Consider the following 57671-nt stretch of genomic DNA (forward strand, 5'->3'; position numbering starts at 1 on the left):
TCGTCGTAGTCCTTGGGCAGATCGTCGAGCGCGGTCAGCCAGCCCTGACGAGCCCAGATCGGCACTTCATAGGTGCCGATGGTCATGACGTCGAACTGGCCACCGTTGGTGGCGATGTCGGTGGTCAAGCGCTGACGCAGCACGTTCTCTTCCAGCACCACCCAGTCGAGCTTGATGTCGGGGTGGGCCTTTTCGAACTCGTCGGTCAGCCCCTGCATGATGATCATGTCATTGTTGTTGACCGTCGCCACCGTAATGGTCTCGGCGTGGGCGGCCAGCGAGGTCAGTAGCGCGACACCGGCAGCGGGTATCAGGGAGATCGGGCGCATGGAGGGCTCCTTCAGCGAGGGCGGGCGTTGTTTTGATCAATCTACTCACAGCGTAGTCAAATGATCATTTCGCCTGCCGCGAAAAGCAAACCTCTGGCCCTTAGACTTTGGGCAAAGATCTCATGGCGAATTCGCAGACCATTGATTTAATTGAAACTAGATCGAACATGCGCGCAGAATCAGGGCTATCGACCATGGTCTATAGCCTCGTCAATCACGCCTGGAGGTAACGCTAGCGGCCAGTGGCGGTACTTAGATCCAGTACTTATATCCCGCACTTGGAGGCAGCGCTTTGGGGCGGTACTTAGCGCTCATCTCCCAGCCGCCGATGATGGGCGCCGGGGGTAGGGCAAAGCGAGGGTCCTTTGCCAGGGATGGCAAAGGTAGCGCCCAGGGAGGGGTTTACAGCGCCCTCGCGACGCCCTTCCGCCGGATAAGCCCGCTTCGTCCACCGCGTTGTTAGAGCCAGGCGTTGGAGACAGTACTGGGAGACAGTACTGGGAGACAGTACTGGGAGACAGTACTGGGAGACAGTACTGGGAGACAGTACTGGGAGACAGACCTCGGCGTCAGGCCTCGAGCAGATAGCGCGCCGCCGCCTCATCGGTCACCAGCCCCTTGAGCCAGCCGCCACGCAGCGCGCTCAGGATCGCCGGCCCCTTGTCACGTCCCCCGGCCAGTCCGATCAACGGCTGCGCGCCGAGCTCGGCCAACGGCAGGCTGGTGATGCGCCGGGTCAGCGGGCAGTCGATCAGCTCGCCGGCCAGGTTCATCGGCCAGCCCAGCAGCTCGCCCACGGCCCCCGCCTCGAGCAGCTCGTCGAGTTCTCCGCGGCTGATGAAGTGGTCCTGGAACAGGGTCGCCTGCGGGTCGACACGGCCGATTCCGATCACCCCGGCCTGTGCCTGGCGCGCCACTGCGAACACCGCCTGCACCAGCGGCTGCGCCAGCAGTACCGACTTCTCCTCGACCGAGGCGGCGACCACCGGGGCCGGCAGCAGAAAGCGGCTGGCACCGACCTTGTCGGCCAGCATCATCACCCCGTCGTAGCGGTTGGCGGAACCGTCGCGGGCGACGTTGCCCACCAGCGAGACGATCCGGTGCTGCGGCCGCGCCATCACCCCCAGCGCCTCCACCGCGGCACGCACCGAACGCCCGGTACCGAGGCACAGCGTCAGCGGCGCCTGGCTTTCGAGCAGCCCGGCCAGGCGCTCGGCCCCGGAGGGCGCGAGGAAGGCGGCGTTGCCGCCGATCGCATCGGGGCCACTGGGCACCACGTCGCAGAAGGCCAGATCGAAGCGCGCGCGAATGGCATCGCCCATCGCCATGCAGCCAGCAATCGGATGGTCGATACGGATCTTGACCAACCCCTCGTCCCGCGCCAGCGCCAGCAGGCGCTGGACGCCCGGGCGCGAGACCCCCAACTGGGCGGCGATCTCGTCCTGGGTGCGCCCGCCGACGTAGGAGAGCCACGCCGCACGGGCCGCCTGTTCACGCTTGAGTTCGTGTTTGTCCATTGCCTGTCTTACCTGTGCCCGAGCCGGGTGCGTCGCTGGGAATCATCTCAACCCCGTCTCATCGGTGGCAAATGCAATGCCCTCAGAGGGTGTTCAACCGGACTTCTCCAGCTGCGCCGAGACCGGCGATGCCGGCAGCCAGACATCCGCGGCGAGCCCGCCCAGAGAGGCGCGGTCCAGGGTCAGCTCACCGCCGTAGAGCGCCATCAGATCCTCGACGATCGCCAGCCCCAGGCCCGAGCCGGCCGCGCTGGTGTCGAGCCGCACACCGCGCGCCAGCGCCGATTCGCTCTGCGCCCGGGTCATCCCGGGGCCGTCGTCCTCGACCCGCAGGCGCACGCCGTGCTCGGCCCGGCGCACCACGAAGATCACCCGCGTTTCGGCCCAGCGCAGCGCGTTCTCGAGCAGGTTACCGACCAGCTCCTGCAGGTCCTGCGGGTCGATGCGCGCCGTCGCGGTAGGGTCGATCTGGGCCTCGAAGCTGACCCCGCGGCGCTCGGCGAGACGCGACAGGCCCTGGACCACCGGCGCGATCGCCTCGGCGATGGTGACCCGCCCGGCGAAGGCCAACCCGCCGGCGGCGGAGGCGCGCGCCAGATGGTGGCGCACGGCGTCGTCGATCCGCGCGAGCTCGGTGTTGATCGGCTGGCGCTGCTCGGGGGGGAAGCGCTCGGCCAGGGTCTTGAGCACGCTCACCGGGGTCTTCAGCGCATGCGCCAGATTGCCCGCGGCGGCTCGCCCGCGCTCGATCAGGCGGCGGTCGCGCTCGAGCACGCTGTTCATCGCCAGCGCCAGCTCCTCGAGCTCGGCTGGCAGTTGGGTATCCAACCGCTCGGCTTCACCCTCCTCCACCGCGCGCAGGTTGGCCGACATGCGCCGCAGCGGCGCCAGCCCCCAGCGCATCTGCAGCGCCAGCCCGGCCAGCAGCAGCACCGCAAAGGTGGCCAGCGAGATGATCAGCAAACGCTCGAAGCGCCCCACTTCGCGGTCGAGTTCAAGGGTGGACCCGGCCAGGGCGACACGAATCACCTCGGGGTGGCCGGGCACGCGGATATCGCGCTCGATCATGCGCAGGGGCTCGTCGCGGGGGCCGGTGATGGCGAATACGCTGACCCCGTTCTGCGGTGCCGGCGTGGGCAGGCGCTGGTCCCACAGCGAGCGCGAGGTCAGGGTCAGATCGCCCTCGTCGGTCACCTGCCAGTACCAGCCGGAGTAGACCCGCTCGAAGCGCGCATCCCCCAGCGACCGGTTGAGCCGCAGGTGCTGGCCCATGCCATCGATCTGAATGCCCGCCAGCAGCGCATTGAGCTGGGACTCCAGGCGGCTGTCGAAGGAAGCCGTGGCCGACTCGCGGAAGTTGTAGGTGAGGCCAAAGCCGGCCAGCGGCAGCAGCACCACCACCAGCACCAGCGATGCCAGCAGCAGTCGAGTACCTAGGGGCGCACAGCGCAGCCGGTGTCTTACCCGAGTCAGACGCGAGAATCGACTGGCGCTCAAGCCTCGGCCTCGAGGTCGATCAGCCGGTAGCCCTGGCCGCGCAGCGTCTCGATCCGCGCGCGGCCGAACTTGCGCCGCAGGCGGCTGATCTGCACGTCGATGACGTTGGAGTCGGGCTCGTGGTCACGGTTGTAGACGTGTTCGGAGAGCTCGGCGCGGCTGACGATACGCGGCGAAGCGTGCATCAGATAGGAGAGCAGGCGCGACTCCTGGGCGGTCAGGGTGATCGGCCGCCCGGCCAGGGTGACGCTGCCGGTATGGGTGTCCAGGGTCAGCTCGCCGACCCGCAGCACCGGGTGCGAGTGGCCGTGGCTGCGGCGCACCAGGGCGCGCAGGCGGAACAGGATCTCTGCAGTCTCGAACGGCTTGACCACGTAGTCGTCGGCGCCGGCGGAAAAGCCCGCCGCCTTGTCCGACCAGCGCTCGCGCGCGGTCAGCACCAGCACCGGCAGATCGATCTCGTCCTCGCGCCACTGCGACAGCCAGCGAGTGCCATCACCGTCCGGCAGGCCGAGATCGAGAATCAGCGCATCGTAGCGCTCGGTGCGCACCAGATAGTCGGCTTCGCTGCCGGTGGTGGTCGACTCCATCAGCAGGCCGGCCTCCTCCAGCGCCGCCACCAGCGCGTCGGCGAGCGCCGCGTCGTCCTCGACCAACAGTACTTTCATACCTCGACTCCCATCCCTCGACTAGGCACTGTCTGAAAAGTACTGTGCTCGCCCATGCGGCGTTAAAAATCGGCTCAAAATGCTCATTTACAACACGTAAACTCCGCGTTTTCGCCGATTTTTGCCTTGCCTGGCCTTCGCTCGTCGACTTTTCAAACAGCACCTAAAGTCCATCGACGCTACCGTCTCGACCCAGCCGCCTCGATATTCGAGGTCGGGCCGGCTCAAGGCGTCTTCTTCTTCATGGCCTCGATATTAACGCCTTCGATGCTGAGTAGCTCGCCGGTCGTGGCATCGAACTCGAACTCCACCACCTGACCCTGGGGGCCGATCATCTCCACCTCGTACTCGATGCTGCCGTGGCCATGGTCCTGCTCCAGCTCGACCTCGAGGATCTGCCCTTCGAAACGCGCCTCGAGCCAATCCATGATCGCGGTCATCGGCACCAGATGGCCGGCCTTGACCTCCTGGTGGAGGTCGTGCCAGTCCTGGTTCGCCGAGTCGGCCTCGTCATCCGCCGCCGACACGGGCACCAGGGCACCGCTGGCCAGGCACGGCAGAGCGATCAGTAGAGCGATAACGTTGCGCATTTTCATGCGCTCAGTCTGACCCATCGGCGATGAACCGGGAATGAACGCCCACCGCGCTGGCGTGGGCCGGAGGCGATGAACCGCAGATGAACGGCACTGTCAGTCCCGGGCAAGGTCGGCCCGCGTATAACGAAGGAACAGGGCGTTCGCCACGCGGCGCCCGCTGCCGGATAGACAGGGAGAACTGCCATGAAATATCGTCTCTGGATGTTACCCGCTGTCGCCATGGGTTGCGGCCTGAGTACCGGCGCCATGGCCAACGATGGCACCCTTTCCTACGCTGAGCTCGATGGCCTGCTCGGCAAGGCCGAACAGTACGGCTTCAGCCGTTACGAAAAACTCGACGTCGACCGCGACGACAATGTGCTGGAAGTCGAGGGCTGGCGCAACGATGGCTGGGAGCTGGATGTCTCGATGCAGCTCGACGACGCCAGCCTGACCCGCGAGAGCCAGCGCCGCTCCAGCGTACCCGACTGGAGCCTCACCGGCGACCAGCTGCGTCAGGCGCTGAGTTTGGCCCAGGCACGCGGGATGCAACGCTTCGACGAACTCGAGGTCGATAGTAATGGGCACGTCGAGATCGAAGGCTACGATGCCAACCAGCGCGACCTCGATCTCGACCTGCGCCGCGACGCCCTCACCGCCACCGGAGAGACCCGATGACAGATCATCGCCAACAGCAGCAAAACGCCGCCTGGCGCGCCGCTCAGCAGTGGCGCGAGCGGGTCGACCGGACCCGTCCCAGCCAGGGTGCGAGCGGGCTGAGAATGCTCTTCACCTGGCTGATCTTCGGGATCGTGCTGTTCGTCGGCACCCTGCTGGGGCTTTTTTTCCTGCTCGTCGGCTGGGCCATGCTGCCCTTCCTGCGCCACCGCATGAAGAAACGCGCCGAGCAGGTACGCGCTTCCCGCGCCCAGTACGCCGGTGGCAGCGCCGACCATGCCGACCCCGGCGGCGAGCCCCGCAGCCAGCGCGTGCTGGAGGGCGAATACGAGGTGCGCTCCGAGCGCTGAGGCCGCCCTTCCGCCCCCTCTTCCCCTCAACGCGACCGCGCCAACGCCACCACAGTGACGTCGGCGCGGTCGTCTTGCTGCCATCGCTCCCACCCCAGTCTTGAAGCGAGACAGTCAGACGAACGACCCGCGTGCACGGCGTGCCGAGACGCGATAGAGTTTTCTTAGACCTTGGTCGCAGGCCGTACCCGGCGCACCGGTACCCACAACAATAACGCCCAGGCTACCCCATGACCGCTACCCGACGGCTGCTGCAGGCGGCCAGAACGCTCCAGCGCGAGCAGCTTGCGGCGCTCTCCGCAACCGTTGCCGTGGTGACCGACATCAGCCGCTGCGTGCACGCCCTGCAGCGCGAGCGCGGCAGCTCGATCATCTATCTCGGTTCCGGCGGCAGCCGCTTCGGCGCACAGCGCGATCAGCGTGTGGCCGACAGCGAACGTGCCCAGGCCACCCTGGAGCAGCGCCTGGCCCCCTGGACCGCACCGGACGCCGGCGGCGCTCTACCGCGCGGCCTGGCCAACGTACGCCTGCTGCTGAGCGTCGCCGCGGTCTGGCAGGACCTGGATGGACTACCCGATCTGCGCCATAGAATCGCCACCCAGCAGCTCAGCGCCGACGACACCCTGCGCGCCTTCAACCAACTGATCGGCCATCTGCTGCAGGTGATCTTCGAGGCCGCCGACACCGCCAGCGACCCCGACATCATGCGTCGGCTGGTGAGCCTGTTCCACTTCATCCAGGGCAAGGAGCTGGCCGGCCAGGAGCGGGCCTGCGGCGCCCTCGGCTTCACCCTGGCACACTTCGACGCGCCCCACCGCGACACTCTGGAAGCGCTGATCGGCAGCCAGCGACGCTGCTTCGATACCTTCGCCGAATTCACCAGCCCCGACAGCCTGACCCGCTGGCAGCAGCTCCAGTCCGGCCCGCTCAATGACACCCTCGAAGCCCTGCGCGAGCTCGCCTGCAGCGGCAAGCCGCTAGCCCGAACGCTCGAGAACCCCGGGGAGCAGTGGTACGCCATCGCGACCCAGCGCATCGACGCCATGCATGAGGAAGAGACGCGGCTACTCGACGCGCTGCGCGAGTGCTGTCGCCAGCGCCTGCAGCAGGCCGAGCGCCCCGATGCAGAGGAAGGCCCGGATGCCCTGCCCCAGGAGCTGCTCTGGGCCAGCCCGGTGGCGCTGTTCACCCAGCAGCAGACGCCCACCGGCGCGCTGAGTCTCGACACCATCGAGTCGCGCTTCAACCGTTCGCTGGTCGAGCTGGTACAGGCCCAGAACGCGCGCCTGCAGCGTATCGGCGACGAGCTCGAGAGCACCCGCCAGGCACTGCGCGAGCGGCGCGAGATCGAACGCGCCAAGGGCCTGCTGATGACCCATCAGCAGCTCACGGAGGCGCAGGCCTACCGATTGCTGCGCAAGACCGCCATGGACCAGAGCAAGCCTCTGATCGAGGTGGCACGCAGTGTCATTCAAGTGGTCGAGATGTTCGAGCCGGACGCGTGACCCGACGGCGGGCGGTCCCGCCCCCTGTCTTCCAGCAACTCACGCGCTGGTGCATGCCCGCCCATCGCTGCACCAACATCTGGCGGCACAGCCGCCACGCCCCCCAGGCAAATCCGAGCCGTCGGCGCCAGCCGATTGATTTTGCTCGACTACCGCCATGTTGGCACCCCGCCTGCTTCGGTTCTCGTGGCGGGCCAACGGCGGCTCGCGCTCAGGTATCCCCTGGCACACCGGCCACGCAAGGGCCGGTAACAGATCGGGCAACGGCGCCCATCGTCGGTTCATGCACGGCATGAATCGACGATGGGCGCCGTTTTGCGTTCTCCCCCGCGACATTCGCGCGACGACTGCGGAGCACCTCACCCCAATGGACATTCGACACAAAGCCAATCGGATTCGACTCTTCAGCTTCTCGACCCCACCCATGCGAGCCTTCCATCTCTCCTGGTTCGCCTTTCACGTCTGCTTCTTCGGCTGGTTCGGCATCGCCCCGCTGATGGCAGTAGTGCGTGACGACCTGGGGCTGACCAAGACCCAGATCGGCAACACCATCATCGCCTCGGTGGCGATCACCGTGATCGTGCGGCTCGCCATCGGTCTGCTGTGCGACCGTATCGGACCACGCAAGGCTTACACCTGGCTGCTCTGCCTGGGCTCGCTGCCGGTGATGTCGATCGGCCTGGCCGACAGCTTCGAGAGTTTCCTGCTCGCGCGCCTGGCGATCGGCGCGATCGGCGCCTCGTTCGTCATCACCCAGTACCACACCAGCGTGATGTTCGCGCCCAACGTGGTCGGCACCGCCAACGCCACCACCGCCGGCTGGGGCAATCTCGGCGGCGGCACCACCCAGATCCTGATGCCGCTGGTGTTCTCCGGGCTTCTGATGCTGGGGGTCAGCGAAACGCTCGGCTGGCGCCTGGCCATGGTGGTGCCGGGTATCGTGATGCTGCTGACCGGCCTGGCCTACTACCGCTTCACCCAGGACGCCCCCGACGGCAACTTCAGCGAGCTGCGCGCGCGCGGCGAGCTGCCTGCCGCGGATCGGGCCCACGGCGCCCGTCAGAGCTTCATGGCAGCGATCAAGGATGTGCGCGTCTGGGCGCTGTTCGTGGTCTATGCGGCCTGCTTCGGGGTGGAGCTGACGATCAACAACATCGCCGCCATCTACTTCTTCGATCAGTTCGACCTCGATCTCGCCACCGCCGGGCTGATCGCCGGGCTGTTCGGACTGATGAACCTGTTCGCGCGCACGCTGGGCGGCGTGTTCTCGGATCTGTTCGCCCGCGGCAGCGGCCTCAAGGGGCGGGTACGCTGGCTGTTCGTCGCCATGCTGTGCGAGGGTATCGCGCTGATGGGCTTCGCCCAGATGGAGACGCTCGCCGTGGCCATCGCCATCATGCTGGTCTTCAGCCTGTTCGTGCAGATGGCCGAGGGCGCCACCTTCGGCGTGGTGCCCTTCGTCAACCCGCGCGCCCTGGGCGCGGTGGCCGGCATCGTCGGGGCCGGCGGCAACGCCGGCGCGGTGGCCGCGGGCTTCCTGTTCCGCAGCGAGGCGCTCACCTATCAGCAGGGGCTTTTCTATCTGGGTGTCACGGTGAGCCTGGTGTCACTGGCGACCTGGGCGATCCGTTTCAGCCCCGCGGCGGAAGACGAAGCGCGCGAGGCCTACCACGAGGCCGACAGCCGTCGCGGCCATACACCCAACGACACACCGAACACCCTGGCCACCCACTGAGCGCCTGCGCCAGACCGAACACCACGGGTCCGCTCGGCCCGTGGTGTTGATCCTGCCGCCAGCGCGCTCAGCGCGCTCCCTCCTCGACCAGCCCTTCGCTCTGGACAGCCGCCATGGGCTTCATCAGCAGCTTGCTGGCCGCATAGTAGACGATGGCGCCCAGCGCCGATCCGGTGAACCAGCCGTAATCGTAGAACCAGGTCCAGCCCCCCGCGACCAACGAGAACACGGTCAGCGCCACCGGCACCAGAAAGGCGATGAATCCGGCCGGATTGTAGGCCGGGTACGCGCCGCCGTCCTGGTAGAGGCTGGCGACGTCGAGCCACTGACGCTTGATCAGGAAATAGTCCACCGCCATGATCCCGGCGATCGGCCCCAGCAGGCTCGAATAGCCCAGCAGCCAGTTGGAGTAGAGACTTTCCAGGGTCACGCCGGCATCGATCAGCCCGGCCTTCTGCAGCAGGTCATAGCCCATCAGCAGCACGCCGACCAGGCCGGTCAACAAGGTGCCGCGGGTCTGATCGATCAGCTTGGGGGCGATGTTCTGGAAGTCGTTGGTCGGCGAGACGATGTTCGCCGCGGTATTGGTCGACAGCGTGGCGACGATGATCAGCACCATGGCGATGACCACCCACACGGGGCTGTCGATGTGGCCGATCAGACTGACCGGATCGGAGACCGTCTCGCCGACCAGCGAGGCCGAGGCCGCGGTCATCACCACCCCCAGGGCGGCGAAGAAGAACATGGTCAGCGGCAGGCCGATGATCTGGCCCACGATCTGGTCCTTCTGGCTCTTGGCGAAGCGGCTGAAGTCGGGAATGTTGAGCGACAGCGTGGCCCAGAAGCCGACCATCGCGGTCAGCCCGGCGAAGAAGTAGCCGAACACCGACGCGCCCTCCGGGCGTGACGGCGGCTGGCTCATCAGCTCGTCGATCGAGACGTGGGGCATCGCCCACACCATCAGCCCGATGCCCACCGCCAGCAGCAAGGGCGCGGCCAGCGTCTCCAGCCACTTGATCGACTCCGCGCCGCGAATCACCACGTAGAGGTTCATCGCCCCGAACAGGAAGAAGCCGATCACCTCGCCGACGCCATCCAGCGCCCGCCAGGGCGGAAAGATCGCCGACAGCAGCAGATGGATGGCCAGACCGCCGAACATGGTCTGGATGCCGAACCAGCCACAGCCCACCAGGGCCCGGATCAGACACGGCACGTTGGAGCCGCGAATGCCGAACGACGATCGCAGCACCACCGGGAACGGAATCCCGAACTTGGTCCCCGGAAAGGCGTTGAGGGTCAGCGGCACCAGCACCACGATGTTGGCCAGCAGGATGGTGAGCAGCGCCTCGCCGACACTGAGGCCGAAATAGGCAGTGAGCACGCCGCCCAGAGTGTAGGTGGGCACACAGATCGCCATGCCGACCCACAGCGCGGCGATATTCCAGCGTGACCAGGTTCGCGCCTCGAGGCGGGTCGGTGCGATGTCCTCGTTGAAGCGCGAACTCCCTCGGACGTCTTCGCCGACCTCGAGTTCGACGAGTGCGCCGCGCCGAACGGCACGTGATGTCGATTCGGTCATTGTTGTTGTCTCCTCGTATGGCTATCCGGTCTCCCCGACGGGGCCAGCACTCGACTCGCAAGAAACGTGCCCGAACGCGGCGCCATATCGCTGAGCAACATCGCCTCTTGACCACCGACGCGCCCAACGCGACCCAACTCATTGTTTTTCGAGACACTAAAAAATTGACTACTGGGTCAGTTTTTAATGCAAGCATCCATCTGAGCCAGGCAGATAGAAAACACGCAGGAACGGGGACAGAAAGGCACGCCAAAACTTGCCAAATCAGTGCATTCACATAGCCAACAAACGCCTGAAAAATCCTCCAAACAAACCACTAACTCTTTTATTTTCAATGCAATAAAACAACCCACCAGAATGGTGCATGATGTCGCCATCTTGGTGAAAAACCGCCTGAAAATCGCTAATTTATTGTTTTAAAAGCCTTTTGAAACCCATCCAAAAAACACTTGCCACATCCTGACAAGCGGGTCTAGCTTCGACATTATCCTGTCTCCATAGTCAGGTTATTGAAGTCCTAACAACAAGACACTCAAGCGAGGCACCGTGCATGGAAAAGGTAAAGATCGGCCTGATCCAGATGGCCCTGAAGACCACGACTGACCTGGCGCCGGAAGCCATCCGTGACGCCATGAACGAGGCGCACCTGCCCTATATCGAGAAGGCCGCCGCCGCCGGCGTTCAGATACTCTGTTTCCAGGAGGTGTTCAACCAGCCCTACTTCTGCCCCAGCCAGGACAAGAAATGGTATGCCGCCGCCGAAAAGGTGCCCGACGGCCCGACCTGCCGCATGATGCAGGAGCTCGCGGCCAAGCACCGCATGGTGATCGTGGTGCCGATCTACGAAGAAGCAGCGACCGGGATCTACTACAACACCGCCGCGGTCTTCGATGCCGACGGCAGCTATCTCGGCAAGTACCACAAGACGCACATCCCCCAGGTCGCCGGCTTCTGGGAGAAATATTTCTTCAAGCCCGGCAAGTCCGACTGGCCGGTATTCGATACCGCCTACGGCAAGATCGGCGTCTACATCTGCTACGACCGCCACTTCCCCGAAGGCTGGCGCGCGCTGGCACTCAACGGCGCCGAGATCGTCTTCAACCCCTCGGCCACGGTGGCCGGTCTCTCGCAATATCTGTGGGAACTCGAACAGCCCGCCTCGGCGGCGGCCAACGGCTACTTCGTCGCCGCCATCAACCGGGTCGGCAACGAGGCCCCCTGGGACATCGGCGAGTTCTACGGCAGTTCCTACATCGCCAATCCGCGCGGCCAGATCGAGGCCAAGGCCAGTGACACCCAGGACGAGCTGCTGATCCACGAGGTGGATCTGGCGATGGTGCGCGAGGTGCGCAATACCTGGCAGTTCTTCCGCGACCGCCGGCCGGAGACCTACGCGCGCCTCACCGACGGCGAATGACGAGGCCCGCCGGAAACGGGCAGAGCTCACCCCCTTTCCGGCGCCGCCTCGCTCACACTCGGGCCGGGGATATCTCGGCAGCGTGCCGACTCGACAACAATTCCAAGAGGTTACATCGTATGGCGACCCTTCTGATCCGTGGCGGCACCGTCGTCACCCACGACGCCACCTACCGCGCCGACGTACTCTGCGTCGACGGCAAGATCGCCGCCGTCGGCCCCGACCTGGAAGCCCCGGGCGATGCCGAGGTAATCGACGCCGGCGGCCAGTACGTGATGCCCGGCGGCATCGACCCGCACACCCACATGCAGCTGCCGTTCATGGGCACGGTGGCCAGCGAGGACTTCTACACCGGCACCGCCGCGGGGCTGGCCGGTGGCACCACCTCGATCATCGACTTCGTGATTCCCAACCCCGGCCAGCCGCTGCTGGAGGCCTTCCAGAGCTGGCGCGGCTGGGCCGAAAAGGCGGCCAGCGACTACGCCTTCCATGTCGCCATCACCTGGTGGGACGACAGCGTCCACGCGGACATGGGCACTCTGGTGCGCGAGCACGGCGTCAACAGTTTCAAGCACTTCATGGCCTACAAGAATGCCATCATGGCCACCGACGACATCCTGGTGGCCAGCTTCACCCGCTGCCTGGAACTCGGCGCCGTGCCCACGGTACACGCCGAGAACGGCGAGCTGGTCCATCACATGCAGCAGAAGCTGCTCGCCCAGGGGCTAACCGGCCCCGAGGCCCACCCACTGTCGCGCCCGCCGCAGGTCGAGGGCGAGGCCGCCAGCCGCGCGATCCGCATCGCCGGCACTCTAGGCGCGCCGATCTACGTGGTGCACGTCTCTTGCAAGGATGCCCTCGACGAGATCACCTACGCGCGCCGCCAGGGCCAGCCGGTCTACGGCGAGGCGCTCGCCGGGCACCTGCTGATCGACGACAGCGTCTATCGCAGCAAGGACTGGCTGCAATCCGCCGGCCACGTGATGAGCCCGCCCTTCCGCAGCCCCGAGCACCAGGCGGCACTCTGGACCGGACTGCAGTCCGGCAACCTGCAGACCACCGCCACCGACCACTGCTGCTTCTGCGCCGATCAGAAGATGATGGGCAAGGACGACTTCACCAAGATCCCCAACGGCACCGCCGGCATCGAGGATCGCATGGCGGTGCTCTGGGACGCCGGCGTGGGCGGCGGGCGCATCTCGATGCAGGAGTTCGTCGCCGTCACCTCCACCAACACCGCCAAGATCTTCAACCTCTACCCGCGCAAGGGGGCGATCCAGGCAGGCTCCGACGCCGACCTGGTGGTCTGGGACCCCAACGGCACTCGCACCATCTCGGCCAAGACCCACCACCAGAACGTCGACTTCAACATCTTCGAAGGCAGGACGGTCACCGGCATCCCCCGCCATACCGTCAGCCAGGGCAAGTGGGTGTGGCGCGACGGCGACCTGCGCGCCGAGCGCGGCGCCGGCCGTTACCTCGAGCGCCCGGCCTATCCGGGTGTCTTCGACGTGCTCAAGCGGCGCGCCGAGCGCAACGCGCCCACGGCCGTGGAACGCTGAGTCGCCCGCTACGCCCCTTACGACCCATCACGAAAATGACAACAACCGGCCCGCCGCATCGCCCAGAGCGAACGGCGGCGCCGAAGGAGACCGACCGTGACCGATTCCCTCGATCACCTGCCCCGAGCCGGCGACGGCGGCCGTGACGCTGCGGCGCTGGAAGCCAACTTCCGCGACCTGCACCCGCCGCTGACCCAGCGCCAGGCGATCATCGAGAGCCAGCGCTGCCTCTACTGCTATGACGCGCCCTGCATCGAAGCCTGCCCCTCGAACATCGACATCCCGCGCTTCATCCGTGAGATCAGCGAGGACAACATCAACGGCGCGGCCCAGACCATCCTCGAGGAGAACATCCTAGGCGGCAGTTGCGCCCGGGTCTGCCCCACCGAGATCCTCTGCGAGCAGAGCTGCGTGCGCAACCACGACGCCGAGTGCCAGCCGGTGCTGATCGGCCTGCTGCAGCGTCACGCCATCGACCACATGCACTTCACCGAACACCCCTTCCCGCGCGCCGCCGACACCGGGCGTCACATCGCCGTGGTCGGCGCCGGCCCGGCGGGGCTTGCCTGCGCCCACCGCCTGGCGACCCACGGCCATCGGGTGACGATCTTCGAAGCCGATCCCAAGCCCGGCGGGCTCAACGAATACGGCATCGCCCGCTACAAGCTGGTCGACGACTACGCGCAAAAGGAGATCGACTTCCTGCTCGCAGTCGGCGGCATCGAGATCCGCCATGGCCAGCGGCTCGGTGACAACCTCGATCTCGCCACCCTCAAGCGCGATCACGACGCCGTCTTCCTCGGCCTGGGGCTGGGCGCCAGCCGCCGCCTGGGGCTGACCGGCGAAGACGCGCCGGGCGTCGCCACGCCGGGTTTGATGCCGGCCACCGACTACATCCGGACACTGCGCGAGACCGACGACCTGAGCACGCTGCCGCTGGCGCGACGCTGCGTGGTGATCGGCGCCGGCAACACCGCCATCGACATGGCGGTGCAGATGGCACGTCTCGGCGCCGACGAGGTCACTCTGGTCTACCGGCGCGGCATCGACGCCATGCCCGCCACCGGCCACGAACAGGAGATCGCCCGCGCCAACGGCGTCAAGATCGTCACCTGGGCGCGGCCCGAAGAGATCCTGCTCGATGCCGAAGGCCGCGTGGCCGGCATGCGCTTCGCGCGCACCGAATCCCGCGACGGCACCCTCGTGGATACCGGCGAGACACTGGAGATCGCCGCCGACGGCGTCTTCACGGCGATCGGCCAGACCCTCGACGAGGCCCATCTGGCGGCTATCCCGGGGCTGGAACGCGAAGGCGGCAAGGTCCACGTCGACGGCCACTTCCGCACCGACCTGCCCGGCGTCTACGCCGGCGGCGACTGTATCGCCCTGGGGCAGGATCTCACCGTCCAGGCCGTGCAGCACGGCAAGTTGGCCGCCCAGGCCATTCATCAGGATCTCATGGCTCAGCAGGAGGTGGCGTAATGAAAGCGATCGCCAAACGACCCGACGTCGACCTGAGTATCGAGTTCGCCGGCATCAAGTCCCCCAACCCGTTCTGGCTGGCCTCGGCGCCGCCCACCGACAAGGCCTACAACGTCGAGCGCGCCTTCAAAGCGGGCTGGGGCGGCGTGGTGTGGAAGACCCTCGGCGAGGACCCGGCGCCGGTCAACGTGTCGTCGCGCTACTCGGCGCATTTCGGCAAGAACCGCGAGGTGCTGGGCTTCAACAATATCGAGCTGATCACCGACCGCAGCCTGGAGACCAACCTGCGCGAGATCACCGAGGTCAAGCAGCGCTGGCCCGATCGCGCGCTGATCGTGTCGATCATGGTGCCCTGCGTCGAGGAGAGCTGGAAGGCGATCCTGCCCCGGGTCGAGGCCACCGGCGCCGACGGCATCGAGCTCAACCTGGGCTGCCCCCACGGCATGCCGGAGCGCGGCATGGGCGCTGCGGTGGGCCAAAACCCCGACCTGATCGAGCAGGTCACACGCTGGTGCAAGACCTACTCGCGGCTGCCAGTGATCGTCAAGCTGACCCCCAACATCACCGACATCCGCGCGCCGGCCCGCGCCGCATTGCGCGGTGGCGCCGACGCCGTGTCGCTGATCAACACCATCAACTCGATCACCTCGATCGACCTCGACCACATGGTCGCCCGTCCCACCGTGGGCCACCAGAGCACCCACGGCGGTTACTGCGGCGCGGCGGTCAAGCCGATCGCCATGAACATGGTCGCCGAGATCGCCCGCGACCCGGCCACCCAAGGCTTGCCGATCTGCGGCATCGGTGGGATTTCCAACTGGCACGACGCCGCCGAGTTCGTCGCTCTCGGCGCCGGCGCGGTGCAGGTCTGCACCGCCGCCATGCTTCACGGCTTCCGCATCGTCGAAGAGATGCAGGATGGCCTGGCACGCTGGATGGCCGAAAAGGGCTATCGACGCCTGAGCGACTTCTCCGGCAAGGCGGTGCCGCATACCACCGACTGGAAGTATCTCGACATGAACTTCCAGACCATCGCCCACATCGACCAGGACCAGTGCATCCAGTGCGGACGCTGCTACATCGCCTGCGAGGACACCTCGCACCAGTCGATCGCCAAGCTCGTCGACGAGGCCGGTGCGCGACGCTACGAAGTGATCGAGGAAGAGTGCGTGGGCTGCAACCTGTGCCAGATCACCTGCCCGGTGGAAGGCTGCATCACCATGGTTCCACAGGAGAGCGGCAAGCCCTACCTGAGCTGGAACGAGGACCCACGCAACCCCTTCCGCGAATCGGCGTGATACCCGCCTCGAGATAGATACGACGCCCCGGCCATGAGCCGGGGTTCTTCTTTACGACGAACAGGAGGCGCACTCAGGGCGACAACCCGATCCCCCGCAGCAGGGTGCTGGTCACGGTCTGTACCGCACGCTCGAACTGCCTATCGTCGAGCGGGGCATCGTCGTTGAGCAGGTAGATCTGGTGGTCGAAATCGGCGTAGTGCTGGGTCGAGGCCCAGATCATGTACAGCAGATAGGAGGGTTCTACGGGCAGGATGCGTTCGGCCTCGATCCACTCGCGGATCTTGGCCTCCTTGAGCTTGGCCCACTCGTAGAGGTTGTCGCGCAAACAGTCGCCGAGCACCGGGGCGCCCTGCATCACCTCCGCCGCCCAGACCTTGGAGCCGGCGGCGCGATTGCGCGAATGCAGCATCTTGGCGCGGATATAGGTCGACAGTACGATGCGCGGGTCGTCGTAGAGCTCGAAGCACAGCGCATCCTGCTTCCAGACCTCGAGCAGGCCCAGCAATACCTCGCGGTACAGCTCCCCCTTGGTCGAGAAGTAGTAGTGCACGTTGGATTTGGGGATCTCGGCCAGCTGGGCGATCTCGCCCATCGAGGCGCCAGCATACCCCTTTTCGGCGAACACCCGTTCCGCCGCCAGCAGAATGTTCTCGACATTGCGCTGGCGAATTTCTCCCTTCTGCTTGGCCATGCCACCTCTCTGACCCCGTCGATTCTCCGCTGCGCGACCAGTCTATCATCGCGTCTGCGGTGAGACGTCAGCCGGTGTTCGTCCTCGCCCCCGAGGCAGACACCAAAAGCGGCCCATGGCGAGTCTCGGGCAACACGCGCCTCAATCAGCGTGGGCTGTAGCGACCGCGGGCGTCGGCGCGGCGGGCGAGGTGTGCGTCATTGCCACCACGCTACCCACCACGATCAGACAGGGCGACGGCAGCGGCGACTCGGCCAGCCGTGCGGGCATGTCCGCCAAGGTGCCCACCAGCGCCTGCTGCTCGGGCAGCGAGGCGTGGCTGATCAGCATCATCGGCCAGTCATCGGGCAGGCCGGCAGCGCGCAGACCGTGGCAGATCGCCGCCACCTTGGACAATCCCATGTAGAACACCAGCGTCTCGTCGCGCCGCGCCAGCGCGGCCCAGTCCGGCGTGCCCTGCTCCCGGCAGAGCTGGGCGGTGACGAAGCGCAGCTGCTGGGCGTGGGCGCGGTCGGTCAGCGGGATACCCATGGCCGCCACGGCCGCCGAGGCGGCGGTGAGCCCGGGGACGATCTCGACCTCGGCTCGGGTCGTGGCGAGTGCCGCCAGCTCCTCGCCCATGCGCCCGAAGACCCCCGGGTCGCCGCCCTTCAAACGCACCACCCGCTTGCCCGCAGCGGCCAGTCTCGCCAGCAGCGCGCCGATCTCCGCCTGGGGCACGCTGTGGTGGCCACGCGCCTTGCCCACGTAGTAGCGCTCGCAGCCCGCCGGCAACAGTGCCAGCACGTCGTCGCCGACCAGGCGGTCGTAGACCACCGCCTCGGCCTCGGCGATCCGCCGGGCGGCGCGCAGGATTAACAGGTCCGCAGCACCCGGGCCGGCACCGACCAGGCTGACACGCCCGTGGGGGCAGGCGGCAGAGGTGCCGATACCACCGATACCGGCAAGGTCGACGCCGCGCGCGGTCTCCGGCATCAGCCACTGGCGGCCGCGCTGCCACAGCCGCGCCCAGCGGGCGCCGAAACGGGAATCGTGGATACTGAGTTCAGGCATCGACATGGGCGCTCTCCTCTTCGATCAGCGCTTTCAATTCGGGTTGGCAGGAGCCGCACTGGGTGCCGCAGGCGAGCCGCGCTCCCAATGCCTCCACGCTGGTATCGCCGGCACGGATCGCGGCGACGATGCGCCGCTGGCCGACCTGATGGCAGCTACAGACGATGGCGCCGTCATCCTCGGCGCCACTGTCGCAGCCGGCCAGGACACGTCGCCGGTCATCGCCCTCGAGCCCGCGGGCGAAGCGCTGCTCGAGCCAGTGCAGCGCGGGCAGCGACGCCGGCGGCCCGACCAGCAGCCACCAGCGCAGCCGGCCGGCCTCGATACCGCTGGCGCGCAGCCGCCCCTGGGCGGCGTCACAGCTCCACTGGGAGACCGCTACCGGCAGCTCGGCCGCCAGCCACGCCAGCCAGTCGCGCCCGGCGCTCTCCGGGGCACCGCCGAGCTGCCAGCGCAGCGCGTTGGCGAGCGGAATGCGCGCCCAGTAGTCACAGCCGGGGCGCGGATCGATGCTCATCGCCAGATCGTCGGCGACGAGCAGCGTCGCCTCCCAGGCCAGCGGCAGCGCCCGCAGCGCCACCGCGCCGTGCTTCGATTCGGGCTGCCCGGAGAGCGGATCGACGTGGGCCTGGATCAGCGCATTGACCTTGGCACGACCGCTGAAGGCCGCGTTCCAGTGCATTGGTGCGAACAGCTCACCGCGGCGCTGCGCCTTGGCCAGGCGCGCACGGGCCCGATAGCACCCACCGGGTGCCGCCAGCTCGACCAGCTGCTGATCCTGGATGCCGGCGTCGGCGGCATCCCGCGGGTGGATCTCGACGAACGGCTCGGCGCGATGGTTCATCAAGCGTGGCGCGCGGGCCGTACGCGTCATGGTGTGCCACTGATCGCGGATGCGCCCGGTATTGAGACGCAAGGGATAGCGCGCCGCGAGCGCCTGTGCGGGGGCACGGGGGCGCACCGGCAGTAGCCGCGCGCGACCGTCGGGCGTGGCGAAACGGCCATCCACGAACAGCCGCGGCGTGCCCGCCGGGGCACTTGCGTTGACCGGCCACTGGATCGGCGCCAGGGCGTCGTAGCCTTCACGGTCGAGATCGGCCAGGCCCGAGATATCGAAGACCCGCCAGGGGCTATCGGCCTCTTCCGCGCCGGCGGGGCTATCACCGTTCTCGAACCCCGAGAGCCGGGCATGCTCGGCGAAGATCTGCGCCGGATGGCGGTAGGCGAACGCGTCGGCGTAACCCAGACGGGCGGCGACCTGGCTCAGCGCCCACCAGTCGTGGCGTGCCTCCCCCGGTGGCGGCAGCAGCCCGCGCTGGCGCGAGATACAGCGCTCCGAGTTGGTCACGGTGCCATCCTTCTCCGACCAGCCGGTGGCCGGCAGCACGATATCCGCCACCTCCAGGATCTCGGCGTTGGCCAGGCAGTCGGAGACGATCACCAGCGGGCAGGCGGCCAGAACGCGCTTGATGTGGTCGGCTCGCGGCAGGCTGACCACCGGGTTGGTGGCCATGATCCACAGCGCCTGGATCTCGCCGCGCTCGATCGCCTCGAACAGCGCCACCGCCTTCAACCCCGGACCCTCGGGCAGGCGCGGCGTCAGCTCCGGCGTGCGCCAGAAGCGCGTCACCCGCTCGATCGCCCCCGGCGAGTCGTAATCCATGTGTGCTGCCAGCTGGTTGGCCAGACCGCCGACCTCGCGCCCACCCATGGCATTGGGCTGGCCGGTGATCGAGAAGGGCCCGGCGCCGGGCAGGCCCAGTTTGCCGCCGGCCAGATGGCAGTTGATGATCGCCTGGCACTTGTCGCTGCCGCTGCTCGACTGGTTGATGCCCTGGGAGTAGAGCGTGACCACGTGCAGCTGGCTGGCGAACCAGTAGTAGAAGGTCTCCAGACGCTCCGGGTCGATATCGCAGTCGGCGGCGATGGCCGCGAGCGAGACATCGTCTTCCCGCGCCGCGGACAGGGTCTGTTCGAACCCCTGGGTGTGGCGCTCGAGATAGGGGCGGTCGAGCCGCCCGCTGGCCGCCATCCACGCCAGCAGGCCAGTGAACAGACGCGCATCGCTGCCGGGGGCGATCCCCAGATAGAGATCGGCAATCTCGCAGCTGTCGGTGACCCGCGGGTCGATCACCACCACCCGCAGCAGCGGATTGCGCTGCTTGGCCGCCTTCAGCCGCTGGTAGAGCACCGGATGATTCCAGGCCGGGTTGGCGCCCACCAGTACCACCAGCTCGGCACACTCCAGATCGGCGTAGCAGCAGGGCACGGCGTCGGCCCCGAAAGCACGTTTGTAGGCACTCACCGCCGAGGCCATGCACAGCCGCGAATTGGTATCCACGTGGGGGGTGCCCAAAAAGCCCTTGAACAGCTTGTTGGCGACGTAGTAATCCTCGGTCAACAGCTGGCCGGAGAGATAGGCAGCGACCGACTGCCGGCCATGCTCGCGCTGGGTCGCCGCTAGCCGCTCGGCGAGGGTATCGAGCGCGCTGTCCCAGTCGACCCGCTGGCCATCCACCTGCGGATACAGCAGCCGCCCGTCATGGCCGAGCGTCTCGTGCAGCGCACTCCCCTTGACGCACAGCCGCCCGCCATTGGCCGGATGGCTGCGCGTCCCCGCCACCGCCGACGGCTTGCCGTCGCTGAAGGTGATATCGACACCACAGCCGACGCCGCAATAAGGGCAAGTTGTGGTGCCCTTGGAAGGCGGGCAGGTGGTGGTGCCCTGGGAAGGCGGGCAGGTGGTGGTGCCCTTGGAAGGCGGGCAGGTGTCGGTGCCATCACCGATCACGTCGCCGGCGCCAGCGGCTCGGGGCGTCGCTTGCGAGGTGGGTTGAGATGCAGTTCGAGATAGCGGCATGAACTCCTCCCTCGATGCGCCAACAGCAGTGGTCGGCGGCGCCTGACGCTGCTCGGGGCGTTCGCGTCAGGGCTGGTGGTCACAACATGGGGCACAAAAAAAGGCCCGACCCCAAGCCGTAGCCTGGTGTCGGGCCTCGTTGCCCGTACCGCGTGCCCTGCCTCGAGCCCACGGATACTGTGTCATGGTCGTGCGGCTCGCGTTGGCCGCGTGTCGGCAGCGTCGATACCCGCCGCAGCGGGCGATAGCGCCACTGCTCGTTTACGCCGCAATAACCGCGCCTTTTCGACGTTTTTGCCTGTTTATCAATACCCTACCCCGCTCGACGAGGCGCAACCGGCGTACTCGGCGCGATCTGGCCGCACGCCGATGTCAACTCATGGTGCAGTCGACGCAGTTGCTGCACCGTCAAGGCCCAACCTCGCTTGCCGAGACCCGCTGCCGCCCTCCCCTCCCTGATATCAACCCACTGAATCGGCGGTGATATCGGCACGCTGGCATGCGCTTCGCTTGGATCAACGCAGCAGCGGCCAACGGCGGTCGCGCTGCGTGTTAACCGATCCAGATTCAGGCCCATTCAGATTCAGGCCCATTCAGATTCAGGCCCATTCAGATTCAGGCAAAGGCGCCTGATGCCGCGGAGCTTCTCCTTCGCGTCATCAGGCGCCTTTTTGCGTTGTATGGGGCTTACCCGCCGCCAAGGGAGGATGAGATGAGAGAGACCGCACAGCCTGCCGAGCCCCTGAACACAGGCCCCCGGCGCTGGATCATCGTCGGCAATGGCATGTCCGGACATCGCCTGCTCAATACGCTGCGCACGCGCTGCCGCCTCGATGTCCAGATCACCCTGATCGGTGAAGAGCGTGCCGCCGCCTACAACCGGGTGCTGCTGTCGCCCTGGCTGGCCGGAGAGATCGCGCGGCCGGCGCTGGATCTGGAGATCGCCGAGACGCGCGGCAACGTCAGCGTCAGCGAGCGCCTGGGCCAGCGCGTTACGGCCATCGACCGCGCCGCCCGCGAGGTCACGCTGGAAACGGGCGAGCGTCTTGCCTATGACCGCCTGATTCTGGCCACCGGCTCGCACCCGGCCATGCCCCGGATTCCGGGCATCGAACTGGGCAACGTCGGCGCCTTCCGCACGCTCGACGACGCCGACTGGCTCGCGGCCCAGCCCCCGGGGCGCAAGGCCATCGTGGTCGGCGGCGGCCTGCTCGGCCTGGAAGCCGCCGAGGGTCTGCGCCGGCGCGGCCTCGAGGTGACCCTGCTGCAGCGCAGCGAACGGCTGATGAACCGGCAGCTGGACCGCACCGCCGCGGACTGGCTGGCGCAGGCCCTGGCCCAGCGCGGGTTGACGCTCTTGACCGGCGTCACCCTGGCGCGCTGTGAAGGCGACGCCGTGGGTAACGTCTGCGCGGTGACCCTCGCCGACGGCCGCCGGCTGGCCGCCGACTGCGTGGTCATCGCCGCCGGCATCGAGGCCCACAGCGAGCTGGGCAGACGCGCCGGGCTCGACGTCGCTCGCGGCATTCGCGTCGATGCCCACCTCACCACCAGCGACCCTCGCATCCATGCGCTGGGGGAGTGCTGTGAATTCGAGGGCGCCACCGTGGGGCTGGTGGAACCCATCTGGCAGCAGGTCGAGGTGCTCGCCGCGCATCTGTGCGCCGACGCCCCGGGCCAGGCCACCACGCCCGGCTATGAGCGGCACGACTGCGCCACCCGGCTCAAGGTCGCCGGCATCTCGCTCTACGCCTTCGGCCCGGCCGAGGCGGAGGACGCCGCCACCGAGGTACTCACCTATGCCGACGCCGAACATGGCGACTATCGCCGGCTGCTGCTGCGCGACTCGCGTCTGATCGGCGCCCTGCTCTACGGCGACACCGCCGCCGGCCCGGCGCTCTTCGCCCTGGCCCAGGCGGGCACGCCCTTGTCTCTCTGTCGCGAGGCACTGCTGTTCGGCCCGCGCGATATCGAACGCCACCTGGCCACAGAGGCCCAACCGACCCAGGAGGAAGCGGCATGATACGCGACGCTACCACACCGGCAGCCGATGCCCCGGCACGCCTGATCGTGATCGGCAACGGCATGGTCGGCCACTACTGCCTCGAGCAGCTGGTCGCCCGTGACCTTCACCAGCACTATGCGATCACCGTGTTCGGCGAGGAGCGCCACCGCGCCTACGATCGGGTGCATCTCTCCGACTACTTCGGCGGCAGCGATGCCGAATCACTGGCGCTCGGCGATGCCGACTTCTGCGCCCGCCACGGCATCGAGCTGCGCCTGGGCGAGTGCATCAGCGCGATCGATCGCGAGAGCCGCGAGGTGGTCAGCGCCGTCGGCCGCTACCCCTTCGACCGCCTGATCCTGGCCACCGGCTCCTACCCCTTCGTACCGCCGATTCCGACCCCGGCGGAAGACGCCAGCGGCCACGCCCGGCTGGTCTACCGCACCCTCGATGACCTCGACCAGATTCGTGCCGCGGCGGCGTCGCTGGCACAGCGCGAGGCACCCCGCGGGGTGGTGGTCGGCGGCGGCCTGCTGGGGCTGGAAGCGGCCAACGCGCTCAAGTCGCTGGGGCTGGAGGCTCATGTGGTCGAGTTCGCGCCGCGCCTGATGCCGGTGCAGCTCGATGCCGAGGGCGGCCAGGCGCTGCGGGCACGAATCGAGGCGCTCGGCGTCGGCGTGCACGTGGATCGCGCCACCCGCGAGATCGTGGCCGGCGAGGACCACCGCTATCGCATGGACTTCACCGACGGCACCTGGCTGGAGACCGATCTGATCGTGTTCTCCGCCGGTATCCGCCCGCAGGACAGGCTGGCGCGGGAGTGCGGCCTGGCGGTCGGCGAACGCGGCGGGGTCGTCATCGACGACACCTGCGTCACCTCCGATCCGGCGATCTTCGCCATCGGCGAGTGCGCGCTGTGGAACGGCCGGATCTTTGGCCTGGTCGCCCCCGGCTACACCATGGCGCGCACCGTCGCCGGCTGTCTGGACGATGTCTGCGAACCCTTCAGCGGCGCCGACATGTCGACCAAGCTCAAGCTGCTCGGCGTCGACGTGGGTTCGATCGGCGACGCCCACGCCACCACCGAGGGGTCGGTGAGCTATCGCTTCATTGATGAGGCCGGCCACGGCTACCGCCGCCTGGTGGTCTCCGCCGACGGCAAGCGCGCCCTCGGCGCGGTACTGGTGGGCGACAACGGCTACTACGACACCCTGCTGCAGTACGTGCAGAATGCCATTCCCCTCCCCGCCGACCCCGCCAGTCTGATCCTGCCCCAGGGCGAGGGCGCGCCGCTGCTGGGGGCCGATGCGCTGCCGGAGAGCGCCGCTATCTGCTCCTGTCACAACGTGACCAAGGGCGCGGTGTGCCAGGCGGTGGCCCAGGGCTGCACCGATCTCGCGTCGCTCAAGGCCGAGACCCAGGCGAGCACCGGCTGCGGCGGCTGCACCGCCCTGCTCAAGCAGGTCTTCGACCATGAACTCGAAAGCCGCGGCATCGCCGTCGACAAGAGCCTGTGCGAACACTTCGCCCATACCCGTCAGGAGCTCTACGACCTAGTGCGCGTCGAGGGCATCGAGAGCTTCGAGGCACTGCACGCGCGCCACGGCAAGGGGCATCTGGGCTGCGACATCTGCAAACCGGCGGTGGCCTCGATCCTGGCCTCGTGCTGGAACGCGCCGATCGCCGAGCCGTCGTTGATTCCGCTGCAGGACACCAATGACACCTTCATGGCCAACATGCAGAAAAACGGCACCTACTCGGTGGTGCCGCGTATCCCCGGCGGCGAAATCACCCCGGACAAGCTGATCGCCATCGGCGCGGTGGCCAAGAAGTATGCGCTCTATACCAAGATCACCGGCGGCCAGCGCATCGATCTGTTCGGCGCCCAGCTCCACGAGCTGCCCGAGATCTGGCGCGAGCTGATCGAGGCCGGCTTCGAGACCGGTCACGCCTACGGCAAGTCGACGCGCACGGTGAAATCCTGCGTCGGCAGCACCTGGTGCCGCTACGGCGTACAGGACAGTGTCGCCATGGCGCTGACCATCGAGAATCGCTACAAGGGCCTGCGCTCGCCGCACAAGCTCAAGTTCGCCGTTTCCGGCTGCACCCGCGAATGCGCCGAGGCGCAGAGCAAGGATGTCGGGGTGATCGCCACCGAGCACGGCTGGAACCTCTACGTCTGCGGCAACGGCGGCATGCGCCCGCGCCACGCCGAGCTGTTCGCCACCGATCTCGACGATGCCACGCTGCTGCGCACCATCGACCGTTTCCTGATGTTCTACATCCGCACCGCGGACAAGCTGCAGCGCACCTCGGTGTGGCGCGAGAACCTCGATGGCGGCCTCGACTATCTCAAGCAGGTCATCCTGGAAGACAGCCTCGGCCTGGGCGCCGAGCTGGAGGCGCAGATGCAGCAGGTGGTCGACCGCTACGAGTGCGAGTGGGCCGGCGCGCTCAAGGACCCGGAGAAGCTCAAGCGCTTCCGCACCTTCGTCAACGACCAACGCCCCGACCCCGATATCGTCAGCGTGGAGGAGCGTGATCAGCCACGTCCGGCGCGTGACGAGGAGATCGCCTCGCTGACGGTGGAGGTGAGCTCATGAGCCTCTCGACCCTGGCGGCATCGCCCACGGCGCAACGCTCGTTGCCACACTGCGTGCGGCTCTGCACGCGGGCCGATCTGGTGGCGCACTCGGGCGTGGTGGCCTGGTACGCGGGCCATCAGATCGCGATTTTCTATTTACCGGGTCGGCCCGACGCTGCCGATCGTTCCAGACAGCCCGAGGACGCTGCCGGCCTTTCCAGTCGGCCCGACGCTGCCGACGATCGTTCCAGGCAGCCCGAGGACGCTGCCGGCGATTGCCTCTATGCGGTCGACAACCGCGACCCCTTCTCGGGGGCCAATGTGATCGGGCGCGGCATCATCGGCGAGCTCCAGGGTGAGCGAGTGGTCGCTTCGCCGCTCTACAAGCAGCACTTCCGGCTGCGTGACGGGGTCTGTCTGGAGCACCCCGAACAGCGCCTGCAGACCTGGCCCGTCGCCCTGCGTGGCGATGACGTCGTGCTGCTCGAGGCGGATACCCGATCCTGAGCGCCGCGGTCGTCACGACCGACTGCCGCACGCGCCCGGTGCAACTGGCTGTACCCAGCAGTAAACGCTTTTCCTGTAACGACGATTCACAACAACGACAAATCACAACAAGCGAGGAAAGCCCCATGTCCTATCTCACGCCCGCCGAATTCGTCACCAAGATGGTCGACACCGGCGAATCCAAGATCTTCATGTCGACCCGCGACACGGTGATCCGCGCCTACATGGCCGGTGCCATCCTGGCCCTGGCCGCGGCCTTCGCGATCACCATCACGGTGCAGACCGGCCAGCCGCTGCTGGGCGCGATCCTGTTCCCGGTGGGGTTCGTGATGCTCTATCTCATGGGCTTCGATCTGCTCACCGGGGTGTTCATGCTGACCCCGCTGGCGCTGCTGGATCGGCGCCAGGGCGTCACCGTCGAGCGGGTGCTGCGCAACTGGGGCTGGGTCTTCCTGGGCAATCTCGGCGGCGCGCTGACGGTGGCGCTGATGATGGCCTTCATCCTCACCTACGGTTTCTCCATCGGCCCCGGCGCGGTGGGCGAAAAGATCGCCGGTATCGGTGAGGCACGCACCTTGGGCTACGCCCAGTACGGCCTGGCCGGCTGGTTCACCATTTTCGTGCGCGGCATGCTGTGCAACTGGATGGTCTCGATGGGCGTGGTCGGCGCAATGATATCCACCTCGGTGAGCGGCAAGGTGATCGCCATGTGGATGCCGATCATGCTGTTCTTCTACATGGGCTTCGAGCACTCCATCGTCAACATGTTCCTGTTCCCCTCGGCGATGATCATGGGTGGCGGCTTCTCGGTCATGGACTACATGATCTGGAACGAGATCCCCACGGTGCTGGGCAATCTGGCCGGCGGTATCGCTTTCACCGGTCTGACCCTCTACGCCACCCATGTGCGTACCGGCCCCAAGCGCGACCTGATCTGACCCACCCGCCGCCGGCGACGGCGGCGCACGTATCGACCCCAGGAGACACCCCATGGACAAGCTGGAAATGCACCACACGCTGATGGCCGCCAAGGCGCGCCAGGGCCTGAGCTGGGACGACCTGGCCGCGGCCAGCGGCCACTCACCGGTGTGGGTCGCCTCGGCCTGCTACGGCATGAACAGCGCCCCAGCGGAAAGCGCGCGCCGGATCACCCAGGCCCTGGGTCTGAGTGATGCGCTCGGTGAAGAGGTGACAGCAGCGCTCGAAGCCTTCCCTACCAAGACCTGGGACCAGGCCATCCCCCAGGATCCGCTGATCTACCGGCTCTACGAGATCGTCGGCGTCTACGGGCCGACGCTGAAGGACGTCATTCAGGAGAAGTTCGGCGACGGGATCATGAGCGCCATCGACTTCGAGATGGCAGTGGAGCGAGAGGAAAATCCCAAGGGAGATCGCGTGGTGGTGACCTTGAACGGCAAGTTCCTGCCCTACAAGAGCTGGTGAGACAAAGCCCGCCGGCCTCCGCGCATGCCGGCGGAGAGGCCGGCACCCACCAATCCTGCACCGAGGAAGGTAGGAGATTTCTCATACCATCTGTTACGAGACCTTTGCCTTATTTACAAAAAATCACACTAAAAGCCAAATCGAACCTGTGCCGTCAGGTATCTGGCCGTCCAGCGAGCCGGACCGAGTCACCATGACAACGTAATCACACTCGATCGCGACACAGGTGTTTTCGATGAAAAAAATCTGTATCCAAACTTTGGCGTGCTGCAGCGCGCTGAGTGCCGCGCTACTCGCCTCCCCCGCCTTCGCCAAGGATGTCAGCGCCTGTCTGATCACCAAGACCGATACCAACCCCTACTTCGTGACCATGAAGAAAGGCGCCGAACAGAAGGCGGCCGAACTGGGAGTCACTCTGAAGACCTACGCCGGCAAGTACGATGGCGACAATCAGGGTCAGGTCGAGGCCATCGAGACCTGCATCGCCGATGGCGTCGACGGCATCTTGATCACCCCTTCCGACACCAAGGCAATCCTTCCCGCGATCCAGAGGGCGCGTCAGGCTGGCCTGATGATCGTCGCCCTCGATACCAAGCTGCAGCCGACCAGCGCCGCCGATGCGACCTTCGCCACCGACAACTTCGAGGCCGGCAAGCTGATCGGCGAGTGGGCCAAGCGGCACATGGGCGATAAGCAAGCTCATATCGCGTTCCTGGATCTGGCGGTCAGTCAGCCATCCGTGGGCGTACAGCGCGACCAGGGCTTCATGCAGGGCTTCGGCATCGATATCAAGGACCCCAACCGCTGGGGTGACGAGGACGACCCGCGCATCGTCGGCCACGACCTGAGCTACGGTGCCGAGGATCGCGGGCGCACGGCGATGGAAAACCTGCTGCAGAAGGACCCCAGCACCAACCTGGTCTACACCATCAACGAACCCGCGGCGGCCGGCGCCTATCAGGCCCTCAAGGCGGTGGGGCTGCAGGATCAGGCCACTATCGTCTCCATCGATGGCGGCTGCCCGGGGGTGAAGAACGTCCAGGAGGGCATCATCGGCGCCACGTCGCAGCAGTACCCGCTACTGATGGCGGCGAAAGGCATCGAGGCGGTCAAGACCTACGTCGACACCGGCGAGAAACCCCAGAACAGCCCGGGGCTGGACTTCATCAACACCGGGGTCAATCTGGTCACCGACCATCCGGTCGAAGGCGTCGACTCGATCAGTACCGAGGAAGGCCTGAAGCGCTGCTGGGGCTAGCGCCACGCCAAGAGCGACGGCTTTTCATGGCCATGCGCCGGCAGTGACGAGCACCATGCCGGCGCGTCAGGGATTGCCATCTGATGGATAGCCATCGATCAGAAATCCCATGCGCCCAACCGGAACCGGTAAGTAGGTGACCGTGACGCAACCGGTTCCAATAAATTTCGACACGCTACGCGTCGATTCCAGTGGAGATGCGCGCGAATCCGCGCCCAGTCGCAAGGAGCGGCTATATGAGTAACGCATCCGGCTCGGCGCGGGCGGCGCCATCCGACGGCGCGGTACCGCCGTCCGATACGTATCGGCACACGCCAGCCCAGCGCCTCCAACACTTCCTGCACGCCAACCCGGCGGCCGTACCGATGATCGTGGTGGCCGTCTCGGCCGTGGTGTTCGCCGCGCTCCTCGGCCCGAAGTTCTACTCGGCATTCACCCTGACCCTGATCCTCCAGCAGGTGGCGATCACCGGCATCGTCAGCGCCGGCCAGACGCTGATCATCCTCACCGCCGGCATCGATCTGTCGGTAGGGGCGATCATGGTGCTGAGCTCGGTGGTCATGGGCCAGTTCGCCATGCACTACGGCGTGCCGGGGTTCGTCGCGGTGCTCGCCGGGCTGGCGACCGGCGGGCTCTGCGGTTTGGTCAATGGGCTACTGGTCGCCCGGGTGAAGCTGCCCCCCTTTATCGTCACGCTGGGGACCTGGTCGATCTTCGGCGCGATCACCTTCATCTATTCAGGCAACGAGACGGTGCGCAGCCAGGACATCGACCAGACCGCGCCCATCCTGCATCTCTTCGGTAACACCTTCCATATCGGTCATGCCGTCTTCACCTACGGCGTGATTCTCATGCTCGTGATCTCCACCCTGCTGTGGTACGCGCTCAACAAGACCGCCTGGGGGCGGCATGTCTACGCCGTCGGCGACGACAAGCACGCAGCCATGCTGGCGGGCATTCGTACCGGGCGGGTGCTGGTGTCGGTATATGTGGTCACCGGGCTGATCTGCGCCCTGGCCGGCTGGGCCCTGATCGGGCGTATCGGCTCGGTGTCGCCGCAGGCGGGCCAACTGGAGAACATCAATGCCATCACCGCCGTGGTGATCGGCGGTACTTCGCTGTTCGGCGGGCGTGGGTCGATTCTGGGCACCCTGTTCGGCGCGCTGATCGTCGGCGTGTTTTCCCTCGGGCTGCGGCTGCTCGGCACCGACCCGCAGTGGACACAGCTCACCGTCGGGGCGCTCATCATCATCGCGGTCGCGACCGACCAATGGATTCGGAAGGCTTCAGCATGACGACGACAACCCAACCCATCCTCTCGGCCCGCGGTCTGACCAAGCGCTACGGCCCGGTCACCGCGCTTGACCACAGCGATTTCGATCTCTATCCCGGCGAAGTCCTCGCCGTCATCGGCGATAACGGCGCCGGCAAATCGACGCTGATCAAGGCGCTCTCCGGCGCGGTCATCCCCGATTCGGGCGACATTCGGCTCGACGGCCAGCCGGTGCAGTTCGCCACGCCGATACAGGCTCGCGACGCCGGTATCGAGACCGTCTACCAGACGCTGGCGCTGTCACCGGCACTGTCGATCGCCGACAACCTGTTTCTGGGCCGAGAAATTCGCCGCAAGGGCGTGCTCGGCAAGGTATTGCGCATGCTCGATCGCCAGGCGATGGAAACATTCGCCCGCGACAAGCTCGCGGAGCTGGGTCTGCTGACCATTCAGAACATCGGCCAGGCGGTGGAGACGCTATCCGGTGGGCAGCGTCAGGGCGTGGCGGTCGCGCGCGCCGCGGCGTTCGCGGCCAAGGTGATCATCATGGACGAGCCCACCGCCGCGCTGGGCGTCAAGGAGTCGAACCGCGTGCTGGATCTGATCCGCGAGGTCAAAGCGCGCGGTCTACCGATCGTCCTGATCTCCCACAACATGCCGCATGTCTTCGAGGTGGCCGACCGGATCCATATCCACCGGCTCGGCCGGCGTATCGCGGTGGTCGACCCCAAGGCGATCTCGCCCTCGGACGCCGTGGCCATCATGACCGGCGCCAAGGCACCGCCGGAGGCGGGGCTGGCGGCCTGAGAGGGTATGGGTCAGATCGGGCGGCGCGATGGCGGCGGCAAATCGAGCCGGCCGTCACGCGCCTCGTCCACGCCCCACGTCCTCGCGCAACAGCCACGCATGAGGGTCATGCGCGGCGTTCATGCCCCACAATCACGCCACATCAGGGTGACCCGCTCGCCGCGGTAGTCGAGTTCTTCCTGCGTCTGCCAGCCCAGGCGGGCATAGAGCGCCTGCTGGTCGGGCGTATACAGATAGCAGCCGGGGCAGCCGCCCACGCGCGCCTCTTCGGCCACGCGCTCGACCAGCGCCGAGGCGATTCCCCGCCCGCGCCACGCTGGCGGCACGAACACCGAGGCCAGCCACGGTGTCAGCTCGGGACGCGAGTCCAGATCGCTCTCGGTGAGACTGGCCGTCCCCACCGGAATCTCACGCCCCGCCTCCTCGGCGATGGCGACGAACACCGAGGGCACGCCCTGCTCGCCGCACTGCCGGCGCAGGTGGTCACGCCACTGCGGCCAGCTCTCCTCGGGATAGAGCGCGCCCCAGGCGGCGTAGGTCCAACGCGCCAGCGTATCGAGATGGGGAGAATCCGGGCGCAGGCGCCGCAGTTCGGGCAGTGGCTGAGACATCCTTGACTCCTGGTGGCGTGGGATGTCCGACCTTAGCACGGCCAGCCCCGGCGGCTGGCCTCGGCTCATGCCTTTTTGACGAATTCCGACTTGAGCTTCATGGCGCCGATACCCTCGATCTTGCAGTCGATATCGTGATCGCCGTCGACCAAGCGGATACTCTTGACCTTGGTGCCCACTTTCACCACCAGCGAAGAGCCCTTGACCTTGAGATCCTTGATCACGGTGACGCTGTCGCCGTCGGCCAGCGGCGTGCCGTTGGCATCCACGATCGCGGGCGTGTCGCTGGTGCTCTCCTCTTCGGCCTCACCGGACCATTCGTGACCGCACTCGGGGCAGACGTAGAGGCGCATGTCGGCGTAGGTGTAGATCGAGGCGCACTGCGGGCAGGGGGGCAACTGACTCATATCGAGATCCATGGAGATGGCGACGCCCTCATAACATTGTCGAGGTAGGCGCGCGTAGGGGCTTTCTAGGTGCTGTCTGAAAAGTCGACGAGCGAAGGCCAGGCAAGGCAAAAATCGGCGAAAACGGACCGGGCTGGCGCTCCAGTTTACGGGGTGTAAATGAGCATTTTTGACCGGGCTGGCGTTCCAGCCGATTTTTAACGCCGCATGGGCGAGCGCAGTACTTTTCAGGCAGTGCCTAGTAATTGGGGCGCGATTGTAATCCCCGCGCATGCCCCTGCCCAGCGCCGCGGGCCGGCAGCGACGCTTTGTCGCGCGCCCGGATCAGTGTCAGCGAGCCGCACGGCGAGGCCTGCCCGGGTTATGCTGGGCGCACCGGTCGCGCGCGACCGGTATCCCTTTTTCGGCGTCTGCCGTGTCTTCACCCGCCCAGAGGAGTCCCTATGCTGACCTTCCATACCGCCGATACCCAGCTCCGCCATCCCCGCAGCGAACTGCACGGCGGCCAGCTGGTGACGCCCTTCGAGTGTCCCGAACGGGTGGATATCATTCTCGCGCGGATTCATGCGGCGGCCCTGGGTGAGGTACGTGAGCCCGAGCGCCGCGGGCTCGACGGCGTGCTCGAGATCCATGACAGCGCTTATGTCGAGTTCCTGGAAACCCTCTGGGAGAACTGGCAGGCCGAAGGCCACGGCGGCGAGCCGATCCCCAGTATCTGGCCGGCGCGCACGCTGCGCGGCGACCGTATTCCCGAGAATCTCGAAGGCCGTCTCGGCTACTACGCGCTGGCGGCGGAAACTTCGGTCTGCGCCGGTACCTTCCGCGCCGCGCTGGCGAGCAAGGACATCGCGCTGGCCGCCACCGACCAGGTGCTCGCCCACGGCGGTGGCGCCTTCGGGCTGTGCCGACCGCCGGGCCACCACGCCGCCCGCGATCAGTTCGGCGGCTACTGCTTCTTCAACAATGCCGCGATCGCCGCCCAGCACGCCCGTGACCAAGGTGTCGCGCGGGTCGCCATTCTCGATGTCGACTTCCATCACGGCAACGGCACCCAGGAGATCTTCTACGACCGGGACGACGTGCTGTTCGCCTCGATCCACGGCGACCCGGCGCTGGTGTTCCCCTACTACCTGGGCTATGCCGACGAGACCGGCAGCGGCCGCGGCGAGGGCTTCACTCTCAACTACCCGCTGGCGCCGGGTACCGGCTACCCGCGCTGGCGCCAGGCGCTGGAAGACGCCCTGGCGCGCATTCAGGCGTTCGGCGCCGAGCTGCTGATCGTCTCCCTGGGGGTCGATACCTTCGCCCAGGACCCGATCAGTTCGTTCACCCTCGCAAGCGAGGACTTCAGCGACTACGGCGGCCTGCTCAAGCGCGCCGGCCTGCCCACGGTGTTCCTGCTCGAAGGTGGCTACGCGGTGGAAGAGATCGGGGTCAACGTGGTCAATGTGCTCAGCGGCTTCGACACTGGCTGATACGTCGTCCTGAGGTGCCCCATTCAAGGCTAATGGCCCCCCCTTTCAGGCATAAAACTTTCAGGCATAAAAAAAGCCCGCGCAAGAGGGGGGATGCGCGGGCGAGGCGGGGTGTTACCTAGGAGATGCGTCTCAGACGCGACTCGAACGACTGCTAATAGGACGACGATTACCGAGTAATTCGCAATCGATGCTCTATTCAACGAGGAATAGATTAGCACCCTTATATTTCACGCGCAATACAACGCCTGCTTCCCAACATCATCGCCGTTTCGGCCCTCGGAACGCACCTTCCCCTGACGCTGCGTCTTGCGCTGATTGAGCGTCTTGCGCTGATTGAGCATCGGGCGCTGGACCAGCGGTCTCTCTGGCCGGCTCGACAGGTAGATGATGCGCCTCCAGCTCCTGGCGATGCGTGCGCAGCTCGCCGCGCAGCGCCTCGATCTCGGCCTGTAGCTCACTGACCTGTTCGATCATGTGACGCATCATGCGCCGGTTGGCCTTGTGCTGGCGCGACTCCGATTCGCCCTGATCCTCGACGAACAGCGAGCTGACATAGGCCGCGAAGCTACCGAACAGCCCTACCCCACAGACCATCAGCAGCACCGCAACGACACGCCCCAGGGTGGTCACCGGATAGTAGTCGCCATAGCCGACGGTGGTCACCGTGACGATCGCCCACCACAGCGCATCCTCGGCGGTGTTGATCGGGCTGTGCGGATCGGGGGCCTCGACCAGCAGTACGGTCACCGCGCTCACCACCACCAGCAGGACGGTCGCGGTGGCGACGGAGGCGAGCACCCCTTCGGCGCGGTTGCGAAACAGCAGTTGCCAGATCAGCTCCATCGAACGCAGTGCGCGCAGAATGCGCAACACCTGTACGACCCGCGCCAGGCGCGCGGCCTGGAACCAACCGGCCGGGATGCATGAAAGCAGATCGAGCCAGCCCCAGCGCATATAGCGCCACTTGTTCGGTGCACGGTGGAAGCGCAGACAGAAATCGATGAAGAAGACGGCGCAGACGACATAGTCGAGGTAGCCGATCAGCCGCTCGATCTCCGGTGGCAGGGTCAGGAAGGCGCTCGCGAACAGTGCCGCGAGCACGTAGAACGACATCGCCAGCACGAAGAGCTGGAAGGGAGAGACGTGCTGTTTCATGGATCATCCGCTGACGATGACGATGGAAATGTCAGCGCCGCGAGCGCGTCAGCCGACGCCGAGCGGCTCGCGCCCAAGCCGCGCAGGCTGGCACCGAAGCCGGGCAGGCACGCTCGGGCCACGCTCACCCGTCAGGCGGAGCAGGGGTTGGCGGCCTTGAGCTGGGTGAAGTTGGTGACGAAGGTCTCCATCTTCTCCGCGTCGTAGGCCTGCAAGCCGCTGATCACCAGCTTCTTGGAGCCGGTACCCACCGCACGCCCCTGGCAGCGCATGCGGAACTCGAGCAGCGCCTCGCCGCGCTTGCCCTTGACGTCGAGCTCGGCCCCGGCGAACTCGAGATCGAGGTCACAGGGGTCATGGTCTTCTAGGCTGAAGCCCATGCTGTCGTAGATCACCAGCGGGCGCTGGGGGTTGAACATGACGCCCTTGTCTTCGAGCAGCGGCTTCAGATAGTGAGGGAAATTGCGCCCGGAAAACGCCACGTAACGCCGGGTAAACGTCTCCACCGTAGCCGGGTCGCGCAGCGTCCAGCCCTCGCGCTCGACGCGCAGGTACTGCTTGCCGGCAGCGTCCTCGACGCTCACCGTGCCGGCACCATCCTCGACGAAGTGCAGCGGCACGCGGTCGCCGACCATGCCACAGAAGTGGAAGGTCATCCGCTGCGACAGCCCGTAGTGCGACAGCACCAGCGCGAACAGCAGATCGCCGGGCACGCAGAAGCGCCGCGCACAGGGGTCGTGGATCGGATTGTAATCGCCGGCGATTTCGCGGGCGAACCGGCTGGCCTGCTCCGCAGAGATGCAAAAGTGGCCGGCGTCGGTAGAATGAAACTCGTCGAGAAACATGGGCAATCGACCTACACGTCGAGTGACTGGCTCCGGAGCATTGATCAAGACGCGCTTTTTACCACAAGCCATCTCCAAGTTCAGCGCCGCATTAACGTTTTGCGACAAATAATAGCTCAGGGTCCGGCGAGATTCCCATCGCGGCCACGACATCGTGTCGTTAGCGCAGCAAGAGACGCCGCAGCGAACGATGTTGGCGAAGGCCTTCGGCGCGCGCCGCGAGAGCTCTGCGCCCAGTCACGACAGCCCCCGGATTCGATCACCGCGCCCACCAGGATGCCGCCATGCCCCAGACCACGCCGCCCGCGACGTTTCCCTGCCCCTGCGGCAGTGGCCTCGGCTATGCCGACTGCTGCCAGCCGCATCATCGCGGTGAGACGCTGCCGGCCACGCCCGAGGCATTGATGCGTTCGCGTTATTCGGCTTTTGCAATCGGCAACCTCGGACACTATCTGTATCACACCTGGGACCCGGATACCCGTGACACTCTGACACCCGAGCTGCTCAACCAGCGCGACTGCGACTGGCTGGGCCTGGAGATCCTCGAGAGCAGTACCCGCGGCAGCCAGGGCACGGTCACCTTCAAGGCGCACTACCGGCCCTTGAACGCGATATCCGGCGCGTCGGCGTCGGTGCTTCATGAGCGCTCGCGCTTCCGCCGTCGCCAGGGGCGCTGGCGCTACCTGGACGGCGAGATCGACCCCGTCGCCGCGGGCAACGCCCCCCAGCGCAACGCCCCCTGCCCCTGTGGCAGCGGCAAGAAGGCCAAGCGCTGCTGCCATCCCTGATCAGAGGCGCGCCCCTGCCCGGGCAGAAGCGTACGCTGGCAGGCACGCCAGGGCGCGACTAGGCTGCTTACTCGATACGCGCCGCCGTTCCCCCTCGCCCCCATGGGGCCCAGAACGGCAGACACGATGGCAGATACCGCAGGCAGATGAAGACTCTGGACGACGCGACGCAGACACTCTCTACGCAAACCCTGGCCCACCTGCAGCAGCGCCTGAGCGACTGGCTCGGCCTGCCCGGGTGGATCCTGCTGCCGATCGCCATCGTGCTGCTCGCCGCGGTCGTCGACCTGGTGCTCTACTTCGTCCTCGGCCGGCTGGAGCAGCGTCTGGTGCGCTCGCCGCGGCGCTGGGACGACCCTTTCCTGCACGCCCTGCGCCTGCCGCTGCGCTGGTGGATCTGGATCAGCGCACTGATGATCGGCACCGGGGTGATCGGCGCGCATCTCGGGGTCACCGCACTCACCGGCTTCCTGTTCAAGAGCGGCGCCCTGATCACCCTGCTGCTGCTGGCCTGGAGTGGCATCCGCCTGATCCGGCGACTCGAACAGCGCCTGGTGTTTCCGCCGGTCAACTGCCGGGCGCGGCCGGTGGATCAAACCTCGGCATCGGCACTGACCAAGATCGTCGGCGCGGTACTGATCGTCACCCTGATCCTGATCGGGCTGCAGATACTCGGTGTGTCGATGTCGAGCATCCTTGCCATGGGCGGCTTCGGCGGTCTGGTGATCGGCTTCGCCGCGCGCGATGTCATGGCCAACTTCTTCGGCGGCATGGTGGTCCATCTGGACAAGCCGTTCGTGGTCGGCGACTGGATTCGCTCCCCCGACCGCGAGATCGAGGGCATGGTCGAGGATATCGGCTGGCGCCTGACCACCATCCGCACCTTCGCCGGGCCACCGCTTTACGTACCCAATGCCTGGTTCAGCCAGATCTCGGTGGAAACCCCCACGCGCATGGTCAACCGTCGGCTGTGGGAGACCGTGGGCCTGCGCTATCAGGATGCCGGCGCCATCGAAGCGATCACTGGCGATATCCGCCAGCTGCTCAAGCACCACGACGAGATCGACCAGGACGAACTGATCACGGTCAACTTCACCACCTTCGGCCAGTACGCGCTGGAGATCATGCTCTATGCCTTCACCCGCGAGACCGACTGGCAGCGCTTCCACGAGATCAAGCAGGAGATCCTGCTCAAGGTGCGCGACATCATCGAGAAGCATGGCGCCGAGCTGGCCCTGCCCGCCTCCCGACTCTATCTGCCCGAGGGCGTCGGCATACGCCGCGACGGCGATGGCGACGCGGCCGCGCACGGTGGCGACCAGACGCACAGCGCAGCCGGTGGCGAGCGCTCGCATGCCGCCGAGACGAGAGCAGAAGAAACGTCAGGCGACGAGACGCATCGCGAAGAAACACATCGTAAAGAGGCCCGTCGCGACACCCGCGCTCGACGCACCCGTGCCCGCCCCGGGCCGAGCGAGGATGACGCAGGCTCCGGCGATGCCGATGCCTGAACCGACGTCAGCCCGCCCCGCGCAGGGCCAACCAGCGCCGCGCCAGCCATCCGCCCGCCCGCGCGATCTCCGCCGGCGTCGCCCCGGCATAGCCGAGCACCAGCCCGGCCTGCACGGGCGCACGCAGATAGTATTGCGATAGCGGCGAAAGCAGAATATCCGCCGCCGCGGCCTGCTCGACCAGCGTGCGCTCCTCATCGAGGGTGTCGAGCCGCGCCACCAGATGCATGCCCGCCTGCCCCGCCGAGAGCACCAGCCCACGCGCCACCGCCGGCGCCAATGCCTCACGCAGTGAGGCCTGGCGCTGGCGATAGCATTCGCGCATCTGCGCCACGTGGCGCACGAAGTGGCCCTCGCCGATGAAGTCGGCCAGCGCCGCCTGTACCAGGTACTGCCCCTCCCGGTGCAGGCGCGCGTTGGCGCGCCGGAACGGCTCGACCAGCGCCCCCGGCAAGACCAGATAGCCCAGCCGCAGCCCCGGATAGAGCACCTTGCTGAAGGTGCCCACATAGATCACCGGAGCCTCCTCGATCAGCCCCTGCAGCGAGGCGATCGGCGCGCTGGCATAGCGGAACTCGCTGTCGTAGTCATCCTCGATGATCCACGCCCGGTGGCGCCGGGCCAGGGCCAGCAGCGCCATGCGCCGGGCCAACGGCAGCGTCACCCCGCAGGGGTACTGGTGCGACGGCGTGACATAGATCAGCCGCGGCGCCGGCGTGTCCGCCGCCAGCGCCGCCACGTTCATCCCTTCGGCGTCCACCGGTACCGGTTCGAGCGCGAGCCCGGCCGAGACGAAGCAGGATTGCGCACCGCCGTAGCCGGGCTCTTCCATCCACAGCGTATCGCCGACATCCGCCAGCAGCCTGGCCACCAGCTCGAAGCCCTGCTGGGCGCCCTGGGTGATCAGAATCTGCCCGGGATGGCAGCGCACCGAGCGCGACAGCCGCAGGTAGTCGCACAGCGCCTCGCGCAGCGCGCTCACCCCGCCCTGACTCTGGTAGTCGAACCACGCCGTCGGCGCACGCTGCTGGTGGCGCCGCAGCAGCCGCTGCCAGCGCTCCCGCGGGAAGCGATCCAGCGCCGGAACACCGGGGGCGAAGGCGCTATGGCGGCCGCTCAGGGTGCGTTCGAAATCGAGAATGCGTGTGCCACGCTCAGAGAGTGGCGGCAGCACGTCGCTCCCGCCACGTGGGGCCGGCGGCGGCGGTTGCCACTCGGCGACGAACACCCCCGAGCCCGGTTGCGCCTGGAGAAATCCCTCGGCCACGAGTCGCTCCACCGCCCCCAGCACCGTGTTGCGTCCGATCCCCAGCGCCGCGGCCAGCCGCCGGGATGCCGGTAACTGGCTACCCGTCGCCAGCGCCCCGCTCTGGATCGATTCGCGCAGCGCCGCATAGAGCCGCTGGCCCAGCGTGAGGGAAGCGTTGGGGGAATCGATATGAGACGCCGACGCGGCGAGCTTCAAGCCGATCGCTTCGATGATCCACAGCTGATGCGCCTGGGATGCCGCCACTGGTTCCCCCAATATGGTGATAACTGGCTCTTACCGGAGAACCACTATGCCGCCACACTGACCCCAAGTCACTGCCCCGGAGCCCAGCATGCCAACGTTCGATCTCGCGACCCCGATTCGCCTCGCCACCGCCGCGGACATCTCCGAGCTGGCACCGCTGGTCGACGCCTACCGGCGCTTCTATCAACAGCCCGGCGACCTGGAGGGTGCGTGTGCCTTTCTCACTCAGCGCTTCGCCAACGGCGACGCCCATCTGCTGCTGGCGAGCGATGCCCAGGGCAGCGCCCACGGCTTCGTGCAACTGTTTCCGGTGCCCTCGACCACCAGCCTGGCGGTGCGCTGGATCCTCAACGATCTGTTCGTCGCCCCCGAGGCGCGCGGCCAGGGCATGGGCAGCGATCTGCTGCGGGTGGCACGCCAGCTCGCCCGCGACCACGGCGTGACCCAGTTGATGCTGCGGACCCAGGTCGAGAACCACACCGCGCAGTCGCGCTACCAGGCCCTCGGCTGGCAGCGCGACGAGGCCTTCTTCACTTATTTGTTGAATACGGACCGTTGAATACGGACCGTTGAATAACGCCACGCCTGCCGATGGAGAGACCGCCTCATGAACGACGCCGCAACGCCCCAACCGACCTCTCGGGTGCTGGAAATCCCGCCCCCGGAGCCCGCGATCTCCGCCGCGGCCATGCGCGACAAGCTAGGTCTGCACACCGACGCCTGGGATCTGGCCCAGGATCTGGCCAACGCCATCGAGGCGCTGGTGGTGATCGATACCCGCTCGCGGGCGCACTACCTGGCCGGGCACATCCCCGGGGCCATCAGCCTGCCGCACGTCGAGATGAACCCCACCACCCTGGCGGCGCTGGCGCGGGATCGGGTCTACGTCTGCTACTGCGACGGCATCGGCTGCAACGGTTCGACCTGGGGCACGCTCAAGCTGGCCACGGCGGGCTTCACGGTCAAGGAGCTACTGGGCGGCCTGGACTTCTGGCAGCGCGACGGGCACCCCCTCGCCAGCGGCCCCGAGCCGGGCTCCCTGGCCGACGCCAAGCTCGCTGCCTGCGGCTGCTGAGGAGAGAGCCCCGATGTCATCATCCTGCACCGAGAACCGCCACGGCCAGCCGATCGGTCTGCCGGTGGATGCCTGGCAACCTGCGCATCGCCCAGACCATAGCGTGCTGACGGGGCGCTACTGCCGGCTCGAGCCGCTCGACGCGCCCCGCCACGCGGCCTCGCTGTGGCAGGCGTGGCGCCATCCCGATCCGGCCCTCACCGATGACCGCGAGGGCGAAGCGCGCTGGACCTATCTCGGCGGCCGCCCGTTCGCCGACGAGGCCGGCTGCCGCCGCTGGCTGGAGACCATGAGCGCGGGCCAGGACCCCTGGTGCTACGCGATCATCGATCCCCACGACGGCCACGCCGTGGGCATGGCCACCTATCTCAACATCGTGCCCAACGACGGCCGGATCGAGATCGGCCATCTCAACTTCTCGCCGCGCATGGCCCGCAGCCGGCTCTCAAGCGAGGCGCTGATGCTGCTGATGGCGCACGCCTTCGCCCTGGGTTATCGGCGCCTGGAGTGGAAGTGCGACGCGCTCAACGCCCCCTCGCGCCGGGCGGCCGAACGCCTCGGCTTCCGCCTCGAAGGCGTCTTCCGCCAGCACCGGGTGGTTCAGGGGCGTAACCGCGATACCGCCTGGTTCTCGGTCATCGATGATGAGTGGCCCGCGCTTCACGCCGCGCACCAGCAGTGGCTCGCCCCGGATAACTTCACCTCGGCGGGGGCCCAGCGCCAGCCACTGGCGCGTTTCCGAGCACCACTCGACGTCTCGGCAAGGGCCTGAGCATGCACCGACCGCTGCCCTTTCGACTCGACGACAGCACCGCGCTGGACGCCATGGCACGCGCCCCCTTCGCCACCCTGATCACCCAGGATGCCGACGGCTGGCTGGCCGACCACCTGCCGCTGCTGCGGATAGCCGAGCGCGAGGGTGCGCCCCTGGGTGTGCTGCGTGGCCACGTCGCGCGCGCCAACCCGCTGGCCGCTGGCGCCGCGCACCGCCCGGCGCTGGCGATCTTCCATGGCCCCCAGGCCTATATCACCCCCAGCTGGTATCCCGCCAAGCGTGAGCACGGCCGCGTGGTGCCGACCTGGAACTATCAGGTCGTCCACGCCCACGGCACGCTACGCCTGATCGACGACGCGAGCTGGCTGCGCGACACCGTGGCCGCCTTGACCGACCACTTCGAAAAGGATCGCGCCCACCCCTGGTCGATCGAGGACGCGCCTGCAGGCTTCATCGACGGCCTGCGCCGCGGCATCGTCGGCGTCGAGCTGGTGATCGAGCGGCTCGACGGCCAGCGCAAGGCGAGCCAGCACAAATCCGATGCCGAACGCGTGGCGATCCAGCGCGGCCTGATCGACGAGCGCGGCTTCGACGAGGCCACGGCGCGCTGCCTGAGTGGATGGAGAGAGACCGATGAACGCCACTGATCAGCGCCCGCCCCCCGCACCGCTGGACCTCGCCGGTCAGCGGCGTAAAATGCGCGGCGTTCGTTACGGTGGCGCGGTTACCCATCATCCGCTCACCACTCTCAAGACCCGGTCCGCCCTTTACGTGGGCGACTACCAGGAGTTATGGCATGTCCTCTACCGATCAACCGATCGTGGTCGCGGCGTTGTATCGCTTCGTCACGCTCGACGACTTCGAAGCCCTGCGCGAACCGCTGCTCGAAGAGATGCAGCGTCTCGACGTCAAGGGCACCCTGCTGCTCGCTGCCGAAGGCATCAACGGCACAGTCTCCGGCAGCCGTGCCGGGATCGATGCGCTGCTCGCCTGGCTCAAGCGCGACCCGCGCCTGACGGCGCTGGAGCACAAGGAGTCCTACTGCGACGAGCAGCCCTTCTACCGCACCAAGGTCAAGCTCAAGCGCGAGATCGTCACCCTGGGCGTGGATGGCGTCGATCCCAACGCACGTGTCGGCACCTATGTCGAACCGGAAGCGTGGAATGCGCTGATCGACGACCCCGAGGTACTGGTGATCGATACGCGCAACGACTACGAAGTGGCGATCGGTAGCTTCGAGGGCGCGGTGGACCCGCAGACCAAGTCGTTCCGTGAGTTCCCCGACTATGTGCGTCAGCACTACGATCCCAGCCGGCACAAGAAAGTCGCGATGTTCTGCACCGGCGGTATCCGCTGCGAGAAGGCGTCGAGCTTCATGCTGGGTGAAGGCTTCGAGGAGGTGTTCCACCTCAAGGGCGGGATTCTCAACTACCTGGAGAAGGTGCCGGAGGCCGACACGCGCTGGCGCGGCGACTGCTTCGTGTTCGACAACCGGGTCACGGTGCGCCACGACCTGAGCGAGGGCGAGTATGCCCAGTGCCACGCCTGCCGCATGCCGATCTCTGCCGAGGATCAGGCCTCCGAGCACTATGTGCCGGGCATCAGCTGCCCGCACTGCTGGGATTCACTGCCCGAGAAGACCCGAGCCGGCGCGCGCGAGCGCCAGCGCCAGATCGAACTGGCCAAGGCGCGCAACGAGCCGCACCCCATCGGCCGCGACCCGCGCCAGCCGAGCTGAGCGGCTCCGATCAGCGAAACGCAAAACGCCCTCCGTTCGGAGGGCGTTTGTCGTCCTGTCCAGCAGCTCATGCCAGACCGCTGGGCGCGGGCGGTCGTCTACTCTCTAAGGCAGGCTCGCCAACAGCGCATCCCGCTGCGCCCGGGCAATGAAACCGTACTCGTGCAGCCGCTGATAGAAACGACGGATACGGCGGTCGACCTTCTGCCGCGCGAACCACGGCCAGATATTGGCCAGCGGCATGAAGTCGGGGTTGGAGACACCGTCGATCAGCCACAGCCGAATACTGCCGTCGGCGCGCCGCTGGCACACCACGTTACGGTCGTTGATATCAGAGGGTACGATCCAGTTGTCACGCAGATAGTGATAGAGCCGTTCGAGCTCATCGACGAAGGCCTGGGTGGTGAGCCAGTCGGCGTCGCCATGCTGCTGGAACTGGCGGATATTGAGCGACAGCGAGCCATCGGCATCGGTGACCAGGCCGAAGACCAGCCCCTCGCCGAGATCGGTGGTGACCGTGCCGAAGTACTCCGGCACGTAGCGCCAGTCGCGAACGCCGCGCCGCTTGAGCCCCTCGAAGTAGCTCTTCTCGCGCTCGTTCTGCTGGCTACCGCGATCGGGGAAGCGCGGTACCTTGATGCAGCGTCCGGCCTCGGCGGGATGCCGATAGACCGCCCGGTCGTTGCCGTGGGCAAGTTCAGGGGTTAGGGAGAGAGAAACCATGGGGGTCGCTCCAGGGCGCAGGGCAGTAACAGGTATCATCAGCGTTTAATCATATCTTAATCAAACGCTGTTTTCCTTAAAGGTTGGCAAAAAAACTTAGCCTGCTATCGCCCTGCTCCACCAAGCGCCTCGCCCACGGCGCGGTATCACCCCTGCGCCGCGTCTTCCGTCTCGATCCATTCCGCCCATAGCGCCTGGACCCGGGCACGCTCGGCCTCGAAATCGGCCGCCGGCACGTCGCTGCCGGTCTTGGCCAGGGCGGCACGATGGCTGGCATCGCGGTAGGCCAGGTAGGCCGCCTGCAGCTCGCGCACGTCATCCTCGGGCAGGCGCTCGCTCTCTGCCAGCGCGTCCAGCAAACGCATGTTGTCGGTGACCTCCAGCAGCGCCGGGGTGGCGCAGGCCCAGGCCAGCACCGCGTACTGGTTCAGAAACTCGATATCGACCAGCCCACCGGCATCCTGCTTGAGATTGAAAGTCTCCGTCTCGCCGGCCGCGCTGCCGAGATGCTGGCGCATCTTGGCGCGCATCTCGGCCACTGCCCGGCGCAGCTCGGCGGGGTCACGTTCGCGCCCCAGCACCTCGCGGCGCACCGCCTCGAAGGAGGCTGCCAGCGCCGCGTCCCCAGCCACCGGCCGCGCCCGCACCAGCGCCTGGTGCTCCCAGGTCCAGGCCTCGCGTCGCTGATAGTCGGCGAAGGCGTCGAGCGAGGAGACCAGCAGCCCGGCATTGCCCGAAGGGCGCAGGCGCATGTCGACCTCGTAGAGCGTGCCACTGGGGGTGGTCGCCGTGAGCAGATGGATGATGCGCTGGCCGAGCCGAGTGAAGAAAACCACGTTGTCGATCGCCTTGGCGCCATCCGTGGCGCCCTGGGAGGCCGCGTCGTAGAGGAACACCAGATCCAGATCCGAGCCGTAGCCCAGCTCGATGCCGCCGAGCTTGCCGTAGCCGACGATCAGGAACTCGGCCTTGTCCGCGCCCTCCCGCGGGCGCGGCTCGCCGTAGCGCGCGGTGAGCGAGCGCCAGGCGCGCTGTAGCACGCTGTCGAGGATCACTTCGGCGATCGCAGTGAGATAGTCGCTGACCTTCATCAATACCCGCGCCCCGGCGATGTCCGAGGCGGCGACCCGCAGCACCTGGGTCTGCTTGAACACCCGCAGGGCGTCGAGCCAGCTCTCCTCGTCCTCTTCGGGGATCCGCGCCAGGGTCTGGCGCAGCTCGTCGGCCAGGCGAGCCTTGTCGGCGGGCGAGTAGAGCGTGTCCGGCGTCAGCAGCTCGTCGAGCAGGATCGGATGGCGCGCCAACTGCTCGGCGATCCAGGGGCTGGCCGCGCACAGCCGGATCAGCCCTGGCAGCACCTGCGGGTTCTCGCGCAGCAGCGAGAGATAGGCGGTACGCCGCAGCACCCCTTCGATCAGCGGCAGCACGCGCTCCAGCGCGGTGGTCGGCGTGGCGCTCTCGGCCACCGCCTCCAGCAGCAGCGGCATCACCGCTTCGAGGCGCTCGAAGCCGATCCGCTGCATCGCCTGCACCCCGCGCGAATCGCGGAACGCCTTGAGCCGGCGCCAGGCATCGGGCAGCGTGAAACCGGCCGTCTCCAGCATCTGCTGGGCCTGGGACTCGTCCAGCTCGCGCCGCCAGAGCTGGCTCCAGCGCTCGAGCCGCGCCTGATCCGGCATCTCATCGTCGGCGTCCGACTCCTCCTGGGGGTCGGCCACCACCGCGTCGAAATGGCCGCGCACCCGCTCGCGGCAGGCCTCGAGCGCCGCCCTCAGCGCGGCCCAATCCGCCAGGTCCATGGCCATGGCCAGCGCCGCGCGCGCCTCGCTCTCTTCAGGCAGCTGCTGGGTCTGGCGGTCGTGGCGCGCCTGCAGCGCATGCTCCAGATCGCGCAGGAAGACGTAGTCGTCATGCAGCTCGTCGACCACCGCCGGCGGCAGCAACTCGAGTTCGACCAGCCGTCTCAGTGCCAAGCGCAGCGAGGTCACCTGCAGCTCGGTATCGCGGCCGCCGCGGATCAGCTGGAACGCCTGGACCACGAACTCTACCTCGCGAATACCGCCGCGGCCCAGCTTGATGTTGTCGTCGCGCCCCAGCCGCTTCACCTCGCGGTGGATCATCGCCTTCATCTCGCGCAGCGACTCGATCGCCCCAAAATCGAGATACTTGCGATAGATGAACGGCGCCAGCGACGCCAGCAGCGCCTGCCCCGCCTCGCGGTCCCCGGCGACCGGACGCGCCTTGAGCATGGCGTAGCGCTCCCACTCACGCCCCTGATCCTGATAGTAGGCGGTGAGCGCGTTGAAGCTGCCGACCAGCGGCCCGCCGTCGCCCAGCGGGCGCAGGCGCATGTCGACGCGGAAGGCGAAACCGTCGGCGGTGATCACGTCGAGCGCGGCGATCAGCTTCTGCCCCAGCTTGGTGAAGTACTGCTGGTGATCGTAGGCGCGCTCACCGCCCTGGGTGGTGCCCTTCTCGGGAAAGGCGAAGATCAGATCGATATCCGATGAGAGGTTGAGCTCACCGGCGCCGAGCTTGCCCATACCCAGCACCACCAGGCGCTGCGGCGTGCCGTCGGCGCGCGCCTGCGGCGTTCCCCAGCGCCCCGCGTAGAAGGCTTCGAGCCACGTCAGCGCCCCTTCCAGGCAGGTTTCGGCCAGTTGCGAGACCGCCTGTGCGGTCTGCCACATCTCGGCCCCGGCGAGGTCGCGCCACACGATCGCCAGCATGCGCGTCTGTCTGAACCGGCGCAGCGCGGCGTGCAGCGCATTCTCGTCCGTCGCCGCCTCCAACTGTGCGGCCAGCGCCTGGGTCAAGGCCGCCGCTGACAGCGGCGCCTCCAGCTCGCCGCTCTGCTGCCACTCGGCCAGGCGCTCGGGATGCGCGCAGAGCCCTTCGCGGAAGAACTCGGAGAGCAGACAGGTACGCACCAGCGTGCGCCGCTGCCCCTCGTCGAGGCCCAGCCAGGTCTCGCGACATGCCGCGTCACCGCGGGCATACGCCGCCTCGAGTGCGCTCAGCACCTCGGCATGGGCGGCGCTCAGCGCCTCCGGGATCGGTAGCGCGGGAAACCAGTCGGCGGGCAGGGACATGAAAACACTCCGATGAAAAGCGGGCCCGCCCAGCATAACCGCAGCCGGCGCCCAGCCCAATCGGGGAGACGCCAGTCCATTTGCTATAGGCAAAGGTTATCGTCGTCGTTTCAGTATTTAATTTCTGTTATCGAATGGCGCATCGTAATCTCGATGCCAGCCCGAGCCGAGTTGCACTGCGCGCATCGCCACGCGGTACAGGGGGGCAGTGCCGGGGAGGATCCGGCCGGGGGCGTTACGCGACCGATGAGAACACAGAGGTGAGAGAGACGATGTCACAACAAGCCGAATCCAAGTGTCCGTTTTCCGGCCAGTCCGGCACCACCGTCAGCGACGGCGGCGGTACCGCACAGGCCGCCGGTGGCGGCACCACCAACCGTGACTGGTGGCCGAATCAGCTGCGTGTCGACCTGCTCAACCAGCACTCCGAGCGCTCCAACCCGCTGGACGGCGATTTCGATTACCGCGACGCGTTCGCCAAACTCGACTACACCGCGCTCAAGGCCGATATCGAGAAGACCCTGACCGAATCCCAGGCCTGGTGGCCGGCGGACTGGGGCTCCTATATCGGCCTGTTCATCCGCATGGCATGGCACAGCGCCGGCACCTATCGTCTGGTCGACGGTCGCGGCGGCGCCGGGCGTGGCCAGCAGCGCTTCGCCCCGCTCAATAGCTGGCCCGACAACGTCAGTCTCGACAAGGCGCGTCGTCTGCTGTGGCCGGTCAAGCGCAAGTATGGCCAGCACATCTCCTGGGCCGATCTCATCGTGCTCGCCGGCAACGTGGCGCTGGAGTCTTCCGGTTTCCGCACCTTCGGCTTCGCCGGCGGCCGCGAGGACGTGTGGGAGCCCGACCTCGACGTCAACTGGGGCGACGAGAAGGCGTGGCTGACCCATCGCGATCCGGCGACCCTGGCCAACAACCCCCTCTCGGCCACCGAGATGGGGCTGATCTACGTCAACCCCGAAGGCCCCAACGCCAGCGGCGACCCGCTCTCGGCGGCGCCGGCGATCCGCGCCACCTTCGGCAACATGGCGATGGACGACGAAGAGATCGTGGCTCTGATCGCCGGCGGCCACACCCTGGGCAAGACCCACGGTGCCGGCCCCTCCGAAGCGATCGGCGCCGACCCGGAAGCCGCGCCGCTGGAGTCCCAGGGCTTCGGCTGGCACAACGCCCACGGTAGCGGCGTGGGTGCCGACGCCACCACCTCGGGGATCGAAGTGGTCTGGACCCAGACGCCGACGCGCTGGAGCCACTACTTCTTCGAGAACCTGTTCAACTACGAGTGGGAGCAGACCCGCAGCCCGGCCGGCGCGATCCAGTGGGAAGCCAAGGATGCCGAGGCGTCGATTCCGGATCCGTTCGACCCGGCCAAGAAGCGCAAGCCGACCATGCTCACCACCGACCTGACGCTGCGCTTCGACCCCGAGTTCGAGAAGATCTCGCGCCGCTTCCTCGAGGACCCGCAGGCGTTCGCCGACGCCTTCGCCCGCGCCTGGTTCAAGCTGACCCATCGCGACATGGGGCCCAAGGCGCGCTATCTCGGCCCCGAAGTGCCGCAGGAAGAGCTGGTCTGGCAGGACCCGCTGCCGGCGCCGAGCCACCAGCCGAGCGCCGCGGATATCGCCACGCTCAAGCAGCAGATCGCCGATGCCGGGCTGTCGGTGGCCGAACTGGTCGGCACCGCCTGGGCTTCGGCCTCGACCTTCCGCGGCGGTGACAAGCGCGGCGGCGCCAACGGTGCCCGTCTGGCTCTGGTCCCGCAGAAGGATTGGGCGGTCAACCGTATCGCCGCTGGCGTGCTGCCCAAGCTGCAGGCGATCCAGACAGCCTCCGGCAAGGCTTCGCTGGCCGACGTGATCGTGCTGGCCGGCAATGTCGGCGTCGAGCAGGCGGCCAAGGCGGCCGGGGTCGAGCTCAGCCTGCCGTTCGCTCCGGGCCGGGTCGATGCCAGCCAGGATCAGACCGATATCCACGCCTTCAGCGTGATGGAGCCGCTGGCCGATGGCTTCCGCAACTACAAGCGCGGCAAGCTCAACGTGCCCACCGAGACGCTGCTGATCGACAAGGCCCAGCAGCTGACTCTGACCGCCCCGGAGCTGACCGTACTGATCGGTGGCCTGCGCGTGCTCGGCACCAACTACGACGGCGCCGACCACGGCGTGTTCACCCAGCGCCCCGGTGTGCTCAGCAATGACTTCTTCGTCAATCTGCTCGACATGGGCACGGAGTGGAGCGCGGTGGATGCCGAAGCCGAGCTGTTCGAAGGTCATTCACGCAGCGACGGGACGCTTCAGTACACCGCCACCCGCAACGACCTGATCTTCGGCTCGCACTCGGTACTGCGCGCGCTGGCCGAGGTCTACGCCAGCGACGATGCCCAGGAGAAGTTCGTCCACGACTTCGCCGCCGCCTGGACCAAGGTGATGAACCTGGACCGCTTCGACCTCGCCTGAAAGCGACCGTAGCGTCTGCCCCGCTAGACAACGCCGCCGGAGCGCCTCCGGCGGCGTTTTTTTGTCTCTCAATCGGCCCAGGCGGTTACACACCGAGTCATCGTCTCGGGGTCGGTGACAATAGCGAATGTCGCTTACCTCGAGTGTCACGTTCGCCGAATGTCGCTTTCGGTGGGCCGACAGTCATTGCCGACATAGAGGCAACGATGGAGACTGGCCACTCACCGCCGGGAGCCGTCGATGACCCATACGCTCGATCTGTTCGTCTACCCCGACTGCCAGCTACTGGATGCCAGCGGCCCATGGCAGGTCTTCGCCAGCGCCAACGAAGCCGCCGGCGAGCCCCGCTATCGGCTGCGCCTGCTCGCCGCCGAGCCCGGGCCCGTGGCTACCAACGGCGGCATGACGCTGGTCGCGACCCACGCCCTCGACGCCACGCCCGCCGGCGACACCCTGTTGGTCGCCGGCGGCCACGGCGTGCATCGGTTGAGCCGCGCCACGCTGGACACGCTGGCCGCCCGCGCCGCGCGCACGCCAAGGGTCGGCTCGATCTGCACCGGCGCCTTCGCCCTGGCCCGGGCGGGCCTGCTCGACGGGCGCCAGGCCACCACCCACTGGCGCCACGCCGCACGTCTGGCTGCCGAGTTCCCGGCCATCCAGGTGCGCGCCGAGGCGCTCTATCTGTGTAGCGGCGGTATCTACACCAGTGCCGGCATCACCGCGGGGATCGACCTGGCCCTCGCCCTGGTCGCCGCCGATCAGGGCGAGGCGCTGGCCGGCCAGGTGGCGCGGGAGCTGGTGATGTTCCTGCACCGGCCCGGCGATCAGGCCCAGTTCAGCGAAGGCCTGCGCTACCAGCTCGACAGTCACGGGCGCCTGCGCCAGGTGGTCGATGCGGTGATCGGCGACCCGCTGGCCGCGTGGGATACCGAGACGCTGGCCGCGCGCATGGCGGTGACCCCGCGCCACTTCCAGCGCCTGTTCCGGCGCCAGCTAGGGATGACCCCAGGCGACTTCCTCACCCGCCTGCGGCTGGAGGAGGCGCGGCGGCTGCTGGCCGAGAGCGCAGCACCGCTGCCGCGTATCGCCGAACACTGCCGACTCGGCGGCAGCGAGCAGCTCAGGCGGCTGTTCCAGCGCCACTACGGCCTACCGCCGAGCCTCTACCGCGCCCGCTTCGGCCCCGGCGAGCGCAGTACTTTTCATGCTGTGCCTAGAAGCTGACCTGAACCGTGGTTCCCAACACCCACGCATTGTCGACCGAATCCACCGCCGACGGGTTGGCCACGTACTGCAGGTTGGGGCGTAGCGTCAGGTAAGGCGTCAGGTTGACGCTGTAGTAGAGCTCGGCGTCGTACTCGTGGCCCTGGCGCGGCAGCGGCGTGAGCGAGCCGGCGGGGGTCGCGTTGTAGTAGTCGATGTAGTCGTTGACGTCGTCGTTGACGTGCAGGTAGGCCAGCCCGATCCCGGCATCGTCCTGCGGGCGGGCGTTAAACGGCCCCTGGTAGGTCGCACCGATAGAGACATAGCGGTCGATCCCCGCGGTATCGCCGTGGTTGGTGTTACCCATGCTGAACAGCGTCAGACCGCGCTTGGCGTCGCCACCATGGGTCGTCACCCGCTGCTGGATCACATAGTAGAGACCGGTGTTGGTGTCGCTGGTGCGTGTCGCGGGGCCATCACCATAAGCGCGATTGTCGACGTCGTGGGTGTAGAAGCCCAGCTTGTAGGTACCGGCCATGCCGCCGATCGTGGGCGTATAGCCCAGCTCGATGGGGTACATCGTGCCCTGGGTGCCGCTGTGGTGCAGGTCCAGGCCGTGGTCGTTGTCGAGGTTGCTGTCGTTGAGATTGAACACACCGGCCTGGAGGTACCAGTCGGCGGCGAGATTGGCGCGGACCACCGCCGCCCACTGCGAGATCGGCCAGTTGTAGATGTCATTGCCCCAGTTGCCCGGCTGGGCGCCGCCGAAGGCCAGGTTCTGGAAATGGCTGTCGATGGTGGCGAAATCATCGCCGAAGGGGATACGCCCCAGCTTGATCGACAGCGCATCGTCGAAGAAGCGCTGGCGATACCAGAACTGGGTCAGGCGTGTGACCGGGCCGCGGCCCTGGACCTCCTGCACGCTGGAGCCGCCCACCGTGGCACCGGGGTCGCTCAGGCGGTCGTTGACGCTATGGCCATTGCGGTCGGTGAGGGTCACCTGAAACTCGGCATCGGGAATGCCCAGCAGGCGCTCGAGATCGAGATTGGCGCCCAGCGCGAACTGGTCGGCGTACTTGGTCACGTGGCTGTCACGGTAGCCACCATCGAGAATGGTCGCCGCCTCGCCGACATAGTCGAAGTCGAAGCTGACCCCGGCCGCTTCCAGCGCCGTGCGCTGACCGCCCCAGTCGCCGAACAGATGCGGCGAGTCCGCGGCGAAGGCCGAATAGGCCTGGGCCGCCGGCGCGCCCGCCACCAGCGCCAGTGCCGCCAGCGGCAGCCGCCAGCGCCGCCCGCGAGCCGGCTGACGCTCTCCGGCGAGCGGTAACCTCACCGCTGCGCCCTCTGCTTTGCCTGTGATGCCATACGCTGCCTCGTCCATGCCTTGCCCAGTCTGGTCCATGATCCGCCCTGCCGTTGATTAGCGCGTTATCGATAAGCGCTTTATCATAGTCCGAGGAATAGGCAACGGAAATACCCTTGTCGTCTAATATTCTCGTAGGAATGGCTACACCGATGGGAACCGAGCTCGCGGGTCGTTTTGGGTGGCATGGCGGTCATTGTCGACCCCACTCGGGCAGCGGACACTGACAGCCTGAACCTTCAGGAGCCGCCCATGCGCCCCACCGCCTTCGCCACCCGATCCGCGCGTCATCCGCGCCTGCCGCCCACGGTGTGGGGGCTGACCCTGTGCCAGGCACTGCTGATCAGCGGCAACGTGCTGCTGATCGCCACCTCGCCGCTGATCGGGGCGCGGCTGGCGCCCAGCGCCAACTGGAGCACGCTGCCGGTGGCGCTGCAGCTGCTCGGGCTGACCGCCGCCACCCTGCCCGCCGGCTGGCTGACCGCACGCCTGGGGCGCAAGCGCACCTTCGTGCTGGGCAATCTGGTCGGGCTGGTGGGCATCGCCGCCTGTCTGCTGGCGCTGGTGCAGGCGCACTTCGGCCTGTTCAATCTGGGCACCTTCGCCATCGGCATGAGTATCGGCGTCGGCATGCTCTACCGCTTCGCGGCCCTTGAGGCGGCGCCCGAGCCGCTGCGCGACAGCGCGCTGAGCCGGGTCATGGCGGGAGGCGTGGTGGCGGCGCTGGCCGGGCCCTGGCTGGCCGAGCACCTGCGGGACGCCCTGGCAACGCCCTTCCTGGGCAGTTTTCTAGGTCTCGGGGGGCTCTATCTCGCGGCACTGGGGCTGCTGGCGACGCTGCGCTTCGCGCCGGTGGCGGCACGGGCCACGCCGCTGCCGCCGCCACGTGCGCTGGGCCAACTGCTGCGCCAACCGCTGCTGCCGGCGGCGATCGCCTGCGCCGCCCTGGGCTATGCGGTGATGAACCTGGCGATGACCGCGACACCGCTGGCGATGAGCCACGCCGGGCACGATTTCGGCGCCGTCGCCGGGGTCATCCAGTGGCATATGCTGGCGATGTTCGCGCCCTCCTTCATCACCGGACGCCTGACCCGGCGCCTGGGCCATGCGCGCATGATCGCCATCGGTGCGCTGTGCCTGCTGGCCAGCCTGCTGTGCGCCTGGCTGACGCCGGCGGTGTGGGCCTTCGCCCTCGGCCTGGGGCTGCTGGGCCTGGGCTGGAACTTCACCTTCCTGCCCGCCAGCGCCTGGCTCACCACCCTCTATCGCAGCGGTGAAGCGCCGCGGGCCCAGGCCATCAACGACTGCGCGGTGTTCGCCCTGACCAGCCTTTCGGCCCTGGCCGCCGGCCCGCTGAACGCCTGGCTCGGCTGGCAGCAGCTCAACCTCTGGCTGCTGCCGGCGGTGGCGCTGCTGCTGGTGATCGCCCTCTGTGCGGCGCGGGCGACCCGCCACGGCTCATGAGCGCGTACCACTCGCCGCGGCCAGGAACGCCTCGGCGCGCTCGCTCGGTGCGCGGCCGCAAAGGCTCACCCCGACGAACAGCGCACTCGCCAGCGGCAGCGCCCAGATCCCCGGCGGCAGCCCCAGCGGCTTGGCCCCGCTGAGATAGAGCGCGATCACCGCCAGGCCGCCGACCAGGATACTCACCAGCGCCCCGGCAGCGGTACCGCGGCGCCAGTAGAAGGCACCGATGATCGCCGGCACTATCACCACCAGCCCGGTGGAAGCCGCCACCGACAGCACCGCGATCAGGCTCAGCTGCAGCTCGGCGAAGAGAAACGCCAGCACCGCGATGAGCGGCAGCACCCACTTGCCGACCCGCAGCTGGCGCGCCTCGCTGGCGCCCTCGGCGAGGTTGGCATAGACATCCCGCGAGAGCATCGAGGAGAGCGTCAGCATGATCGAATCGATGGTCGACACCGCCGCCGCCAGAATGCCCACCATCACCACCACTCCGAGCAGCGGCGGCACATGGGTGGAAGCCAGCAGCGTCGGCGTGGCCAGATCCGACTGGCTCAGGTCAGGGAAGGCGACCAGCGCGGAGAAGCCCCACAGCACCGAGACCAGGGTGTAGATGAAGCCGAACACCAGAAAGCCGATCAGCATCTGACGCATCGACTTGAGCGAAGCGGGCATGAACAACCGCTGGCTCACCTGCGGGTTGGAGAGGCTGAAGAAGAACCACGGAATGGTCAGACCGAGGAAGGTGGTCAGACTGAACAGCCCCGGACCCGGCACCGTCAGCGCCGCCGGATGCTCGGCCGCCAGAGTGTCGAACAGTGCCCCGAAGCCGCCCAGCGAGTGCACCACCAGCAGTGCCACCAGGGTGGATGCGACGATCATGAACAGCGCCTGCAGCGAGTCGGTCCACATCACCGAACGAATGCCGGCGATGTAGGAGAAGAGTATCGCCAGCAGCGTCGCCACCACCACACCGGTGGTGAACGGGATCGCCCCGCCGCTGATGCCCGCCAGCAGATAGCCGACCCCGGCGAGCTGCACCGCGGCGTAGGGGATCAGGAACAGGCAGCTGGCCACCGCGGTGACCACGGCAACCCGGCGGTCGGCATAGCGATGGCCGAGCATCTCGCTGGGGGTGACATAGCCGAAGCGCTTGCCCACCGCCCAGAAGCGCGGGCCGAAGATCGCCACCAATGAGACCCCGGCGAAGTAGACGATCTCGAAGCCGAAGGCACCCACCCCGCCGGCGTAGGTCAGCCCCGCCAGCCCCACCATCATGAAAGCGCTGTAGGTAGTGGCGCTGTAGCTGAGCGCCGAAACGAAGCCGTTCATGCGGCGATTGCCGAGGAAGTAGCCGCTCATGTCGACGCCGCTGCCGTTGGTGGCGGCGCTGCGCGACAGCCAGGCGATCGCCAGCCCCGCGACCAGATAGACCGCCACTGCCGCCCAGATCAGTTGCAGACTCATGCTCACGCCTCCGGGCCGTCACGAAAATCGCGGGTCATCATCACATTGCAGACGATCACCGCCACGCCGATCAAGGCCCAGAAGAGAAAGCTGCCGTACCACGCCCGCACCCCGCCGAGCGGCCCATAGGGCACCACGTAGCAGGCCAGCACCAGCCCCCAGACCACCCATTTCCAGCCCCGTGTACGCATCGCGCCCCCTCGTTGTCATTGGTGATGTCGCGTCAATCACGCGTGATATTACCCGGAAATCCCGGCCCCGAGTGCGCTACCCTTGGCGACAGCTTTCGATGTGCCGCCGATGTGCCGCACCTGCCCCAAGGAGACACCGCATGACCACGACGCGGGCCGCCCAGCCCCACGGCTGGCAACTCGACCCCCTGCGCCTGGAGACCCAGCTGCGCGCCTTTCTGGCTGAGGATATCGGCCATCTCGACCTGACCGCGACGCTGATGATCAACGCCGACGCCACTGGCCACTTCGTCATGCGTGCACGCGAACCGATGCGCCTGGCCGGGGTCACCGCCGCCGCCCGTGCCTTCACCTGCTACGACCCGCGCATCGCGGTCAGCCCGGCCGCGGCCGATGGCGAAGATGTCGAGGCCGGCGCGCCGCTGATGCATGTGGCCGGCCCGGCCCGCAGCATTCTGACGGTGGAGCGTACCGCGCTCAATCTGATCCAGCACCTGGCCGGCATCGCCACCCTTACCGCGCGCTATGTCGAGCGTATCCACGGCACCGGCGCCCAGTTGGTCGACACGCGCAAGACCACCCCAGGCCTGCGCATGCTGGAAAAGCACGCGGTCGCCTGCGGTGGTGGCCGCAACCATCGCCTGGGGTTGGACAGCGGTGTGATGCTCAAGGACAACCATATCGCGGTGTGCGGCAGCATCGCCGCCGCGGTCGCACGCGCCCGGGCGCAGCTGCCGATCCTCACGCGCATCGAGGTCGAGTGCGACCGCCTCGACCAGGTTACCCAGGCGCTGGAAGCCGGGGCCGACGTGATCATGCTCGACAACATGCCGCCGGCCGAGATGCGCCAGGCGGTGAGCGAGGTCGCCGGGCGTGCGCTGCTCGAAGCTTCCGGCGGCGTGCGCCTGGAGACCATCCGCGAGATCGCCGAAAGCGGTGTCGACTTCATCTCCGTGGGGCGACTGACGCAGTCGGCGCCGGCGGTGGATATCGGCCTCGACGACGACAGCACGCCAGCGGCGTGATCCGGCCGGCCCGGTGCAACTCGCCCGGGCCGCCAAGCCAGCGAGCCCGACAGGAGGGGTGAATGTCGAGTACCGGCATCAACAACGCCGACACCGTGGCGGCCTTCGGCCGACTGATGGACGAACTGCTGGCGGACGCCAACGGCCCGCGCAAGCCGCCGGTGGTGACCTTCTGGTGCGGCGCCGGCTTCTCCAAGGCGTGGGACCGGCGCTCGCCCACCGACGGCGAGCTGTTCGCCATCGATCTCGACGATATCCGCGACTTCCCCAACCTGCAGCACGTGATGCACGTGATCGGCTGGGAGGACTATCGCCATCTCGACTTCGAGCGTTTCAAGAACCTGCGCTACGTGCTCGACATGCAGGTGCGCTACCCGGATATCCGCAACCGCTACTTCGACGACCAGAACCTGCGCCTGAGCATCCATGAGCTGCGCACCCTGGTGATGCGCCGCTTCACCGCCGCCTGTGATATCCACAACGTCGACGACACCACGCTGCGTTTCAGCGCCACCGAGATCAGCGCCGAACAGCGCGCGATCACCGACTTCTTCGCCGCGCTGGAGGATCGCGCCGACCGCGCCGGGCTGGGCGAGGCGTGGCCGCTCTATCACTTTCTCACCACCAACTACGACTTCACCATCGAGACCATTCTCGAACGCGTCTACCGCCAGCAGGCGCCGGTCTTCGGCCGGCTCTATCGCGGGGTCACGCCGCAGCGCATCTGCGGCGGCACCATCTGGGAGCACCTGCCGCGCACGGTCGACCGCAACGTGATCAAGATCAACGGCGGGTTCGAGATTCTGCCCACGCTGGAGGGGTTCGACTTCGAGTATCGCCGGCGCAGCGATGCCGAGATTCGTCAGGAGCCGCCGCTGCTGATCCTGCCCTCCCAAGTGCAGGACTACGACGAGCCCTACTTCCATCAGGTCTTCCCCAAGGCGGTGAGGCTACTGCGCGAGACCGACGTGCTGGTGGTGGTGGGCTACAGCATGCCGCAGGAGGATTCACTGGTGCGCTTCATCCTGCGCCAGTTGGCGGAGAGCCCGCACGACGCTCGTGGCAAGCATGTCTTCGTCATCGACACCAAGAATCACGCCACCATCAAGTCGCGGCTGGAAGAGATGTTCTTCTATCTGCCGCGTATCGGCTGGCCGCGCGAGCACTACTACAGCGGCCGCTTCGAGGACTTCTGCGCCCAGGTCAGCGGTGGCGCCTGAACTCAGCGCTCGGCGTTGATCTTGGTCAACAGATGCAACAGCGCCACCCGCTCGGCCGGGTTGAGGCTGCCCATGGTCTCCTCGGAGACCTTGAGCGCGCGCGGAGTCATCGCCGCCAGCAACTCGCGCCCGGCGTCGGTGAGTTCGACGATCACCTTGCGCTGATCGCGCGGGTCCGAGGTCAGCGTCACCCAGTCACGCGCCTTCAACCGCTTGATCACGCCGCGGATCGTCGCCGGATCGATCCCGGTCACGCGCACCAGCTCGCTCAGCGCGCTGGGCCCACGCTCGGCGAGCTTGCTCAGGGTCACGAACTGGATCGGCGTCAACTGCTCGTCGCAGCTTTCGCGCTGGAAGATCGCGGTGTGGCGCTGGTAGGCCCGACGCAGCAGATGACCGACCTGCTCGCAGAAGTCGATCTGTTCCTGGGCGCCGTAGGCCTCGTCTGTGGTAATCCCTGTGGCTGCCGAATGGTAATGCAGCATGGCGTCTGGCTCCCCGATTCCCGGTCGTCGCGGCGGGCGCGTCTGGCCATCGTCGGTAGCGGCAGAACCGCCCACGTCCGCTCGGCTAGACCGCCGCCACGCTGGCACCCTTCCCTGGCGCTGGCTGCCACTCGGGCACCGGCATGCGTCGGCGCCTGGCCGCGACGCCAGGATGATTGTCGAATAAGTGTGCAACTCACCCGGAATAATAAAAGGTTTTTACCCCCATTTCTGTAAGCCATCGGCCTAGGCCGTGTAGGAAAAGTCGACGGGCACAGAGGGCAGCGTCGGGGTCATGTGCCTAGACTATTATGTAAGCTACACGCCCATTCGACGCACGCCGCCCCGCCCATCCCAGCGTTGAGCGGATGCCGCGCAGCGTCCTCAGGAAGCGGCGATCGCCT

49 protein-coding genes (1 of these 49 cut by a window edge) are annotated in these 57671 nt (G+C 67.1%); 29 read left to right on the top strand and 20 right to left on the bottom strand.

What is annotated here, in order from left to right; genetic code table 11:
• From J0A90_RS05940 to J0A90_RS05960, 5 genes are all read right to left on the bottom strand, one after another.
• Positions 1-329, bottom strand: the beginning of a protein-coding gene (locus J0A90_RS05940) for a sugar ABC transporter substrate-binding protein (protein ID WP_207032282.1). It extends 985 nt beyond the left edge of the window; only the first 329 of its 1314 coding nucleotides appear in the window; the start codon lies at positions 327-329; its stop codon lies off the left edge, out of view.
• A 569-nt stretch (positions 330-898) separates the two neighbouring features.
• Entirely contained in the window at positions 899-1846 is a 948-nt protein-coding gene (locus J0A90_RS05945) for a sugar-binding transcriptional regulator (protein WP_207032285.1), read from the bottom strand.
• 93 nt (positions 1847-1939) lie between these two features.
• The gene (locus J0A90_RS05950; RefSeq protein WP_233076528.1) at positions 1940-3343 is read right to left on the bottom strand and encodes an ATP-binding protein; all 1404 of its coding nucleotides are present in this window, start codon (positions 3341-3343) and stop codon (positions 1940-1942) included.
• On the bottom strand, positions 3340-4011 hold the full coding sequence (locus tag J0A90_RS05955) for a winged helix-turn-helix domain-containing protein (protein ID WP_106419650.1): 672 nt from the start codon (positions 4009-4011) through the stop codon (positions 3340-3342). The genes J0A90_RS05950 and J0A90_RS05955 overlap by 4 nt, the downstream gene beginning before the upstream one ends.
• Before the next feature lie 224 nt (positions 4012-4235).
• Positions 4236-4607 (bottom strand): PepSY domain-containing protein, encoded by a 372-nt coding sequence (locus J0A90_RS05960; RefSeq protein ID WP_207032296.1) that lies wholly within the window; start codon positions 4605-4607, stop codon positions 4236-4238.
• A 183-nt stretch (positions 4608-4790) separates the two neighbouring features.
• On the opposite strand from J0A90_RS05960, the gene J0A90_RS05965 reads away from it, so the two are divergent.
• From J0A90_RS05965 to J0A90_RS05980, 4 genes are all read left to right on the top strand, one after another.
• Positions 4791-5264, top strand: coding sequence for a hypothetical protein (locus tag J0A90_RS05965; RefSeq protein WP_106419648.1), 474 nt, complete (start codon positions 4791-4793; stop codon positions 5262-5264).
• Complete coding sequence (locus J0A90_RS05970; protein WP_207032298.1) at positions 5261-5614, top strand: hypothetical protein; 354 nt, start codon at positions 5261-5263, stop codon at positions 5612-5614. Before J0A90_RS05965 ends, J0A90_RS05970 begins: the two co-directional genes overlap by 4 nt.
• A gap of 230 nt (positions 5615-5844) precedes the next feature.
• The gene (locus J0A90_RS05975; RefSeq protein ID WP_207032309.1) at positions 5845-7119 is read left to right on the top strand and encodes a nitrate regulatory protein; all 1275 of its coding nucleotides are present in this window, start codon (positions 5845-5847) and stop codon (positions 7117-7119) included.
• Positions 7120-7486: 367 nt separating this feature from the next.
• The gene (locus J0A90_RS05980; protein ID WP_207032311.1) at positions 7487-8854 is read left to right on the top strand and encodes a NarK family nitrate/nitrite MFS transporter; all 1368 of its coding nucleotides are present in this window, start codon (positions 7487-7489) and stop codon (positions 8852-8854) included.
• A gap of 67 nt (positions 8855-8921) precedes the next feature.
• Here J0A90_RS05980 and J0A90_RS05985 read toward each other — a convergent pair whose 3' ends face one another.
• A complete protein-coding gene (locus tag J0A90_RS05985; protein ID WP_207032314.1) occupies positions 8922-10433 on the bottom strand; it encodes an NCS1 family nucleobase:cation symporter-1 in 1512 nt (503 codons plus the stop codon).
• Positions 10434-10983: 550 nt separating this feature from the next.
• Here J0A90_RS05985 and J0A90_RS05990 point away from each other — a divergent pair.
• From J0A90_RS05990 to preA, 4 genes are all read left to right on the top strand, one after another.
• Positions 10984-11850 (top strand): nitrilase-related carbon-nitrogen hydrolase, encoded by an 867-nt coding sequence (locus J0A90_RS05990; protein WP_207032317.1) that lies wholly within the window; start codon positions 10984-10986, stop codon positions 11848-11850.
• A 119-nt stretch (positions 11851-11969) separates the two neighbouring features.
• A complete protein-coding gene (gene hydA, locus J0A90_RS05995; RefSeq protein WP_207032319.1) occupies positions 11970-13412 on the top strand; it encodes a dihydropyrimidinase in 1443 nt (480 codons plus the stop codon).
• A gap of 96 nt (positions 13413-13508) precedes the next feature.
• Complete coding sequence (locus J0A90_RS06000; protein ID WP_233076529.1) at positions 13509-14894, top strand: NAD(P)-dependent oxidoreductase; 1386 nt, start codon at positions 13509-13511, stop codon at positions 14892-14894.
• The gene (preA, locus tag J0A90_RS06005; protein WP_207032323.1) at positions 14894-16192 is read left to right on the top strand and encodes an NAD-dependent dihydropyrimidine dehydrogenase subunit PreA; all 1299 of its coding nucleotides are present in this window, start codon (positions 14894-14896) and stop codon (positions 16190-16192) included. The genes J0A90_RS06000 and preA overlap by 1 nt, the downstream gene beginning before the upstream one ends.
• Positions 16193-16265: 73 nt before the next feature.
• On the opposite strand, the gene J0A90_RS06010 is transcribed toward preA, so the two are convergent.
• The 3 genes from J0A90_RS06010 to J0A90_RS06020 all read right to left on the bottom strand — a co-directional run bounded on the left by J0A90_RS06010 (position 16266) and on the right by J0A90_RS06020 (position 20799).
• Entirely contained in the window at positions 16266-16886 is a 621-nt protein-coding gene (locus tag J0A90_RS06010; protein ID WP_207032332.1) for a TetR/AcrR family transcriptional regulator, read from the bottom strand.
• Between the two features lie 141 nt (positions 16887-17027).
• Positions 17028-17939, bottom strand: coding sequence for a uroporphyrinogen-III C-methyltransferase (cobA, locus tag J0A90_RS06015; protein WP_370635762.1), 912 nt, complete (start codon positions 17937-17939; stop codon positions 17028-17030).
• Positions 17932-20799, bottom strand: coding sequence for a nitrate reductase (locus tag J0A90_RS06020; RefSeq protein ID WP_207032335.1), 2868 nt, complete (start codon positions 20797-20799; stop codon positions 17932-17934). The genes cobA and J0A90_RS06020 overlap by 8 nt, the downstream gene beginning before the upstream one ends.
• 712 nt (positions 20800-21511) lie before the next feature.
• Between J0A90_RS06020 and J0A90_RS06025 the strand changes: the two genes are divergently transcribed.
• The 8 genes from J0A90_RS06025 (at position 21512) to J0A90_RS06060 (ending at position 30676) form a co-directional block, all read left to right on the top strand.
• Positions 21512-22822, top strand: coding sequence for an NAD(P)/FAD-dependent oxidoreductase (locus J0A90_RS06025; RefSeq protein ID WP_207032345.1), 1311 nt, complete (start codon positions 21512-21514; stop codon positions 22820-22822).
• The gene (gene nirB, locus J0A90_RS06030; RefSeq protein WP_233076531.1) at positions 22819-25407 is read left to right on the top strand and encodes a nitrite reductase large subunit NirB; all 2589 of its coding nucleotides are present in this window, start codon (positions 22819-22821) and stop codon (positions 25405-25407) included. The genes J0A90_RS06025 and nirB overlap by 4 nt, the downstream gene beginning before the upstream one ends.
• A complete protein-coding gene (locus J0A90_RS06035; RefSeq protein ID WP_207032347.1) occupies positions 25404-25895 on the top strand; it encodes a nitrite reductase (NAD(P)H) small subunit family protein in 492 nt (163 codons plus the stop codon). Before nirB ends, J0A90_RS06035 begins: the two co-directional genes overlap by 4 nt.
• 125 nt (positions 25896-26020) lie before the next feature.
• Positions 26021-26833 carry a formate/nitrite transporter family protein gene (locus J0A90_RS06040; protein ID WP_207032349.1) on the top strand — a complete coding sequence of 271 codons (813 nt, stop codon included), beginning with the start codon at positions 26021-26023 and terminating at the stop codon, positions 26831-26833.
• Positions 26834-26885: 52 nt separating this feature from the next.
• A complete protein-coding gene (gene cynS / locus J0A90_RS06045) occupies positions 26886-27338 on the top strand; it encodes a cyanase (RefSeq protein ID WP_207032351.1) in 453 nt (150 codons plus the stop codon).
• 235 nt (positions 27339-27573) lie between these two features.
• The gene (locus tag J0A90_RS06050; protein WP_207032353.1) at positions 27574-28596 is read left to right on the top strand and encodes a sugar ABC transporter substrate-binding protein; all 1023 of its coding nucleotides are present in this window, start codon (positions 27574-27576) and stop codon (positions 28594-28596) included.
• A gap of 236 nt (positions 28597-28832) precedes the next feature.
• The gene (locus J0A90_RS06055; protein WP_207032354.1) at positions 28833-29891 is read left to right on the top strand and encodes an ABC transporter permease; all 1059 of its coding nucleotides are present in this window, start codon (positions 28833-28835) and stop codon (positions 29889-29891) included.
• Positions 29888-30676, top strand: a complete 789-nt coding sequence (locus tag J0A90_RS06060) for an ATP-binding cassette domain-containing protein (RefSeq protein ID WP_207032363.1) — start codon at positions 29888-29890, stop codon at positions 30674-30676. The genes J0A90_RS06055 and J0A90_RS06060 overlap by 4 nt, the downstream gene beginning before the upstream one ends.
• A gap of 119 nt (positions 30677-30795) precedes the next feature.
• Here J0A90_RS06060 and J0A90_RS06065 read toward each other — a convergent pair whose 3' ends face one another.
• Together J0A90_RS06065 and J0A90_RS06070 are read right to left on the bottom strand one after the other, a co-directional pair.
• The gene (locus J0A90_RS06065) at positions 30796-31287 is read right to left on the bottom strand and encodes a GNAT family N-acetyltransferase (protein WP_207032364.1); all 492 of its coding nucleotides are present in this window, start codon (positions 31285-31287) and stop codon (positions 30796-30798) included.
• 65 nt (positions 31288-31352) lie between these two features.
• A complete protein-coding gene (locus J0A90_RS06070; protein ID WP_035474136.1) occupies positions 31353-31694 on the bottom strand; it encodes a zinc ribbon domain-containing protein YjdM in 342 nt (113 codons plus the stop codon).
• A gap of 443 nt (positions 31695-32137) precedes the next feature.
• Here J0A90_RS06070 and J0A90_RS06075 point away from each other — a divergent pair, with 443 nt between their 5' ends.
• On the top strand, positions 32138-33169 hold the full coding sequence (locus J0A90_RS06075) for a histone deacetylase family protein (RefSeq protein ID WP_207032366.1): 1032 nt from the start codon (positions 32138-32140) through the stop codon (positions 33167-33169).
• A 261-nt stretch (positions 33170-33430) separates the two neighbouring features.
• On the opposite strand, the gene J0A90_RS06080 is transcribed toward J0A90_RS06075, so the two are convergent.
• On the bottom strand, positions 33431-34327 hold the full coding sequence (locus J0A90_RS06080) for an ion transporter (RefSeq protein ID WP_207032374.1): 897 nt from the start codon (positions 34325-34327) through the stop codon (positions 33431-33433).
• A 131-nt stretch (positions 34328-34458) separates the two neighbouring features.
• Positions 34459-35172: a DUF3581 family protein gene (locus J0A90_RS06085; protein ID WP_035474140.1), complete on the bottom strand. Its 714-nt coding sequence runs from the start codon at positions 35170-35172 to the stop codon at positions 34459-34461.
• Between the two features lie 284 nt (positions 35173-35456).
• Here J0A90_RS06085 and J0A90_RS06090 point away from each other — a divergent pair, with 284 nt between their 5' ends.
• Both J0A90_RS06090 and J0A90_RS06095 read left to right on the top strand, forming a co-directional pair.
• Positions 35457-35960 carry a YchJ family protein gene (locus J0A90_RS06090; protein WP_207032377.1) on the top strand — a complete coding sequence of 168 codons (504 nt, stop codon included), beginning with the start codon at positions 35457-35459 and terminating at the stop codon, positions 35958-35960.
• A gap of 146 nt (positions 35961-36106) precedes the next feature.
• On the top strand, positions 36107-37471 hold the full coding sequence (locus J0A90_RS06095; RefSeq protein WP_207032384.1) for a mechanosensitive ion channel family protein: 1365 nt from the start codon (positions 36107-36109) through the stop codon (positions 37469-37471).
• 7 nt (positions 37472-37478) lie between these two features.
• On the opposite strand, the gene J0A90_RS06100 is transcribed toward J0A90_RS06095, so the two are convergent.
• Complete coding sequence (locus J0A90_RS06100; protein ID WP_207032386.1) at positions 37479-38984, bottom strand: PLP-dependent aminotransferase family protein; 1506 nt, start codon at positions 38982-38984, stop codon at positions 37479-37481.
• An 88-nt stretch (positions 38985-39072) separates the two neighbouring features.
• On the opposite strand from J0A90_RS06100, the gene J0A90_RS06105 reads away from it, so the two are divergent.
• The 5 genes from J0A90_RS06105 (at position 39073) to J0A90_RS06125 (ending at position 42572) form a co-directional block, all read left to right on the top strand.
• Positions 39073-39543: an N-acetyltransferase gene (locus J0A90_RS06105; RefSeq protein WP_207032388.1), complete on the top strand. Its 471-nt coding sequence runs from the start codon at positions 39073-39075 to the stop codon at positions 39541-39543.
• Between the two features lie 48 nt (positions 39544-39591).
• The gene (locus J0A90_RS06110; RefSeq protein WP_207032390.1) at positions 39592-40059 is read left to right on the top strand and encodes a rhodanese-like domain-containing protein; all 468 of its coding nucleotides are present in this window, start codon (positions 39592-39594) and stop codon (positions 40057-40059) included.
• Between the two features lie 13 nt (positions 40060-40072).
• Positions 40073-40831, top strand: a complete 759-nt coding sequence (locus J0A90_RS06115) for a GNAT family N-acetyltransferase (protein ID WP_207032399.1) — start codon at positions 40073-40075, stop codon at positions 40829-40831.
• 2 nt (positions 40832-40833) lie between these two features.
• Positions 40834-41481, top strand: coding sequence for an FMN-binding negative transcriptional regulator (locus J0A90_RS06120; protein WP_207032401.1), 648 nt, complete (start codon positions 40834-40836; stop codon positions 41479-41481).
• Positions 41482-41630: 149 nt separating this feature from the next.
• Positions 41631-42572: a rhodanese-related sulfurtransferase gene (locus tag J0A90_RS06125; RefSeq protein ID WP_207032403.1), complete on the top strand. Its 942-nt coding sequence runs from the start codon at positions 41631-41633 to the stop codon at positions 42570-42572.
• A 105-nt stretch (positions 42573-42677) separates the two neighbouring features.
• Here the strand turns inward: J0A90_RS06125 and J0A90_RS06130 are convergent, their stop codons facing one another.
• Positions 42678-43295, bottom strand: coding sequence for a YrbL family protein (locus J0A90_RS06130; RefSeq protein ID WP_233076532.1), 618 nt, complete (start codon positions 43293-43295; stop codon positions 42678-42680).
• A 146-nt stretch (positions 43296-43441) separates the two neighbouring features.
• Complete coding sequence (gene glnE / locus J0A90_RS06135; RefSeq protein ID WP_233076533.1) at positions 43442-46387, bottom strand: bifunctional [glutamate--ammonia ligase]-adenylyl-L-tyrosine phosphorylase/[glutamate--ammonia-ligase] adenylyltransferase; 2946 nt, start codon at positions 46385-46387, stop codon at positions 43442-43444.
• A gap of 272 nt (positions 46388-46659) precedes the next feature.
• On the opposite strand from glnE, the gene katG reads away from it, so the two are divergent.
• Together katG and J0A90_RS06145 are read left to right on the top strand one after the other, a co-directional pair.
• Complete coding sequence (gene katG / locus J0A90_RS06140; RefSeq protein ID WP_207032416.1) at positions 46660-48846, top strand: catalase/peroxidase HPI; 2187 nt, start codon at positions 46660-46662, stop codon at positions 48844-48846.
• Between the two features lie 240 nt (positions 48847-49086).
• Positions 49087-50070, top strand: a complete 984-nt coding sequence (locus J0A90_RS06145; RefSeq protein ID WP_207032418.1) for a GlxA family transcriptional regulator — start codon at positions 49087-49089, stop codon at positions 50068-50070.
• Here J0A90_RS06145 and J0A90_RS06150 read toward each other — a convergent pair.
• Positions 50060-51385 (bottom strand): carbohydrate porin, encoded by a 1326-nt coding sequence (locus J0A90_RS06150; RefSeq protein ID WP_207032442.1) that lies wholly within the window; start codon positions 51383-51385, stop codon positions 50060-50062. The two genes, J0A90_RS06145 and J0A90_RS06150, sit on opposite strands and share 11 nt — an antisense overlap.
• A 282-nt stretch (positions 51386-51667) precedes the next feature.
• Here J0A90_RS06150 and J0A90_RS06155 point away from each other — a divergent pair, with 282 nt between their 5' ends.
• Positions 51668-52879, top strand: coding sequence for an MFS transporter (locus tag J0A90_RS06155; protein ID WP_233076535.1), 1212 nt, complete (start codon positions 51668-51670; stop codon positions 52877-52879).
• Here the strand turns inward: J0A90_RS06155 and J0A90_RS06160 are convergent.
• Both J0A90_RS06160 and J0A90_RS06165 read right to left on the bottom strand, forming a co-directional pair.
• Positions 52874-54346, bottom strand: coding sequence for a sodium:solute symporter family protein (locus J0A90_RS06160; RefSeq protein WP_207032444.1), 1473 nt, complete (start codon positions 54344-54346; stop codon positions 52874-52876). The two genes, J0A90_RS06155 and J0A90_RS06160, sit on opposite strands and share 6 nt — an antisense overlap.
• 2 nt (positions 54347-54348) lie before the next feature.
• Positions 54349-54537: a hypothetical protein gene (locus J0A90_RS06165; RefSeq protein WP_207032447.1), complete on the bottom strand. Its 189-nt coding sequence runs from the start codon at positions 54535-54537 to the stop codon at positions 54349-54351.
• Between the two features lie 140 nt (positions 54538-54677).
• Here J0A90_RS06165 and nadC point away from each other — a divergent pair, with 140 nt between their 5' ends.
• On the top strand, positions 54678-55562 hold the full coding sequence (gene nadC, locus J0A90_RS06170) for a carboxylating nicotinate-nucleotide diphosphorylase (RefSeq protein WP_207032458.1): 885 nt from the start codon (positions 54678-54680) through the stop codon (positions 55560-55562).
• A 62-nt stretch (positions 55563-55624) separates the two neighbouring features.
• On the top strand, positions 55625-56782 hold the full coding sequence (locus J0A90_RS06175; RefSeq protein ID WP_207032461.1) for an SIR2 family protein: 1158 nt from the start codon (positions 55625-55627) through the stop codon (positions 56780-56782).
• A 2-nt stretch (positions 56783-56784) separates the two neighbouring features.
• Here the strand turns inward: J0A90_RS06175 and J0A90_RS06180 are convergent, their stop codons facing one another.
• Positions 56785-57267, bottom strand: coding sequence for a MarR family winged helix-turn-helix transcriptional regulator (locus tag J0A90_RS06180; protein ID WP_207032463.1), 483 nt, complete (start codon positions 57265-57267; stop codon positions 56785-56787).
• Positions 57268-57671: the final 404 nt, after the last annotated feature.

This window comes from Salinicola sp. DM10, assembly GCF_017306975.2.
Lineage (GTDB): Bacteria > Pseudomonadota > Gammaproteobacteria > Pseudomonadales > Halomonadaceae > Salinicola.

Excerpts from the sequence above, each read along its gene's own strand:
- J0A90_RS05945 (WP_207032285.1), bottom strand. The coding sequence starts at position 1,846 with ATGGACAAACACGAACTCAAGCGTGAACAGGCGGCCCGTGCGGCGTGG.
- J0A90_RS05955 (WP_106419650.1), bottom strand. The coding sequence starts at position 4,011 with ATGAAAGTACTGTTGGTCGAGGACGACGCGGCGCTCGCCGACGCGCTG.
- J0A90_RS05960 (WP_207032296.1), bottom strand. The coding sequence starts at position 4,607 with ATGAAAATGCGCAACGTTATCGCTCTACTGATCGCTCTGCCGTGCCTG.
- J0A90_RS05965 (WP_106419648.1), top strand. The coding sequence starts at position 4,791 with ATGAAATATCGTCTCTGGATGTTACCCGCTGTCGCCATGGGTTGCGGC.
- J0A90_RS05970 (WP_207032298.1), top strand. The coding sequence starts at position 5,261 with ATGACAGATCATCGCCAACAGCAGCAAAACGCCGCCTGGCGCGCCGCT.
- J0A90_RS05975 (WP_207032309.1), top strand. The coding sequence starts at position 5,845 with ATGACCGCTACCCGACGGCTGCTGCAGGCGGCCAGAACGCTCCAGCGC.
- J0A90_RS05980 (WP_207032311.1), top strand. The coding sequence starts at position 7,487 with ATGGACATTCGACACAAAGCCAATCGGATTCGACTCTTCAGCTTCTCG.
- J0A90_RS05985 (WP_207032314.1), bottom strand. The coding sequence starts at position 10,433 with ATGACCGAATCGACATCACGTGCCGTTCGGCGCGGCGCACTCGTCGAA.
- J0A90_RS05990 (WP_207032317.1), top strand. The coding sequence starts at position 10,984 with ATGGAAAAGGTAAAGATCGGCCTGATCCAGATGGCCCTGAAGACCACG.
- hydA (WP_207032319.1), top strand. The coding sequence starts at position 11,970 with ATGGCGACCCTTCTGATCCGTGGCGGCACCGTCGTCACCCACGACGCC.
- preA (WP_207032323.1), top strand. The coding sequence starts at position 14,894 with ATGAAAGCGATCGCCAAACGACCCGACGTCGACCTGAGTATCGAGTTC.
- J0A90_RS06010 (WP_207032332.1), bottom strand. The coding sequence starts at position 16,886 with ATGGCCAAGCAGAAGGGAGAAATTCGCCAGCGCAATGTCGAGAACATT.
- cobA (WP_370635762.1), bottom strand. The coding sequence starts at position 17,939 with ATGCCTGAACTCAGTATCCACGATTCCCGTTTCGGCGCCCGCTGGGCG.
- J0A90_RS06020 (WP_207032335.1), bottom strand. The coding sequence starts at position 20,799 with ATGCCGCTATCTCGAACTGCATCTCAACCCACCTCGCAAGCGACGCCC.
- J0A90_RS06025 (WP_207032345.1), top strand. The coding sequence starts at position 21,512 with ATGAGAGAGACCGCACAGCCTGCCGAGCCCCTGAACACAGGCCCCCGG.
- nirB (WP_233076531.1), top strand. The coding sequence starts at position 22,819 with ATGATACGCGACGCTACCACACCGGCAGCCGATGCCCCGGCACGCCTG.
- J0A90_RS06035 (WP_207032347.1), top strand. The coding sequence starts at position 25,404 with ATGAGCCTCTCGACCCTGGCGGCATCGCCCACGGCGCAACGCTCGTTG.
- J0A90_RS06040 (WP_207032349.1), top strand. The coding sequence starts at position 26,021 with ATGTCCTATCTCACGCCCGCCGAATTCGTCACCAAGATGGTCGACACC.
- cynS (WP_207032351.1), top strand. The coding sequence starts at position 26,886 with ATGGACAAGCTGGAAATGCACCACACGCTGATGGCCGCCAAGGCGCGC.
- J0A90_RS06050 (WP_207032353.1), top strand. The coding sequence starts at position 27,574 with ATGAAAAAAATCTGTATCCAAACTTTGGCGTGCTGCAGCGCGCTGAGT.
- J0A90_RS06055 (WP_207032354.1), top strand. The coding sequence starts at position 28,833 with ATGAGTAACGCATCCGGCTCGGCGCGGGCGGCGCCATCCGACGGCGCG.
- J0A90_RS06060 (WP_207032363.1), top strand. The coding sequence starts at position 29,888 with ATGACGACGACAACCCAACCCATCCTCTCGGCCCGCGGTCTGACCAAG.
- J0A90_RS06065 (WP_207032364.1), bottom strand. The coding sequence starts at position 31,287 with ATGTCTCAGCCACTGCCCGAACTGCGGCGCCTGCGCCCGGATTCTCCC.
- J0A90_RS06070 (WP_035474136.1), bottom strand. The coding sequence starts at position 31,694 with ATGAGTCAGTTGCCCCCCTGCCCGCAGTGCGCCTCGATCTACACCTAC.
- J0A90_RS06075 (WP_207032366.1), top strand. The coding sequence starts at position 32,138 with ATGCTGACCTTCCATACCGCCGATACCCAGCTCCGCCATCCCCGCAGC.
- J0A90_RS06080 (WP_207032374.1), bottom strand. The coding sequence starts at position 34,327 with ATGAAACAGCACGTCTCTCCCTTCCAGCTCTTCGTGCTGGCGATGTCG.
- J0A90_RS06085 (WP_035474140.1), bottom strand. The coding sequence starts at position 35,172 with ATGTTTCTCGACGAGTTTCATTCTACCGACGCCGGCCACTTTTGCATC.
- J0A90_RS06090 (WP_207032377.1), top strand. The coding sequence starts at position 35,457 with ATGCCCCAGACCACGCCGCCCGCGACGTTTCCCTGCCCCTGCGGCAGT.
- J0A90_RS06095 (WP_207032384.1), top strand. The coding sequence starts at position 36,107 with ATGAAGACTCTGGACGACGCGACGCAGACACTCTCTACGCAAACCCTG.
- J0A90_RS06105 (WP_207032388.1), top strand. The coding sequence starts at position 39,073 with ATGCCAACGTTCGATCTCGCGACCCCGATTCGCCTCGCCACCGCCGCG.
- J0A90_RS06110 (WP_207032390.1), top strand. The coding sequence starts at position 39,592 with ATGAACGACGCCGCAACGCCCCAACCGACCTCTCGGGTGCTGGAAATC.
- J0A90_RS06115 (WP_207032399.1), top strand. The coding sequence starts at position 40,073 with ATGTCATCATCCTGCACCGAGAACCGCCACGGCCAGCCGATCGGTCTG.
- J0A90_RS06120 (WP_207032401.1), top strand. The coding sequence starts at position 40,834 with ATGCACCGACCGCTGCCCTTTCGACTCGACGACAGCACCGCGCTGGAC.
- J0A90_RS06125 (WP_207032403.1), top strand. The coding sequence starts at position 41,631 with ATGTCCTCTACCGATCAACCGATCGTGGTCGCGGCGTTGTATCGCTTC.
- J0A90_RS06130 (WP_233076532.1), bottom strand. The coding sequence starts at position 43,295 with ATGGTTTCTCTCTCCCTAACCCCTGAACTTGCCCACGGCAACGACCGG.
- glnE (WP_233076533.1), bottom strand. The coding sequence starts at position 46,387 with ATGTCCCTGCCCGCCGACTGGTTTCCCGCGCTACCGATCCCGGAGGCG.
- katG (WP_207032416.1), top strand. The coding sequence starts at position 46,660 with ATGTCACAACAAGCCGAATCCAAGTGTCCGTTTTCCGGCCAGTCCGGC.
- J0A90_RS06145 (WP_207032418.1), top strand. The coding sequence starts at position 49,087 with ATGACCCATACGCTCGATCTGTTCGTCTACCCCGACTGCCAGCTACTG.
- J0A90_RS06155 (WP_233076535.1), top strand. The coding sequence starts at position 51,668 with ATGCGCCCCACCGCCTTCGCCACCCGATCCGCGCGTCATCCGCGCCTG.
- J0A90_RS06160 (WP_207032444.1), bottom strand. The coding sequence starts at position 54,346 with ATGAGTCTGCAACTGATCTGGGCGGCAGTGGCGGTCTATCTGGTCGCG.
- J0A90_RS06165 (WP_207032447.1), bottom strand. The coding sequence starts at position 54,537 with ATGCGTACACGGGGCTGGAAATGGGTGGTCTGGGGGCTGGTGCTGGCC.
- nadC (WP_207032458.1), top strand. The coding sequence starts at position 54,678 with ATGACCACGACGCGGGCCGCCCAGCCCCACGGCTGGCAACTCGACCCC.
- J0A90_RS06175 (WP_207032461.1), top strand. The coding sequence starts at position 55,625 with ATGTCGAGTACCGGCATCAACAACGCCGACACCGTGGCGGCCTTCGGC.
- J0A90_RS06180 (WP_207032463.1), bottom strand. The coding sequence starts at position 57,267 with ATGCTGCATTACCATTCGGCAGCCACAGGGATTACCACAGACGAGGCC.